General features: G+C 37.7%; 53 protein-coding genes and 1 pseudogene (2 of these 54 running past the window's edge). 22 read left to right on the forward strand and 32 right to left on the reverse strand.

The genetic code is table 11. The features are described from left to right. From CDOM16190_RS07570 to selA, 9 genes and pseudogenes are all read right to left on the reverse strand, one after another. Positions 1–782, reverse strand: the beginning of a protein-coding gene (locus tag CDOM16190_RS07570; RefSeq protein WP_170019791.1) for a TonB-dependent receptor domain-containing protein. 1,066 nt of this gene lie to the left of the window's left edge; the window shows 782 of its 1,848 coding nt (coding positions 1–782); the start codon lies at positions 780–782; the stop codon falls past the left edge of the window. 218 nt (positions 783–1,000) lie between these two features. Then, a complete protein-coding gene (gene traT, locus CDOM16190_RS07575) occupies positions 1,001–1,579 on the reverse strand; it encodes a complement resistance protein TraT (RefSeq protein ID WP_170019793.1) in 579 nt (192 codons plus the stop codon). Positions 1,580–1,702: 123 nt separating this feature from the next. After that, positions 1,703–2,263, reverse strand: coding sequence for a formate dehydrogenase FDH3 subunit beta (gene fdh3B / locus CDOM16190_RS07580; protein ID WP_169975562.1), 561 nt, complete (start codon positions 2,261–2,263; stop codon positions 1,703–1,705). A 10-nt stretch (positions 2,264–2,273) separates the two neighbouring features. Continuing rightward, complete coding sequence (locus CDOM16190_RS07585) at positions 2,274–4,994, reverse strand: formate dehydrogenase subunit alpha (protein ID WP_502707519.1); 2,721 nt, start codon at positions 4,992–4,994, stop codon at positions 2,274–2,276. A 12-nt stretch (positions 4,995–5,006) separates the two neighbouring features. Further along, positions 5,007–5,219 (reverse strand): annotated as a pseudogene (locus tag CDOM16190_RS10965) (twin-arginine translocation signal domain-containing protein); the annotation flags it as partial. 11 nt (positions 5,220–5,230) lie between these two features. Beyond that, the gene (locus CDOM16190_RS07590) at positions 5,231–5,440 is read right to left on the reverse strand and encodes a twin-arginine translocation signal domain-containing protein (RefSeq protein ID WP_170019796.1); all 210 of its coding nucleotides are present in this window, start codon (positions 5,438–5,440) and stop codon (positions 5,231–5,233) included. Positions 5,441–5,785: 345 nt separating this feature from the next. Continuing rightward, positions 5,786–6,508: a thioredoxin domain-containing protein gene (locus CDOM16190_RS07595; protein ID WP_170019798.1), complete on the reverse strand. Its 723-nt coding sequence runs from the start codon at positions 6,506–6,508 to the stop codon at positions 5,786–5,788. A gap of 60 nt (positions 6,509–6,568) precedes the next feature. After that, complete coding sequence (gene selB / locus CDOM16190_RS07600; protein WP_170019800.1) at positions 6,569–8,392, reverse strand: selenocysteine-specific translation elongation factor; 1,824 nt, start codon at positions 8,390–8,392, stop codon at positions 6,569–6,571. Continuing rightward, positions 8,385–9,722, reverse strand: a complete 1,338-nt coding sequence (selA, locus tag CDOM16190_RS07605; RefSeq protein WP_170019802.1) for an L-seryl-tRNA(Sec) selenium transferase — start codon at positions 9,720–9,722, stop codon at positions 8,385–8,387. The genes selB and selA overlap by 8 nt, the downstream gene beginning before the upstream one ends. 156 nt (positions 9,723–9,878) lie before the next feature. On the opposite strand from selA, the gene CDOM16190_RS07610 reads away from it, so the two are divergent. Beyond that, entirely contained in the window at positions 9,879–11,549 is a 1,671-nt protein-coding gene (locus CDOM16190_RS07610; RefSeq protein ID WP_170019804.1) for a 4Fe-4S dicluster domain-containing protein, read from the forward strand. Next, complete coding sequence (locus CDOM16190_RS07615) at positions 11,542–12,255, forward strand: TorD/DmsD family molecular chaperone (protein ID WP_170019806.1); 714 nt, start codon at positions 11,542–11,544, stop codon at positions 12,253–12,255. Before CDOM16190_RS07610 ends, CDOM16190_RS07615 begins: the two co-directional genes overlap by 8 nt. A gap of 16 nt (positions 12,256–12,271) precedes the next feature. Here CDOM16190_RS07615 and CDOM16190_RS07620 read toward each other — a convergent pair whose 3' ends face one another. Genes CDOM16190_RS07620 through gltX form a run of 6 tightly spaced genes read right to left on the reverse strand, consistent with a single transcriptional unit; the run spans position 12,272 to position 17,153 of the window. After that, a complete protein-coding gene (locus CDOM16190_RS07620; protein ID WP_170019808.1) occupies positions 12,272–12,955 on the reverse strand; it encodes an MqnA/MqnD/SBP family protein in 684 nt (227 codons plus the stop codon). A 39-nt stretch (positions 12,956–12,994) separates the two neighbouring features. Continuing rightward, the gene (locus CDOM16190_RS07625) at positions 12,995–13,528 is read right to left on the reverse strand and encodes an NAD(P)H-dependent oxidoreductase (protein ID WP_170019810.1); all 534 of its coding nucleotides are present in this window, start codon (positions 13,526–13,528) and stop codon (positions 12,995–12,997) included. Positions 13,529–13,564: 36 nt separating this feature from the next. Beyond that, positions 13,565–13,882, reverse strand: a complete 318-nt coding sequence (locus tag CDOM16190_RS07630; RefSeq protein ID WP_170019812.1) for a putative periplasmic lipoprotein — start codon at positions 13,880–13,882, stop codon at positions 13,565–13,567. A gap of 13 nt (positions 13,883–13,895) precedes the next feature. Beyond that, entirely contained in the window at positions 13,896–14,522 is a 627-nt protein-coding gene (gene upp / locus CDOM16190_RS07635) for a uracil phosphoribosyltransferase (RefSeq protein WP_170019814.1), read from the reverse strand. Between the two features lies 1 nt (position 14,523). Then, positions 14,524–15,777 (reverse strand): malic enzyme-like NAD(P)-binding protein, encoded by a 1,254-nt coding sequence (locus CDOM16190_RS07640; protein ID WP_170019816.1) that lies wholly within the window; start codon positions 15,775–15,777, stop codon positions 14,524–14,526. 2 nt (positions 15,778–15,779) lie between these two features. After that, positions 15,780–17,153 (reverse strand): glutamate--tRNA ligase, encoded by a 1,374-nt coding sequence (gene gltX, locus CDOM16190_RS07645; RefSeq protein ID WP_170019818.1) that lies wholly within the window; start codon positions 17,151–17,153, stop codon positions 15,780–15,782. Positions 17,154–17,235: 82 nt separating this feature from the next. Here gltX and CDOM16190_RS07650 point away from each other — a divergent pair, with 82 nt between their 5' ends. Further along, positions 17,236–18,066, forward strand: a complete 831-nt coding sequence (locus CDOM16190_RS07650) for a peptidylprolyl isomerase (RefSeq protein ID WP_170019820.1) — start codon at positions 17,236–17,238, stop codon at positions 18,064–18,066. A gap of 28 nt (positions 18,067–18,094) precedes the next feature. Here CDOM16190_RS07650 and CDOM16190_RS07655 read toward each other — a convergent pair whose 3' ends face one another. The 5 genes from CDOM16190_RS07655 to modA all read right to left on the reverse strand — a co-directional run bounded on the left by CDOM16190_RS07655 (position 18,095) and on the right by modA (position 22,265). Continuing rightward, positions 18,095–18,862, reverse strand: a complete 768-nt coding sequence (locus CDOM16190_RS07655; protein ID WP_170019822.1) for an SDR family NAD(P)-dependent oxidoreductase — start codon at positions 18,860–18,862, stop codon at positions 18,095–18,097. 81 nt (positions 18,863–18,943) lie between these two features. Continuing rightward, on the reverse strand, positions 18,944–20,275 hold the full coding sequence (locus CDOM16190_RS07660) for an acetyl-CoA carboxylase biotin carboxylase subunit (protein WP_170019824.1): 1,332 nt from the start codon (positions 20,273–20,275) through the stop codon (positions 18,944–18,946). Then, positions 20,275–20,724 (reverse strand): acetyl-CoA carboxylase biotin carboxyl carrier protein, encoded by a 450-nt coding sequence (gene accB / locus CDOM16190_RS07665; RefSeq protein WP_170019826.1) that lies wholly within the window; start codon positions 20,722–20,724, stop codon positions 20,275–20,277. Before accB ends, CDOM16190_RS07660 begins: the two co-directional genes overlap by 1 nt. 175 nt (positions 20,725–20,899) lie before the next feature. Then, entirely contained in the window at positions 20,900–21,586 is a 687-nt protein-coding gene (locus CDOM16190_RS07670) for a molybdate ABC transporter permease subunit (protein ID WP_249934146.1), read from the reverse strand. Then, positions 21,564–22,265 carry a molybdate ABC transporter substrate-binding protein gene (gene modA, locus CDOM16190_RS07675; RefSeq protein ID WP_170019828.1) on the reverse strand — a complete coding sequence of 234 codons (702 nt, stop codon included), beginning with the start codon at positions 22,263–22,265 and terminating at the stop codon, positions 21,564–21,566. Before modA ends, CDOM16190_RS07670 begins: the two co-directional genes overlap by 23 nt. A gap of 176 nt (positions 22,266–22,441) precedes the next feature. On the opposite strand from modA, the gene CDOM16190_RS07680 reads away from it, so the two are divergent. The 9 genes from CDOM16190_RS07680 to CDOM16190_RS07720 all read left to right on the forward strand — a co-directional run bounded on the left by CDOM16190_RS07680 (position 22,442) and on the right by CDOM16190_RS07720 (position 31,228). After that, on the forward strand, positions 22,442–23,290 hold the full coding sequence (locus CDOM16190_RS07680) for a TIGR01777 family oxidoreductase (RefSeq protein WP_170019830.1): 849 nt from the start codon (positions 22,442–22,444) through the stop codon (positions 23,288–23,290). Positions 23,291–23,356: 66 nt separating this feature from the next. Then, complete coding sequence (gene dcd / locus CDOM16190_RS07685; protein WP_169941100.1) at positions 23,357–23,917, forward strand: dCTP deaminase; 561 nt, start codon at positions 23,357–23,359, stop codon at positions 23,915–23,917. Positions 23,918–24,049: 132 nt separating this feature from the next. Further along, positions 24,050–25,045 (forward strand): UDP-N-acetylglucosamine 4,6-dehydratase (inverting), encoded by a 996-nt coding sequence (pseB, locus tag CDOM16190_RS07690; protein ID WP_170019832.1) that lies wholly within the window; start codon positions 24,050–24,052, stop codon positions 25,043–25,045. Then, entirely contained in the window at positions 25,032–26,159 is a 1,128-nt protein-coding gene (gene pseC, locus CDOM16190_RS07695) for a UDP-4-amino-4,6-dideoxy-N-acetyl-beta-L-altrosamine transaminase (RefSeq protein ID WP_170019834.1), read from the forward strand. The genes pseB and pseC overlap by 14 nt, the downstream gene beginning before the upstream one ends. Beyond that, positions 26,156–26,836, forward strand: a complete 681-nt coding sequence (gene pseF, locus CDOM16190_RS07700; protein ID WP_170019836.1) for a pseudaminic acid cytidylyltransferase — start codon at positions 26,156–26,158, stop codon at positions 26,834–26,836. The genes pseC and pseF overlap by 4 nt, the downstream gene beginning before the upstream one ends. Continuing rightward, entirely contained in the window at positions 26,826–27,683 is an 858-nt protein-coding gene (gene pseG, locus CDOM16190_RS07705) for a UDP-2,4-diacetamido-2,4,6-trideoxy-beta-L-altropyranose hydrolase (protein ID WP_170019838.1), read from the forward strand. The genes pseF and pseG overlap by 11 nt, the downstream gene beginning before the upstream one ends. Continuing rightward, entirely contained in the window at positions 27,680–28,153 is a 474-nt protein-coding gene (gene pseH / locus CDOM16190_RS07710; RefSeq protein ID WP_170019840.1) for a UDP-4-amino-4,6-dideoxy-N-acetyl-beta-L-altrosamine N-acetyltransferase, read from the forward strand. Before pseG ends, pseH begins: the two co-directional genes overlap by 4 nt. Then, positions 28,150–29,169 carry a pseudaminic acid synthase gene (pseI, locus tag CDOM16190_RS07715; protein ID WP_170019842.1) on the forward strand — a complete coding sequence of 340 codons (1,020 nt, stop codon included), beginning with the start codon at positions 28,150–28,152 and terminating at the stop codon, positions 29,167–29,169. Before pseH ends, pseI begins: the two co-directional genes overlap by 4 nt. 13 nt (positions 29,170–29,182) lie before the next feature. Next, positions 29,183–31,228, forward strand: coding sequence for a motility associated factor glycosyltransferase family protein (locus CDOM16190_RS07720; RefSeq protein WP_170019851.1), 2,046 nt, complete (start codon positions 29,183–29,185; stop codon positions 31,226–31,228). Between the two features lie 227 nt (positions 31,229–31,455). On the opposite strand, the gene CDOM16190_RS07725 is transcribed toward CDOM16190_RS07720, so the two are convergent. Next, positions 31,456–33,015, reverse strand: a complete 1,560-nt coding sequence (locus tag CDOM16190_RS07725; RefSeq protein ID WP_170019853.1) for a flagellin B — start codon at positions 33,013–33,015, stop codon at positions 31,456–31,458. A 157-nt stretch (positions 33,016–33,172) separates the two neighbouring features. Between CDOM16190_RS07725 and topA the strand changes: the two genes are divergently transcribed. The 6 genes from topA (at position 33,173) to CDOM16190_RS07755 (ending at position 40,431) form a co-directional block, all read left to right on the forward strand. Continuing rightward, entirely contained in the window at positions 33,173–35,284 is a 2,112-nt protein-coding gene (topA, locus tag CDOM16190_RS07730; protein WP_502707518.1) for a type I DNA topoisomerase, read from the forward strand. Positions 35,285–35,340: 56 nt separating this feature from the next. Next, on the forward strand, positions 35,341–35,853 hold the full coding sequence (locus CDOM16190_RS07735) for a YfcE family phosphodiesterase (protein ID WP_170019857.1): 513 nt from the start codon (positions 35,341–35,343) through the stop codon (positions 35,851–35,853). A 93-nt stretch (positions 35,854–35,946) separates the two neighbouring features. Then, a complete protein-coding gene (locus CDOM16190_RS07740) occupies positions 35,947–36,795 on the forward strand; it encodes a biotin synthase (RefSeq protein ID WP_170019859.1) in 849 nt (282 codons plus the stop codon). Between the two features lie 135 nt (positions 36,796–36,930). Then, positions 36,931–38,103 carry a cation:proton antiporter gene (locus CDOM16190_RS07745; protein WP_170000823.1) on the forward strand — a complete coding sequence of 391 codons (1,173 nt, stop codon included), beginning with the start codon at positions 36,931–36,933 and terminating at the stop codon, positions 38,101–38,103. 15 nt (positions 38,104–38,118) lie between these two features. Next, entirely contained in the window at positions 38,119–39,393 is a 1,275-nt protein-coding gene (locus CDOM16190_RS07750; protein WP_169975468.1) for a citrate synthase, read from the forward strand. A 180-nt stretch (positions 39,394–39,573) separates the two neighbouring features. Further along, entirely contained in the window at positions 39,574–40,431 is an 858-nt protein-coding gene (locus CDOM16190_RS07755; RefSeq protein WP_170019861.1) for a 3'(2'),5'-bisphosphate nucleotidase CysQ family protein, read from the forward strand. Between the two features lie 24 nt (positions 40,432–40,455). On the opposite strand, the gene tsaD is transcribed toward CDOM16190_RS07755, so the two are convergent. From tsaD to CDOM16190_RS07785, 6 genes are read right to left on the reverse strand one after another with little or no spacing between them, the layout of a single operon-like run. Then, positions 40,456–41,457, reverse strand: coding sequence for a tRNA (adenosine(37)-N6)-threonylcarbamoyltransferase complex transferase subunit TsaD (gene tsaD / locus CDOM16190_RS07760; RefSeq protein ID WP_170019863.1), 1,002 nt, complete (start codon positions 41,455–41,457; stop codon positions 40,456–40,458). A gap of 2 nt (positions 41,458–41,459) precedes the next feature. Further along, complete coding sequence (locus CDOM16190_RS07765; RefSeq protein ID WP_170019865.1) at positions 41,460–42,704, reverse strand: uracil-xanthine permease family protein; 1,245 nt, start codon at positions 42,702–42,704, stop codon at positions 41,460–41,462. Continuing rightward, positions 42,705–43,799, reverse strand: coding sequence for a 1-deoxy-D-xylulose-5-phosphate reductoisomerase (gene dxr, locus CDOM16190_RS07770; RefSeq protein ID WP_170019867.1), 1,095 nt, complete (start codon positions 43,797–43,799; stop codon positions 42,705–42,707). Next, on the reverse strand, positions 43,793–44,524 hold the full coding sequence (locus CDOM16190_RS07775; RefSeq protein ID WP_170019869.1) for a phosphatidate cytidylyltransferase: 732 nt from the start codon (positions 44,522–44,524) through the stop codon (positions 43,793–43,795). The genes dxr and CDOM16190_RS07775 overlap by 7 nt, the downstream gene beginning before the upstream one ends. 37 nt (positions 44,525–44,561) lie before the next feature. After that, complete coding sequence (locus tag CDOM16190_RS07780) at positions 44,562–44,894, reverse strand: hypothetical protein (protein ID WP_170019871.1); 333 nt, start codon at positions 44,892–44,894, stop codon at positions 44,562–44,564. An 11-nt stretch (positions 44,895–44,905) separates the two neighbouring features. Then, entirely contained in the window at positions 44,906–46,222 is a 1,317-nt protein-coding gene (locus CDOM16190_RS07785) for an NFACT RNA binding domain-containing protein (protein WP_170019873.1), read from the reverse strand. A 122-nt stretch (positions 46,223–46,344) separates the two neighbouring features. Between CDOM16190_RS07785 and leuC the strand changes: the two genes are divergently transcribed. The 4 genes from leuC (at position 46,345) to CDOM16190_RS07805 (ending at position 49,940) form a co-directional block, all read left to right on the forward strand. Next, positions 46,345–47,610: a 3-isopropylmalate dehydratase large subunit gene (leuC, locus tag CDOM16190_RS07790; protein ID WP_170019875.1), complete on the forward strand. Its 1,266-nt coding sequence runs from the start codon at positions 46,345–46,347 to the stop codon at positions 47,608–47,610. A 135-nt stretch (positions 47,611–47,745) separates the two neighbouring features. Beyond that, positions 47,746–48,306, forward strand: a complete 561-nt coding sequence (locus CDOM16190_RS07795) for a molybdenum cofactor guanylyltransferase (RefSeq protein ID WP_170019877.1) — start codon at positions 47,746–47,748, stop codon at positions 48,304–48,306. Continuing rightward, positions 48,303–49,298 (forward strand): phospholipase A, encoded by a 996-nt coding sequence (locus CDOM16190_RS07800; protein ID WP_170019879.1) that lies wholly within the window; start codon positions 48,303–48,305, stop codon positions 49,296–49,298. Before CDOM16190_RS07795 ends, CDOM16190_RS07800 begins: the two co-directional genes overlap by 4 nt. Before the next feature lie 72 nt (positions 49,299–49,370). Then, the gene (locus CDOM16190_RS07805) at positions 49,371–49,940 is read left to right on the forward strand and encodes a YceI family protein (RefSeq protein ID WP_170000811.1); all 570 of its coding nucleotides are present in this window, start codon (positions 49,371–49,373) and stop codon (positions 49,938–49,940) included. A 42-nt stretch (positions 49,941–49,982) separates the two neighbouring features. Here the strand turns inward: CDOM16190_RS07805 and CDOM16190_RS07810 are convergent, their stop codons facing one another. From CDOM16190_RS07810 to CDOM16190_RS07830, 5 genes are all read right to left on the reverse strand, one after another. Beyond that, a complete protein-coding gene (locus CDOM16190_RS07810; RefSeq protein WP_170019881.1) occupies positions 49,983–51,104 on the reverse strand; it encodes a glycerate kinase family protein in 1,122 nt (373 codons plus the stop codon). Between the two features lie 82 nt (positions 51,105–51,186). Beyond that, positions 51,187–52,557: a GntP family permease gene (locus CDOM16190_RS07815; protein WP_170019883.1), complete on the reverse strand. Its 1,371-nt coding sequence runs from the start codon at positions 52,555–52,557 to the stop codon at positions 51,187–51,189. A 171-nt stretch (positions 52,558–52,728) separates the two neighbouring features. Continuing rightward, positions 52,729–54,732, reverse strand: a complete 2,004-nt coding sequence (locus CDOM16190_RS07820) for a rhodanese-like domain-containing protein (RefSeq protein WP_170019885.1) — start codon at positions 54,730–54,732, stop codon at positions 52,729–52,731. 82 nt (positions 54,733–54,814) lie between these two features. Further along, positions 54,815–56,761: a multiheme c-type cytochrome gene (locus CDOM16190_RS07825; protein WP_249934148.1), complete on the reverse strand. Its 1,947-nt coding sequence runs from the start codon at positions 56,759–56,761 to the stop codon at positions 54,815–54,817. 772 nt (positions 56,762–57,533) lie between these two features. Beyond that, positions 57,534–57,671: part of an AMIN domain-containing protein coding region (locus CDOM16190_RS07830; protein WP_211437432.1), annotated on the reverse strand (this coding region is incomplete at its 5' end). The annotated region continues 625 nt past the right edge of the window; the window shows 138 of its 763 annotated nt.

The raw sequence follows: 57,671 nt of genomic DNA on the forward strand, positions 1-57,671 counted from the left end.
CCGTTAAACACCCATTTGCCGCCCATAAATGCGTATCTTTTGCCCTCATGCAAATCACGCTGATAGCTAGTGCCTATCATGTTGTGAAAATTGCCAAAATCAGCGTCATAGCTAAGCTTAGCATCAAAAATTTTCCTCTCTACTTCGACTTTTACTTTTTGAGCCGAATTTCTTAGCTCGTAGTTGTTTGCGTTGCGGTTGATATCTCTTAGCATAAGCTCTAAATTTAGCGTATTAGCAAGGCTTTCTTCGCCAAATCTCGCGTTAAATTTAGCTATCTTGCGCTCGGTTTTAACCGCATCTGTCGGGTTGTGAGGCTCTTTTTCGTTTTCTATGTTATCACGCAAAAAAGTAAAACGAAATTCGCTTATATCGTTTGGCACAAAGCCTACTATAGCGCTTTGTCCTTGTCTTGAGTAGCCAAAATCAACTTCCTTGCCTCCGCCGTCTTTGTAACGGTTGCCCTTTGAGAAATTTGCGTTTAAGATGGTGTAGAAATTTGCCGCGCGGTATTTAAAAAGGGCTGAGCTATAAAAATCTCTACCGTAAAATCCGCCCGAAACGTGAAATTTATCCATCGAATCATCAAGCAGATCGGTCACGAAAAAATAATCATCTCTATTTGTTCGCTCAAACTGATGTGCAGGAAATGCGCCCTGAGCGATGTTTGGCATATATGGCTTAGGCGGCGCGAAATCTTTCAGCGGCGCGATATTGTCAGGATTTGCGCCGTTTGCAAAGAGTAAGCCCGCTAACGCGGCGCAACTTAAAACTACTCTCATCTTATATCCTTTTTGTGTGAAATTTATGAAAAATTTGATTTCTTTTAATTTTGATTAAGTATATCATTATTAACCAATAAAAGGCGTTGATATATATCAATGTAAAATTTGGCGACAAGCGAGATAAAAATTTGCTAAAAGTGCTTAATATACGTAGTTTGCTTGAAATTTAAAAGCTTACAAAAGAGCTAAATTTAATCCCTTTGCAAGCATTAGAATTAATAAAAAAAGTTTATTATCTGTGTGGCTATCTTTTCTTCTACAAATGGTATGATGTAGCTTGGCGAATATACGTTTTTATCGCTTTGCACATCAAGCATAGTGCGCTGTTCGCGCTCTTTTGTAGTGATTGAAACGCTAACGGTTGCTTTATAGATGTAGTGGCGAGTGTTGTAGTAATCATCATAAAAAGGATCGCCAAACACTATGCCAACACCGGCTGAGCTCCTGCGTCCAAATGAGCCAAAGCCGTAGCCTAAATTTATAAAGACATTCGGATCTTTTCGCTCCACTCTCTCAAGCATCATAAAATCCCCAAGTATAACTATATCGGCGCGCTTTTTATCAGCTACCGGCACGAAGCCTTTGTTTACAAATTTCTTTTTGACCGTCTCTTCAAGAGTGTTTTGATGGCCTGATGAGTTTTTAAAATTTATAAAAACCGTTCTATTTGCATCTAAATTTGTGATAAACACAGGCGCACTTGAGTTTAGATATAGCTTTGGAGTGCTATTTGTGCTGCAAGCCGCAAAGAAAAAAGCCATAAACAAAAGGAGTAAAATTTGAAGATACCTCATCGCAAATCCTTTTTATCTGATTTTAGACAAATTATAACTCGCTGCGATTAATGAAAGATAAAATGAAAGCTAAATTTTAGAGGATAAAAAGAGAAGAAAAAGGGGCGAATTTGCCCCTTAAATTTAGATAGAAAAGCCTGTATTGCGAAGTGTGACACGTTTGCGATACACGTTTGCAACTTCGGTTGCATCTCCAACCAAAAGAGCATTTGTCGCACAAACAGCCGCACACATAGGCACTTTACCCTCTGCGATACGGTTTTGTCCGTATAGTTCGCGCTCATCATGTGAATTTGTAGGAGCAGGACCGCCTGCACACATTGTACATTTATCCATCTCGCCTTTGATACCAAACGCTCCGTCTCTTGGAAACTGCGGCGCACCAAACGGACATGCATACAAGCAGTATCCGCAGCCGATACATTTGTTTTTATCGTGAAGAACGATACCGTCCTCACGGATATAAAAGCAGTCCACAGGACAAACCTGCTCGCAAGGAGCGTCGGTGCAGTGTTGGCATGCAATGGTTGTTGAAACCTCTTTGCCTTCAACGCCGTCGTATAGCGTGATAACCTTACGGCGATATACACCTACAGGAACTTCATGAGCAGAAGAGCAAGCAACTTGACATCCAAAACAACTTATACATCTATCGTTATCTACGAAAAATTTCATTCTTGCCATTACCTACTCCTTACTTCGCTATTTCATCTAAGAAATTGGTTTTAAAGCCCATATCATCAGCTTTTTCCAATCTACACAAGCCTGCGTTATACTCTGAAATTTGAGTTACCGGGTCAAATCCGTAGTTTGTTATGGTATTTGAGCTTTCTCCTGTCGTATAAGGCTTAGTTCCCTCAGGATAGCGGTGACTTAGATCAACACCTTGCATAACTCCTGCGAAGTTATAAGGCAAACAAATTCTATCAGGCGTAACGCTATGATTGTGATAGCATCTTACTTTAATCTTTGTGCCTTGAGGCGAATGAATCCACATCATATCCTTATCTTGGATACCATATTTAAGAGCTAGCTCCGGATTAACATAGGCAAACATCTCAGGCGTAATAGCCGCTAGATATTTACTTGTTCTCTCTAGCATTCCGGCACCGCTCAAGTTTACTAGGCGCATTGAGCTGATAATAGTTGGGAAGTTCTTGCTCCAATCTTGCTCTTGTTGTTCTGATTTAAATTTAACCGCAACACGGAAATTCTTCTTTTGATCATCAATAGCAGGATATTTTTGAACCAAATCCCATCTTGGCGAGTGTAGAGGCTCGCGATGTTTTGGAATTTTATCGATAAATTCCCATACAAATGCACGCGCTCTTGCATTACCAAATGGAGCAACGCCTGCCTCACGGCATTTTTGATTAATAATACCGCTATAATCCATCATCCAGTTGGCACCCATCTTAGATTTTTCTTCCTCTGTTAGAGTGATGCCAAGAACTGTTTCGATATTCTCTTTTGTAATTTGAGGATATCCGCCTTTTACCTTAGAACCCTTTAACTGAACAGCTTCAGAAGCTATTTGACTAACCCCATTATGCTCTAAACCAAAGCGATTTCTAAATCCGCATCCGCCCTCTACATAAGGCTTACTTAGGTCGTAAAGTATTGGTGTTCCAGGATGTTGCTTATCCCAACATGGCCACGGCAAGCTGTAATACTCGCCCTTAACTTCTCCGCCTATACCTATCAAGGTATCAGGGTCGAAATTCTCCCAGTTTTGTTGATGTTTTCTTAAGCGCTCAGGTTGCCATCCTTGAAGGCCGATAGATTGCCCCATTCTAGCAAGCTCTCTTGTAGCATCGTCAGGCCATATAAAGCTATCTTTTACCACCTCAAGATTATCATTCATTCTAAGAGATTTTGTATACTCATCATAAAATCCCCATTTTTTTGCAAATTCAAACATAACCTCTTGGTCTGGCTTACTCTCGTATAGCGGATCTACGACCTTTGTTCTCCATTGCGCAGCACGGTTAGTCGCAACAACTATACCTTCGTTTTCAAACTGAGTCGCAACAGGAAGGATGTAAATTCCATCTTTTCTATCACTAAGAATAGCAACTTCGTTTACAAAAGGCTCTGCTATAACAAGCATATCTAGTTTATCGATAGCCTCTTGAATTTTAGATAGGTGAGCCATAGAGGTAATTCCCGTTCCTTGAACCCAAAGAACTTTTAGCTCGCCGCTTGTAAAGGTATCTTCCTCTTTTAAAACACCTTGCCACCATTTAGATAGCGACCAACCTTTTTCATTTCTCCAGTTTCTATCTTCAGGGTTTTTAGGATCGTGATAGAAGTACTCCTCAAATTTCGTTCCTTTAACAGGAGCACCGCCTTGCTTAGGCTCTTTGGTAGATACCGCAAAGCGTTTTACGAAATCATCAAATTCTACGCCCCAACCTTTACAGAAGTGCTTCCAAGCCGCATCTCCAAGACCATAATATGTAGGAAGAGAATCCGCCAAATTACCCATATCTGTAGCACCTTGAACGTTGTCATGTCCACGAATGATTTGACATCCGCCGCCAGATTTTCCTGCGTTACCAAGCACTAATTGAAGAATAGGGAAAATTCTCGTATTAGAGCTACCTATTGAGTGTTGTGTAAGTCCCAAAGACCAAGCAACAGCGGCAGGCTTTGTAGTAGCAAAGATTCTAGTTACCTGGATTAGCTGATCAGCCGGCACTCCCGTAACGTCTTCAACAACCTCAGGTGTCCAGTGCTCTGCTTCTTTACGGATTTCATCCATTCCGTAAGTTCTATCGCCTATATACTCTTTATCTTCCCATCCGTTTTTAAATATAAGATGTAGCATACCGTAAGCAAACGCTATATCGGTTCCCGGTCTTACTCTCACATAGTGATCGGCTTTGGCAGCTGTTTTAGTAAAGATCGGATCAACAACTATTAATTTTGCATTATTTCTATCTTTGGCTTGAAGGAAGTGCTTCATGCCTCCAACAGGGTTTGCAACAGCAGAGTTTGCTCCTACAACCATAATAGCCTTAGAATTCGCTGCAATATCTCCAAAGTGGTTTGTCATAGCGCCATAACCCCAAGTATTCGCCGCTCCGGCGACTGATGCGCTGTGTCAAATACGTGCAACGTGATCTATATTGTTTGTACCCCAAAATGCCGCAAATTTTCTAAAATAGAAAGATTGCTCGTTGCTAAATTTTGCCGAACCTAAAAACTCAACACAGTCAGGTCCATGTTTTTTACGAATTTCAAGCATCTTATCGCCGATTTCGTTAACAGCTGTCTCCCAGCTAATGCGCTCCCATTTGCCGTTAACTTTCTTCATCGGATATTTGATGCGTTGTTTACTCTTTGTAAGATCGATCTGATCGATTCCTTTGCAGCAGTGGCTACCTTGTGATATCGGGTGATACATAGCCATATCTTGGCGTATCCAAACCCCATCTTTAACCTCTGCTTCTATACCACAGCCGGCCGAGCAGATCGAACAAATTGTTCTAACCCTCTTTGAGCCCTCAAAAGGATTTTTAATCTCCTCATTGGTGACCCCTCTTATTGTTTCGTTCTTTCCGAAAGCTACAGTGCTGCCTGCTCCAAGGGCTGCAAGCTTAAGGAAAGAGCGTCTTCCTATACGTGCATCACTCATAGTTTTCTCCCTTAATAAGCGATCTTATAGTAATATTCCCATTCTTTGCTCGTTTTATAGAGCACCTCTTTTTTATTTGATTTTCCTACAACTACACCATTGGAGTCTGATTTTAGACTGCCACCGGTACTAGCGGTAGCAACTGAAGTAGCAACTACACCTGCTCCAACAGCCCCCATCTTTAGGGATTTTTTAAGAAATTCTCGTCTTGATCCCTCCATTTCCCTCTCCTTTCATTAAAGAATTTAAAAGCAAAATATAACATTCAAATTTGGCATATTTCTATATAAAAATATCTCCAAATAAAAAGCTTTTCGTAGCAAAAGCCCTAAAAAACTTTTTATGCAAATTTAGCATATCTTATAATTATAAATAGTAAAGAAGTTGTATTAAGTATTATTCTTAAAATATATTTAAAAATATAAAAAAATAATTATAGGAATAGAAATAAATTTTAAAAATAGTTTATCGGATGTTTTTATTAAATTTATTGGCAGCTGAAATTGATTTACGATTAAATAGATACAAAGGCTTTGAAAAAATCAAAGCCTTATAAATTTAGTTTTTTATTTTTTAAGATCTTCCAGATTGATTATGAACGGTACACTTCTAACACCTGCAGCAAGATATTTAGTGCGAAGCTCATCCATTTTTTTAACATCATCCTCGCTTACAGCTTTTTGATCTACCGTATAATCAGGCGCAAAGTATTTTCTTAGAGCCTTTATCTTTTCACTATCGCTCTTTGCGGCTGCCGTATCTTTATATACCAAGAAACTCTTTTGAAGAGCTGTTGTATCATGCACTGGAGTTAGTATGATTTGCACATTAGACTCTTTTAAAGTACCCTCTATCTTATCAAGTTCGGCCCTACAGTATGGACACTCTGGATCCGAAAAAACTACTATAGTAGGCTTTTTGCTGTCATTTCCTAAGAAGATGATATTTTTCTTATCCTCTTTATTATAAACTGCGGCTAAATTTTTAACAGTTATCTTTTGTTGGAAATCTCTAGAGTATGATTTGTGCTCTTTTAGATCGAAAATTTCAGGAAATAAAAAATCACCTTTTGTAAATACTACATCATGCTGAGAGTTTTTGCCATCACTTATAGTTACGGTAACTACCTCTATATCTGATTTATCAGATACTTTTTGGCGATCGCTTACTGTGATACTTACGCCTTGTTTTCCGCCTATCATAGCGTTATAAAAATCCTTTATCTGAGCATCGCTCGCACCAAAAACCGCACTAGCAGCAACCAAAGAGGCCACAACAATTTTTTTCATTTTTTACCTTCTTGTTAAAATTTCGAGGATTATAATAATTTTTTTTAAACGGATATGCAATCACTTTTTGATAACTCTATCGTTACCCTTTTTAATAATATCCGGCATAGTATCTAAATATTCAAGATAGGCTATTACATATTTTCTGCTCAAATTTAGATGTTCTTTTGCATTTATCACATTTACAAAACCCTCTTTTTTGATGATCTCTCTTAGCCTTTCGCAAGCCTCGTTTAAAGCTTTTGTAGTTACAAAAAGATTGTGCGCCAACCTTACCACCCGCCTTATTCCGGTTAGTTTTTTAAGTGCATTATCTCCTGTAATCCTATCTATTTCAAGCTCATCATAGATATTATAGGGCGCATCTGGAGCCAAATTTGCACTCTCTAAAATTTTATAAATTCTCTCCTCTATCTTTACCTTTAGTTCCGTTATATCAATGCCTATCTTTGTATATACGCCATCATTTTGAGCTATCAGATTCGCACTTTTTAGCTCATCTATAGCCCTTTGGCACAGCTCCTCGCTTGCCCAATTTAGCTTTAAAGCCACTGATGTAGCTGAAAATATCGCATATTGATTTTTTTCTATCATAAATTTTATTACTGCTTTTACCCTATCTATGGCACTTAAATCATAAATATTTAGAGCGTTTTCATCTACGTATGAATTTGGAATTTGTCTTGCTACTTTTAAAGCCTCTTCATGATTAAGACCGAATCTTTGATACGAAGATATGATACCAAAGCCGTTTTTATGCGAATTTTTAAGTATATTAAATGCGTTTACAAAGTCCTTTTTGAGCAAGAAATTTAAAAACTCGATTTTCAATTGTTTTTTAAGCGGTTCATTTATAGGATTTAAAACCCTTCCACCGCCTATCACACGAGAATTGGCTATCAAAACAAAAGGTTCATCAAATTTTAAAAACATATCCTTATCAAATTTAAATGTCACGAAATAGTTATCGTTTTTCTGAGTTAAAATCAGCACTTTAGCACTAATTGATCTAGCTCCAACGCAAAAAGTAACGCTTTCATTATGTATTAAATTTTTTGCAATTACTATACAATCAGCTTCTTTAAAGCCTCTAAAAAATCCCTTTTTACTTAGCAACTGACCCTTTTTAAGCTCGCTTAGTTCAATTCCGGTTAAATTTAATGCCACACGGTTGCTTTGATGAGCCATATCTACGAAACGATCGTGGATCTGAACGCTTCTTGCCTGCACTTCTTTGTTTGCACCGTAGTTAAATAGCTTCTCATTTTTTCTAACGCTTCCTTCTATCACGGTTCCGGTTACGACATTTCCGATACCCTTTACACTAAAGACCCTATCTATGTAGTAGCGAAAAACACCGTCTTCGCTAAGTTTTTTAGCTTGTAAAGTAAAAAGATAGTTTCTAAGCTCGTCAATACTGGATTTGTCTTTTATACTGACTCTAAAAATTTCTAAAATTTCAAGATTTTGATAGCTTTTTATAGCCTCTCTTATCTCATTCTCTCTTTGGTCTAAAAGCTCTTTAGAAACCAAATCACTCTTTGTTATCGCAACTATCAAAGACTTTACGCTAAGTAAATTTAAAATTTGTAAATGTTCTAAACTTTGAGGCATAAGTCCGTCATCTGCCGCTACAACAAATAAACATGCATCAAATCCATATGCGCCACTTATCATGGTTTTAACCAGGCTTTCATGGCCAGGCACATCGATAAAAGCGATATTATAATCGCCTCTGCTTAAATTTGAGAAGCTAAGATCTATCGTGATGCCACGCTTCTTCTCCTCTTCAAGTCCATCTCCTTCAAAGCCGTTTAGCTCCTTTATAAGAGCTGTCTTACCATGATCTATATGTCCGGCTGTTCCTATTATCAAGCTATTCATTCGCTTCTCCTATCTTGTTTATCGCTTCTATAAGCTCCTTTAAATCGCTATCCAAAACACTTCTTAAATCAAGTAAAAATTCTCCATTTTCGATACGACCTATTACATTCTTCTTTCTAAATTTTAATTCGTTGAAATTTGCATCACCGCTTAAAGCCAAAGCCACACTAGGAATAGCCTTGTTTGGCATAGTTCCTCCGCCTACAAAGGTCTTAGTATCTACTACTTTTAGTGGGGATTTTAAATTTTCATTGATTTTATTCGCCAACTCTTTAAGCTCGTCAATGCTTTTATAAAGATGTTTTAAAGTGGTTATAAGCTCAAATTCACGGTTTATATACGCCTTTACACTCTCGCTTAAAATTGAAATTATCACCTTATCTACGCGAAGCATTCGTAAAAGTTGGTTTTTCTTAAGCTTTTCTATCAGATCTTTTTTACCTAAAATTATTCCGCACTGTACAGAGCCAAATAGCTTATCTCCACTAAAGCTAACAAGCGAGACTCCATTTTTAGCCAGGCTTGCCAAACTAATCTCTCCATGTTCAAGTCCATAAGGCAAAGCCCCTATATATCCGCTTCCAAGATCGTAATAATCTAATATCTCATGTTTTCTAGCTAAATTTGAAAGCTCGCTCATATCCACTTCTTCGCTAAAGCCTACAATATCAAAATTTGAGCGATGCACTTTTAAAATCATTTTAGAATTTTCACTAATAGCACTCTTGTAATCATCTATATTTGTCTTGTTGGTGGTGCCTATTTCTTTTAAAATTGCTCCCGAATTTAACATCACTTCAGGCACCCTAAAACTGCCTCCGATTTCGACCAGTTCGCCCCTACTGATAATGGCTTCGCCGTTTTTTGCAAAAGTATTTAGCACCAAAAATACAGCACTTGCGTTATTATTTACTACAATAGCATCTTCAAAACCAAATAAATTTGCCAAAAGTGATCCGACATAGTCGTAGCGATTAGATCTAGCACCTTTATCAAGGCTATATTCTAAATTTGAATATGAGCAGATAATATCTTTGGCTCTATTTAAAATTTCTTGATCTATAACGCTTCTTCCAAGGTTTGTATGCACTATGACACCAGTTGCATTTATCACTTTTTGAAGTGATGATCTTTGAAATTTTTCATATCTTTTTAGGATATTTTTTATAATTTTTTCAAATTCAGCGCATGGCTTGCCAAGTGAAATTTGAGCTCTTTGAAACTCTATCTCATCTCTTGCAAACTCGGTTACAAAAGACGAAATTTTATCTTTAAACTCTGGACATTTTAATATCTTATCAATCTGCGGAAGCTTCTTAAATTCGCCCATAAAGCACTCTCCAAGTAATTTTGTTTTACTGCACAAATTGTATCATAAACTAAAACAATCTTTAGCTTTAATATAAAAAATAGATTAAAAAATTCAGTACCTATTAATGGCATAAATAATAAAATGCAGTAGTTTTTGATAATGGGAGAACAAAAAATGAAAGAATTTGGCTTTTATAACGATTTTGACGATACCATTATGCTAAATGAGCAGATTGATATATCAAAAGAGGGCGAATACCTTGTATCAAATTCGCCAAAACTAAAGGCGAATGTAGTAGCCAACGAGATAAATTTTTACTTAAAAAATAGCGAAGATAGCGTGCTTGATAAGGCTAAAAATACACTCTTACTATATGAGGCTAGAGCCAATGCATTTGATCTAGCAAGAGATGTGGATCACGAAAAAACAGTCGGTAAAAACGTAGTATTGGTAAGCAACGTAGGACGTGAAAATTTAGCCAATCTACTTAAAGAAAACGGATTTAAAGTTATTGAGCTTACTCACTTTGAAGTAAAATTTCTATATGGCGCAGCCGGCGAACTAAGTGTCATAGTGCTTCGCGCAAACGATGAATTCGAGATAGATTGCGACTTTTTACTCGTTGAAAACGCAAGAGATTATATGTTAAAACAGAGTGGCTGTTATGAAATAGCTAATATGAGCGATGAGGATGCTTTAAATTTACTAAACGAAAAAAGTCCAAGTTTTAAATACAAAACCCATATAAGCTATGACTCCACAATCTGTCAATACCATGAGCGCAGACAAGAAATTTGCGGCAGATGTGCAGAAGTATGCCCTACGGTAGCGATACTAAAAGAAGATGAGACAAAACACCTTGTATTCTCTCATATAGACTGTTTGGGCTGTGGGGGATGTATTAGCGTATGCCCTAGCGGAGCGCTTGATTATTCGCATATGCCTAGAAATTCGTTTGTAGATACCGCAAAGATGTACAAAGGTAAAATTCCGCTTATAATTCCAAAGAAAATGAATTTAGAAAAATTAAGTCTAAAGCTACCTCAAAATGTGCTTCCATTTGCAATAGAGGGAGAAAAATGGCTTCATGAATCTCACTTTATGACTCTTTTGCAAGAGAGTGGCTCTAGCGTGATCTTTTATACGGACTTTGCAAGTAAAGGCACAAAAGATGCAATCTTAATCGTCAATCAAATTTATAACATCAAATTTAACCGCCAAGCAATTGAGGTAGCGATGAATGAAAGCGAACTAAAAGATGCTTTACAAAGAGCCTCTTTAATAGATGGCTCGCAGCATTCAATGAGTGAATACGCTATGCCTAAGCGCGAAATTTTCGCAAAACGCTTAGAGTGGTTTGTCGGAGACGAAAATTTAGGAGTAGTAAAAACCGGAGAAAACATCAGCTACGGAACGGTAGAGATAAACCGCGACAGCTGTACCCTGTGTCTAAGCTGTGTTGGAGCATGCAACGTAAGCGCATTGGTAGCCGATAGCAAAACAAACTCAATAATGTTTAATCCAAGCATCTGCACCAACTGCGGATATTGCGAGCTAAGCTGTGCCGAGAAAGATACGATAGTATTAAAACGAGGTCAAATAGAGCTTAAACCTGAATACTTCGTATATAACGAACTTGCCAAAGATGAGCTGTTCGCATGCGTAGAGTGCGGCAAAGAATTTGCAACCAAAAAGGCTGTCGAAAAAATCGCTGCGATTATGTCGCCTAAATTTGCAAACGATCCGGTTAAGCTAAAAACTCTATATTGCTGCTCCGATTGCAAGGCAAAAGTAATGGTAAAAGCACAAATCGAAGCTATGCACAAGGATATATTAAATGGATAAAAATATAACAAAAGCAAGGGCATACCTTTATGAATTTTTATCGTTTCCTCTATTTTTCCATGAAAATGATGAGAAATTTAAAATATGGAAAAGTCAACTTGAGTATTTAGCGCAAAATCCATTAACAGAAGAGATGGATCAGGCGTTTAAAAATTTACAAGCATTTGATTTTGATGCTTTTTTAAAAGAACAAAACGAGGTTTTATTTGATCTCGCCTACTCAAACATACCTCTTAACGCCTCATTTTACGAGGACGGAAGAGATGATGGAGCGGCCAGGCTTAGAACTATAGAGTGCCTGAAACTCAGTCCTTATCGCCGCAATAGTGAGATTTGCAAAGATAGTGAAGATTTTATTGGATTTGTTTTTCTCATTATGGCTACATTTTTAAACGACGAGATTAATGGTGCGAAAAACATTAGCGAAAAACTATTTAAAGAGGTTGTAAATAACTTTGCAGATGAGTTTGCTTCACTTTTGCAAAAGCATAAAAGTGCAAATTTTTTCAACTCTTACGCTAAGCTAGTGGAGATTTTAATACAAATCGATAGAGTTTTATTGGCAGTTGAAGCGCCTGTTAAACCCGAAGGCGATAGTGTTGCCGTAGCATCTATGAAAAAAGAGCCGTTCCAAAGCAAGATGCCAACAGCAAAAACAAAGCTTAGATGGGAAGAGTTTACTCCTGTTATTCAAGATGAGGCTTAAGCAATTTATCTCAAATTTAAGTGTCAAATCGCTTAAATTTGAGTAATCTAGCCTCTTTAGAAAATATCTTAAGTGCTTTTTGCTCTTTTTTATCTATCTTGTAGCTTATAAATTTCAAATACCATCTGATATCTTCGCCTTTAACGCCTCTACTATCAGCATACTGCTTTAATATATAGTTTGGTATTTTGATGTTTTGTTTTAGAAAATTTCGAGATAAATTTTTATAAAGTTGATAATCTTTTGTGCAAGAAAATCGACCAAAAACAAATGGTAAATTTGTGCGCACTTTCCACTCTTTAGCCAAATCATAAAATTTATCTCGGCCCTCATTTAGATATGCTTTTAACGCCCTATCTCCTATAATAATCTCGCCTTTTATGTCTAAAATTTTAGCCAATAAATTTGATGAAGCAGAAGCGGGATCGGACTTTGAAATAGAATTTTTACGGACTAAGACGCTTTTTACCTCATCTTTTGCGACAATTCCGAAATTTAGCTTTTTATATCGTTTTTTAAAACTTTCCACACTAGAAACCACTGCAGCATCTATACGGCGTGCACGCAAGTCTTTATTTAGCTTACTTGGAACACCCTTTTTAAACTCAATTGTTTTTTTAGAGTAACTTGTTAAAGTGTAGCGTTTTAAAAATATATGAAAAGGAAGCAAGTTAAGATAGTCAATCTTACCAAATATCAAAATACTTCCTAATTGAAGAGGACAAGAAACTCTGGCATATCAAATTTGCTTATCCTTAAGTAGTTCTATATATCTTTGAGAGCAATTTGCGATGTCATCGTCATTCATGCGATAAACTCCTCCACTTACAAATATATCCTTAAAATTCATCCCGCAGTAACCTGCAGTTATTTTCAGAGGAAGTAAAATTTCATCTAAACTAAACTTTATTTTGCCTTCTTTTGAGTATTCAGATTCAGAGCTTCCAAGACTAACAGCTACGTAAAAATCTTTATTCTTAAGCTTATCTCCGGTGCTTCCGTAAGCCCATCCATAAGTAAAAACTTCATCAATATATGCTTTTAACATAGCAGGGACATTTAGCCAAAACATTGGAAATTGAAATACTATTCTATCTGCACTTTCAAGGATTTTTTGTTCAACTCCCACATCAATCTTGCTTGTATCGTGACCATAAAGCTCTTCTAGATGCCTTGTTTCTACATTATTAATGCCTTTGGCTACTTCAAAAAGAGCCTTGTTTATCCTAGAATTTTTATAATAAGGATGCGACATAATCACAACAGATTTCATACCTATTCCTATAAATTTATTTCATAATACAAAAGGCTATTTAGGCTCTTCTAAGACAACCATCTCTCCCTCTTCACTTTGGAAAAGAGCGAATTTCCCTTTTATATGAACACTAATTTTACTGTCTTTCAGTAAAATTCCCGTAGCGCTTTTTTGCCTTTTTAAACTATATGACCTATCATCACTATCTATCATAGAGGCGGTCTGCCAACCGTCATCACTAGTTATTTTCATAGCATATAGCATGCTTGAATACTCTTTAGTCTCTACATTTTTTGAGATTTTTGGCTCAGAAGTTGTGGCGCAACCGAACATAAAAAAGACTAAGAGTAAACAGGTAAAATATTTTTTCATATTATGACTTCCTTTATAGTGTATTAAAAACCCTATCGCCCGCATCACCAAGACCCGGAACTATATAGTTTTTCTCGTTAAGTTTCTCATCTATCGCTGCCGTATAAACCTCTATATCAGGATAAATTTCACTAAATCTCTTTAGTCCCTCAGGAGCTGCGATAATAGATATAAATTTAATATTTTCCACTCCATTTTGTTTTAGGAATTTAACAGCATCTATCGCAGTTCCACCGGTAGCAAACATAGGATCAATTATAATAGCGGTTCTATTTGTCGCATCTTGAGGGAGTTTTGCATAAAAAAACTCAGCTTCGGCGGTTTTTTCATTTCTTTGAAAACCCAAAAAACCGACACTAGCATCAGGAATTATCTTAAATACGCTATCAAGCATACCAAGAGCCGCCCTTAAAATAGGGCATATCATAATTTTAGTAGCAAGCTTTTTAGCTGTCGTATTTGCAACCGGAGTTGCTACGGTTACATCGCGTAACTTTAGATCTCTGGTCGCCTCAAAAATCATCAAATAGCTTATCTCGTCAACTAGCATTCTAAACTGAAAAGGCTCTGTGTTTTTATCCCTTAAAATCGCCAATTTGTGCTCTATTAAGGGATGAGAAATCAATTTGATGTTTTTCATATTAAAAGCCTTTTTCAAGTTTTTCTATATAAGCTTTTATATCAAAATCTTTTACTCTAGCCACTCCATCTTCTACCGCAGCTTGCGCTACTGCCGGAGCTACAGCTGTAAGCACGCGTTTGTCAAAAGGCTTTGGTATGATATAGTCTTTACCAAATTTTAGCTCATCTACTCCAAAAGCCTTGCAAACCTCAGCAGGCACAGGCTCTTTAGCTAATTTCGCAAGAGCTTTTGCTGCAGCCATTTTCATATTTTCTGTTATCTTTTTGGCTCTGACATCAAGCGCTCCACGGAAAATAAAAGGAAAGCCAAGTACATTATTTACTTGGTTTGGATAATCGCTTCTACCAGTTCCCATCATCACATCATCTCTTACCTCTTTAACCTCTTCAGGAAAAATCTCAGGCGTAGGATTTGCAAGTGCGAAGATTATAGGCTCAGGATTCATAGTTTTTACCATCTCTTTAGTTAAAACTCCTGGCTTACTAAGCCCTAAAAACATATCAGCGCCCTTCATAGCATCGCCTAGAGTTCTATCGGTCGTATTTACAGCAAATTCTAATTTTTCGGTCGTTAAATCATCTCTTTCGTCATGAAGCACACCCTTACTATCAACCATAACTATATTTTTAGCACCAAGCAGCCTATACATTCTGGCACATGCTATACCGGCGGCTCCTGAACCGCTTACCACGATCTTTATCTTTGTTATATCTTTACCTGAAATTTCAATCGCATTAATAAGCCCTGCACTAGTTATCATAGCTGTTCCGTGCTGATCATCATGCATTACAGGGATATCTACAGCTTCTTGAAGTTTTCTTTCTATTTCAAAGCATTTAGGGGCTTTGATATCCTCTAAATTGATACCACCGAAAGTAGGGGCTATAGCTTTACAAATTTCAACTATCTTCTCAGGATCTTTCTCGTCTATCTCGATATCAAAAGCATCTACGTTTGCAAATTTTTTAAATAAAACAGACTTGCCTTCCATTACTGGTTTGCCAGCTACCGCTCCGATATCGCCTAGTCCTAAAACAGCTGTACCATCAGTAATAACAGCAACTAAATTAGCCTTATTTGTGTATTTATACGCAAGTTCGTTATCTTTACTTATCTCTTTGCAAGGCTCTGCAACACCCGGCGTATAGGCCTTAGATAGATCCTCTGCTGTCGCGCAAGGAGTCTTTACCTTTATCTCTATCTTTCCACCTATATGATAATCAAGCGATTCTTCTTTTGTTACGTGCGCCATTTTTATTCCTTTATTATGTTTTTTATTCTATTTTTAACCTCATCGCTTCCAAGCACTTCAAGCACTTCAAAAATCGATGGTGATACGCTTGAACCAGTTAAACTGACCCTTAGCGCTTGAGCTAGATCTTTTAGCTTAATTCCATTTGCTTCAAGAAATTTATTAGTAAGCTCTTCATATCCCTTGGCATCCAAATTTTCATTTAAAATTTCACCAAATTTAGCCAAAATTTTCAAGCTTGTTTCGTTAATAAATTTAGCATAAGCTTTCTCGTCATAAACCTTGGGAGTATTTATTATCACTCTTGCACTATCGCTCATCTCAACCAAAGTTTTCGAGCGTTCACGAAGCGAGTTTAAAAGCACTTCGCCCTTTGGCATGGATTTAAAATCAACCCCAAATTCCATCATCTCTTTTGCAAGTCTATCATAAGGCAAGGTCTTGATATAATGGGCATTTAGCCAATCCAGTTTTTGAGCATTATATGTACTTGAGCTCTTGTTTATATCATGCGGATCAAAATATTTTAACATATCCTCCATGCTAAAAATTTCATCATCGCCGTGGCTCCAGCCAAGTCGCACTAAGAAATTTAAAAGCGCTTCAGGCAGATAGCCCATACGTTTATACTCCATTACATCAGTTGCACCGTGACGTTTGCTTAGTTTTTTGCCGTCTTCGCCGTTTATCATAGCCACATGAAAGAATTTTGGTTTCTCAAATCCAAGCGCATCGTATAAAACTATCTGTTTTGGGGTATTAGATAGATGATCATCACCTCTTATTACATGAGTTACACCCATGAGCGCGTCATCAACTACAACTGTAAAATTATAAGTAGGAGTGCCATCACTTCTAGCAATTATAAAGTCATCTAGTATATCTTCAACCCTAAATTTAACCTCGCCCTTTATACCGTCATTTATTAAAATCTCACCATCAAGCGGAGCTTTAATACGTATAACAGGATCTATACCCTCAGGCGGAGTGCCCTTAAAATCGCGATATCTATTATCATACTTAGGTCTTTCTTTTCTTGCCTCTTGCTGAGCACGTAGCTCGTCAAGCTCACTCTTGCTCATATAACATTTATAAGCATGCCCTGAGTCTAGAAGCTTTTGCACGAAAGCCTTATATACGTCAAATCTTTTGGATTGGTAGGTAACTTCACCATCGTGATCTAAGTTGCACCAATCAAACGCTTCTTTGATCGCGATTGTAGCCTCTTGCGAGTTTCTTTTTAAATCGGTATCTTCTATGCGGAGTAAAAATTTGCCGCCATTTTTTCTAGCATACAAATAACTATAAAGCGCTGTTCTAAGCCCTCCGATATGCAGGTATCCCGTAGGCGAGGGGGCAAATCTTGTAACTATCATAATTTTGCCTTATCTAACTTAAATATTAAAATGTTATAATGCCAGCAATTATATTTATTTTAGACTTAAACAAAGGTTTCATATGTCAAAAAATATCTTTTTTTTAACTTTTTTATTGAGCTTAAATTTTGCCTTCGCCCAGATGGTAAATGGCATTGCGGCAGTAGTTGAAAACGAGCCTATAACCCTTCATGAGCTATATAAAACTTCACAAATTCTAAAAACGGACGAGAGAAATGCTTTAAATTTCCTGATTAAGGACAGGCTTGAAAAAGCTCAGATAAAAGCACTTAAAATAGAAGCAAACGACTTTGAAATTAGTGAAAAAATAAAAAAAATCGCTCAAGAAAGCGGACTAAGTGTATCACAACTAAGAAATAATATAATTTCACAAGGCATGGATTATACGAAATTCAAAGAAGATGTTGCAAATGGCATAAAGCAAGAAAAGCTATATCAAAATATCTTTAAAGATGCCAGAATTAACGTTACTCCGGAGGCTGCAAAGGCCTATTTTGAGCAAAATCCGCAGATGTTTTTACAATTTAACCAGATAAAAATGACTAGATACATAGCTCAAAGCAGAGACTCTTTAGAGATGATACAAGCATCTCCTATGAGCATGCGCCAAGAGGTAAATACAGAAAATTTAGAGCTAAAAAGCGAACAGATACCTCCTCAGCTAAGAGCTGTTTTAAACAAAACACCAAATGGCTCTTTCACACCGATTTTTCAAACTCCTAGCGGATTTGAGATGTTTTTAGTAAATTTAAAATCAGGCGAAGTTCTACCAAATTTTCAAGATATTCAAAACGAGGTCATGTCAACTATCTATAATTTTGAACAAGACCGCGTAGTGACCGAATATTTTAATAAGCTAAGAGCAAAAGCGGATATAAAATATCTAAGATAAATAAATAAGCGTTTATTGCGCTTGCCTATTATGATATATTAACCTTTGTTACATGATCAAAAATAGGGTCTTTTAAGATAAAATCAAAGCTCTTTCTATCTACCCAGCCTACACACTTATCACTATCATACAGTTTTAGTAAAAATCCTGCCATCTGCTCGCTTGTGTGGTAGTTTTTGTAATTTTTAGCATAATCGTACTCATCAGCATCTATAGCAACTTGCTTAAATTCGCTCTGCGTTGTTGCCGGAGCTAAAATTTTAGCACTCATTTTTGCATTATTTGACTTAAGCTGCCTATAAAGCGCTTCAGTAAATGCACTTACATAAAATTTAGTCGCACAATATACCCCAAAGCTATCAACCATACTATATCCGCAAGCGGAAGAGACATTTATAAGCTGAGTACCATCAACGTTTTGATAATCTCTCACAAAAAGAGTTGAAAATATACTCAAAGCTTTTATATTTAGATCAAGCATCTGCTCCATTTTTTCTAAATTTTGGCTTCCTATAGCCGCGCTATCACCAAATCCGGCATTATTTATCCATGTTTTTATCTGATAAATTTTTAGCTCATCATAAATTTTATAGACATTTTCTATCTTTGAAAGATCACAAATTTTAATGATTATATCAACCATAGGAGCAAATTTTAAAATCTCGTTTCTTAAGCTCTCTAGTCTTTGAGCTCTCCTGGCTATCAAAATCAAATTTTCGCCACGCCTAGCAAAAGCTTTTGCCGCTTCAAGCCCTATACCAGAACTTGCACCAGTAATAAGAGTGTATTTTTTCATAAATTCTCCTCTAAATTTTATAAATTGAGCCAAAATACAGATAAGAAGATAATTCGGCAGAGTAAAAACTCCGCCAGAATTTTAATGTCTTGAAAGATAGTTAGTGTCGTAATTGTTATTAATAAAATCTTTGTTTTCCATCATTGTTAGATGAAAATCTCGAGTAGTCTTTATACCTTGTATAACAAGCTGCTCAAGCGCAACTCTCATCTTGTGAATCGCTTTATTTCTGTCCTCATCCCACACTATAAGCTTACCTATCATGCTATCATAAAAAGGAGGTATAGAGTAGTCTTGATAGATATGGCTATCCATTCGCACATTTCGTCCACCCGGGCAAACATATTTTGTTATCTTTCCAGGGCAAGGGGTAAAGCTATTTGGATCTTCAGCAGTGATTCTGCACTCTATCGAGTGTCCTTTTAGCTTTATACTATCTTGACTTGGCAAAACACCGCCCTCGGCAACTCTTATCATAAGCTCTATAATATCAATTCCGCTTACCATTTCGCTAACGCAGTGTTCGACTTGAAGGCGCGTATTCATCTCGATGAAATAAAAATTCAGATCCTTATCCACTAAAAATTCAAATGTTCCAGCACCCTCATAGCCTATCGCTTTAGCCGCTCTGATGGCTGTCTCATGAAGTCTAGAGCGAGTATCATCGTCAAGCAATATAGCTGGACTCTCTTCGATCAATTTTTGATGTCTACGCTGCATAGAGCAGTCTCTCTCGCCTATGTGAATTACGTTTCCATGACTATCGCCTACTACTTGAACCTCGATATGGCGCGGATTTAAGATATATTTTTCCATATACATTGTCCCGTCGCCAAAGGCGCTCATAGCTTCGCTCTCGGCAGACCAAAACGCCTTTTCTATATCCTCTTCTTTTTCTACTACACGCATACCGCGTCCGCCACCACCTGCGGCAGCTTTTAAAATAACAGGATAGCCGATTTTTTTAGCAAGCTCTTTAGCCGCTTTTACATCAGCTACGGCTCCGTCAGAACCAGGTATTACAGGCACACCCGCTCTTTGCATCATCTGTTTTGCTTTACTTTTATCGCTCATTAGAGCCATAGCCTCTACGCTAGGGCCTATAAATTTAAGGTTATGATGAGAGCAGATTTCAACAAAATTTTGATTTTCGCTTAAAAAACCATATCCGGGAAATATCGCATCAGCTTCGCTTATCTCGGCCGCGGAAATAATAGCGGGAATATTTAGATAGCTATCACTTGATCTGGGATTTCCTATACAAATAGCAGCATCAGCGTATTTGACGTAAAGTGCATCTCTATCAGCAGTGGAATAAACGACGATCGCCTCTTTGCCCATCTCTTTGATTGTTCGCAAGGCTCTTAACGCTATTTCGCCGCGGTTTGCGATTAAAACTCTTTTGATCTCCATTAAATTTTCTCCACTCCAAATAAAGACATTCCAAATTCTACAGGTTGTCCATCAGACACTAGAGCCTCTGTGATAACGCAATCAAATTCCGCTTCGATCTCGTTCATGATTTTCATAGCTTCAATAATGCCTATAACTTCGCCTCTTCTTACTTTTTGCCCCACTTTGACAAAAGGCGCCGCACCAGGGCTTGGAGCTACGTAAAATGTTCCTACCATAGGCGATTTTATACTCTCTTTTGAAGATGGGGCTTGCTTAACTTCAGAGCTAACCACGACATTTACAGGCGTGGGAGCAGGAGCTGGCGCTTGAGGCATAGGCTGAGGAAGCTCACAACAATCAGCGAATTTTTCAAGCTCAACCTCAAAATCTCCGCTTTTAATCTTAATGCGATTCATATCCATTCCGTTAAAAAACTCGATCAACTCTTTGATGTCTTCTTTTTTCATAAAGCTTCTCCTAAAATTTTAAACTAACTAGGTATTGTAGCAAAAAAAGCTAAATTTTAAGGTTTATTTTTATTTTTTAAGGCTTTGTCGGTAACACTAAATTTGTGGTTAAAAGGGTAAAATTTCGCGCCGGTTTATAGCAAAGAAAAGCCTAAATATCTTTATTTGATTAAATTTATTTATTGGTTTTTGAACCAAGCAAATTTATAAATCCAAACATAAAGAGACTCAAAACAACCAAAATCAAGCTCAAAATAAGCGCGCGCTCGTTTTCTCCGTCATAAACTGCGTTAAATATAGCAAGCGAGATGGTGTCGGTTTTGCCTACGATATTTCCACCTAGCATCAAAGTGATACCGACCTCCCCAAGTCCTCTTGCAAGTGCGAGGATAAGAGCTGAAACAACGCTCCTAAAGATGTTTGGTATCATGATAAAAAGCGCGATTTCAAATTTATTTTTACCAAGGCTCTGCCCTGCTTCAATGAGGCTCTTTGGAAAGCTCTCAAGCACGCTTGCAACGGGCTTAACCAAAAGCGGAAGTCCTGCCAAAAAAGAAGCCACAACAAGAGCGCTAAAGCTAAAAACTATCTGCAAATTTAGCATTTGACCCAAAAATGAGTTTCGCCCCAGCAAATAAAGCAGCAAAAAGCCAGTGGCGATAGGCGGAAATATAAGCGGAAACATCACAACCGCTTCAAAGACCGCTTTAAATTTGCCCTTGTAAAAGGCTAAAAAATAAGCTATCGGAAGCCCGATAAATACGAAGAAAATGAAGGTTATACAAAGCGTCTTTGCGCTTAAGATAAGCGGATGAACGAGCCAATTAAGGCTCGCAAGATCACTTAAGTCCAAATTTGGCAAAAATCTCCTTTGAACGCTCGGTCTTTAACTCATCTATAAATTTACCGCAGTCTGCGTGTTTGTCGCACGCTGCAAGCTTAGCTGCGCTTATAAAAACAGGGCTATAAAGGCTCTCGTCTACATAGATAACCGAGCCAAATTCGCCTCTTCCAGCTTCTGCTTCGGTTGAGTTGATAAAGCCTGCATCAACTTCGTTGTTTAGCACGTAAGCCACCACTTGAGGCACGCCTGCAACTGCAAGCATTTTTGAGCCGACATCTTTTTCTAAATTTGAATTTTTAAGAAATTCTGTCGTGCGGATACCGTAAATCGCCTTTTTAGCATCAGGCATCGCGATTCGCTCGAATTTCACGATATCTTTGATATCATTTATCGTCTTTCCTTTTGGTGTCACAAGAGCCAAAGTGCCTTTTCCTAGGCGCTCATAGCCCTTTATCTCAAGTCCGCTTTTGTTTAAAAACGCCTCATCGCCCACTATCACAGCCATCTTGCCTTCTGCGGCTTGGATAGTGATCTGCTTGATGTTTGCAAAGGCACCTTCTACATTTACGCCTTCTTTTTTAAGATTTTCAATAACCGCAGTAACCGGCTTTTTATATCCGCCACCGGCACCTACGAGTAAATTTTCCGCACCGAGTGCAAAAACCGCAATCAGGCTTAGAAGAGCTATCTTTTTCATTCTGTTTTTCCTTTTATCAAAATAATATTCAGCGATAATATAAAATATAATCTTATATACTAATTAAAACGCATTTTTCTAAAATTTTTATAGTAATTCTATATATTTTTATATTTTATAAAATTTAAATCCATCCAGCCTGCACAAATGATGATAAAATACAAAAAAGGAAAAGCATGAAGATAGCGATAAACGGACTTAGCGGTTTTGTAGGCGGTTACGTAAGTAAATTTTTAGCAAGCAAAGGCTATGAGATAGTGCCTATAAAAAGAGCTTTATATAACGATACTCAAAGGCTCAAAGAAGCCATTGAAAGTGCCGATGTCATCATAAATTTGGCAGGTGCAAACATCTCTAAAAAATGGAGCGAAGAGTATAAAAAAGAGCTTTATTCAAGCAGGATTAACACAACTAAAAATTTAGTAAAAGCCATGAGCCTTCTAAAAAATCCGCCAAAAATTTTCATCTCAACTTCGGCTGTCGGCATATATAAAAGCGGCGAGGAACACGACGAAAGCTCGGATAGATACGACGAGGGATTTTTAGGAAGGCTTGCCAAAGAGTGGGAAAATGAGGCATATAAGGCAAAAGAATTTGGCGTTAAAACCGTGATATTTCGCCTTAGTGTAGTGCTTGGTAATGGCGGCGCGTTAGAAAAAATGCTTCCGATTTTTAAATTTGGTCTTGGCGGGATCTTAGGAGACGGCAAGCAGGGATTTTCATGGATAGTCATAAAGGATCTTGCAAGAGCGTATGAATTTGTGATAAACAGCCAAAAAGAGGGCGTTTATAACCTATCTTCGCCAAATCCCGTAACAAATAAAATTTTTACCGCCTCACTCGCCAAAGCGCTAAATCGCCCAGCCTTTTTCAAAGTGCCAAATTTCGCACTCAAGCTTAAATTTGGTGAAGGAGCCGTGATACTGCTTGAAGGACACAAGGTCTATCCTGCAAATTTGCTTGCACAAGGATTTAAATTCGAGTATGAAAATATAAGCGACGCTCTGGAAAATTTGATTTGCTAGAGCGAATTTAACGATAGCTAAAAGAAGTTGTGATAAAATCCAAAGAAACCAAAAAGGAAGTTATAAATGGGTCTAAAAAGCGATAGATGGATACGAAAAAAAAGCCTAGAAGAGCGCATGATAGTGCCTTTTTGCGAGGAGCAAGTAGGCAAAGGTGTCGTAAGCTACGGAGTTAGTAGCTACGGGTATGACATAAGAGTCGGAAATGAGTTTAAAATTTTTACAAATGTCGGCGGCACGGTCGTAGATCCAAAGAATTTCGACGAAAAAAACGTAGTTGATTTTGTTGGCGATGTATGTATAGTTCCGCCAAATTCTTTTGCGCTTGCTCGCACGGTCGAGTATTTTAATATGCCTGATAACGTGCTAGCCATCTGCCTTGGCAAGAGCACCTACGCTCGCTGCGGTATCATCGTGAACGTAACGCCGTTTGAGCCGGGGTTTAAGGGACATATTACGATTGAAATTTCAAACACAACCCCGCTTCCGGCTAAAATTTACGCAAACGAAGGCATAGCGCAAGTTTTATTTTTAGAAGGCGATGAGCCGTGCGAAGTGACATACGCCGATAAAAAGGGTAAATATCAAGCTCAAGAAGGCATAACGCTACCTAGAATTTTAAAATAAATTTTGGCTTTAAAAGCAGGTTTTAAATTTTAAGTTAAAAGTGTAGTTTAGCTGATAAAAACCGCCAGATGAGCTAAATTTTGGTATATATTTTGCTTAAGCTTTATAAAATAAACTTTTTAGGAAATAAAGATGTTTAACGGAAAAAATATTTTAATCACCGGCGGAACAGGAAGCTTCGGTAAGAAATACACCGAAATTTTGCTTAAGAATTTTAAGCCAAAAAGGCTAATTATCTACTCAAGAGACGAGCTTAAGCAATACGAAATGGCTCAAGTTTTTAAAAATCCCGCAATGAGATATTTTATCGGCGACGTGCGAGATGAAAAGAGGCTTAAAACCGCGATGGACGGGGTTGATTTTGTCATTCACGCAGCCGCGATGAAGCACGTTCCCATAGCCGAATATAACCCGATGGAGTGCATCAAAACAAATATCAACGGCGCTCAAAACGTCATTGACGCAGCCTTTGCTTGCGGAGTAAATAAAGTGATCGCACTATCAACGGACAAAGCGTGCAATCCTGTAAATTTATACGGAGCGACCAAGCTTGCTAGCGATAAGCTATTTGTCGCGGCAAACAACATAGCAGGCAGTAAAAAAACTCGCTTTAGCGTCGTAAGATACGGCAATGTCGTCGGCTCTCGAGGCTCGGTAGTGCCGTTATTTAAAAGACTCATTCAAGAAGGCGCAAAAGAGCTTCCTATAACGCATGAGCAGATGACGAGATTTTGGATCACTCTTGAGCAAGGAGTAAATTTCGTTCTTAAAAATTTCGAGCGCATGAAGGGTGGAGAAATTTTCATACCTAAAATTCCTTCAATGACCATGCTTGATCTTGCACGCGCCCTTGCGCCTGAGCTTAAAGTCAAAATCATAGGCATAAGGCCGGGAGAGAAAATGCATGAAGTGATGGTTGGAAAAGACGATGCGCACCTAACCTACGAATTTAGCGACCACTACGTGATAAGCCCGTCCATTCAGTTTGCGACTATACAAGACTTTTCGACAAATGCGCTTGGCGAAAGAGGCAAACTTGTAGAAGACGGGTTTGAATACAGCTCAAATACTAATAAGATTTGGCTTGATAAAGAGGGTCTTTTGGAGATGATAAATGATAGCTTATAGCAAGCAACAGATCACAAATAGCGATATAGCAGCCGTTTGTGAAGCTATGCAAGCGGAAATTTTAACAGGCGGAGATAAGGTGGCTCAATTTGAAGCGGCCATTTGCGAATATGTCGGAGTAAAACACGCAGTAGTAATGAATTCGGCAACTTCTGCGCTTCACGTCGGATATCTTGCTCTTGGCGTCAAGGAAAACGATGAGGTTATAACTACGCCTTTAACCTTTGCGGCAACGGCAAACGCAGCTCTTATGGTCGGCGCAAAAGTGAAATTTTGCGATATAAAATTTGACGGAAATATAAACGAAAACAAACTTTCTGAGCTCATCACCTCAAAAACAAAGGTCATAACTCCTGTTGATTTTGGCGGAAACGGCGTAAATATAATAGAAATTATGAAAATAGCTCGCGCAAAAGGCATAAAAGTGCTTGATGACGCCTCACATGCGCTTGGTAGCACCATAGAAGGAGTTAAAGTAGGCTGCCATGCGGACGCAAGCGTGTTTAGCTTCCATGCGATTAAGCCTATCACTACTTTTGAGGGCGGTGCGCTTGTAACAAACGACGACGAGATAGCCAAAAAAGCGCGTCTGTATAGAAGTCACGGAATTTCTAAAACCGAACTTTGGCACAGCGATATGAGCCTGCTTGGATACAACTACCGCCTAAGCGACGTAGCTTGCGCGCTTGGGCTAAATCAGCTTAAAAGGCTTGATGAGATGATAGCTGTGCGAGAGAGTATAGCGCAGTTTTACGACGAAAGATTTGAGAAAAATCCATACTTTAGCACTATAAAAATTCCTCAAAACAAAAAAAGCTCGCGTCATCTTTATCCGATCTTGCTTTTTAGCAATCTTTGGAATTCAAAAGAAGAAATTTTTAAAGAGCTTCATTTAAGAGGTGTCGGCGTGCAAGTGCATTATAAACCGACTTATCAGTTTAGCTTTTATACCAAGCTTTACGGAGAGATCGAGCTAAAGACGGCGGAGGATTTTTACAAAGCCGAACTTAGTTTGCCGTGCCACCAGAGCATGAGCATGGATGACGCAAAATTCGTAGCCGATACTCTGCTTGAGGTGCTTAGCGAATTTTCAAATCAAAGGCGCGATATATGAATCTTTGCGTCATACCTGCTCGCGGCGGAAGCAAGCGGATACCGCATAAAAACATCAAAGACTTTGCGGGCTTGCCGCTCATTGCTCACAGTATAAAAAGTGCACTAAATTCGGGCATTTTTGACGAAGTAATAGTAAGTACAGACGATGAAGATATCGCAAGAATTTCGCTTAAATTCGGCGCAAAAGTGCCGTTCATGCGAGAAGCCAATTTAAGTGATGACTTTGCGACTACAAGCGATGTCATGAAAGACGCCTGCCTTAAAATGGGCGAAAATTTTAAAAACGTCTGTTGCCTTTATGCTACGGCTCCGCTTTTAACGGCTGAAATTTTGCGTGAGGCTTACGATAAATTTCAAGATAATAAGTGTGAGTTTTTATTTTCCGCTTGCGAATTTAGCTTTCCTATCCAGCGTGCAATCAGGCTTGATGAAAAAGGCGCGGTAAATATGTTTTATCCGCAACATCTAAGCACTCGCTCGCAAGATTTAGAAAGAGCGTATCACGACGCAGGACAGTTTTATTTCGCAAAACGCGAGGCGTGGCTTGCGCAAAAGCCGATATTTGCGGCACATTCCAGAGCATTTATCCTGCCAAGACACTTGGTATGTGATATTGACACGCTTGCAGATTTTGAGTTCGCACAAAAACTTTATAGAATCAATCATGAGCTTTGAAAAACTTGCAAATTTAAAAACACTGATAAGAGCCGATAGCTCCGTAACTATCGGACACGGACACATCAGGCGAGATCTTGTTCTTGCAAAAAAATTCAAAGACATCAGCTTTGCTTGCATAAATTTTGAAGGCTCGCTCATAAACGAGATAAATTCCCCTGTTTTTACTCTTAAAACAAACGATTTAGATGAGCTAATAAGTCTTATAAACGATCATAAATTTGAACTTCTTGTCATTGATCACTACGGCATTAACTACGAAGATGAAAAGACGATAAAAGAGGCTACGGGAGTTAAAATTTTAAGCTTTGACGATGAGTATAAGCGCCATTTTTGCGATATTTTATTAAACGTAAACATATTTGCCAATGCTAAAAAATATGAAAATTTACTGCCTCCCGCTTGTGAAATTTGGTGCGGGCAAGAATTTATGCTGGTAAGAGATGAATTTTATCAAGAAAAAAAGATAAAAAGAGAGAAAATTTATGACGTTTTTATCGCACTTGGCGGAACAGATATACAAAATTTGAGTGCAAATTTAGCGCTTAAACTACTTGAAAAAAATTTAAAAATCGTCCTTGTTACAACAAGTGCAAATGCAAATTTAAACGCGCTTAAAAAGCTTGAGAAAAGCTATAAAAACCTAACTCTTTTTACCGACTCAAATCAAATCGCAAGGCTAATGAACGAGAGTAAAGAACTTATAATTTCAGCAAGTTCTCTTATAAATGAAGCGCTTGTTTTGGGCGCAAATTTCAGTGCGGTTATGGTTGTAAACAATCAAAAACAGATGTATAAATGGCTTATAGAAAACGGATATAAAGCCTATACAAGCGAGGAGATATGATCCGTCTTATAAATTTTACCGAGCTTACAAAAGAGCAAAAGATGATGGTTTTTGATTGGCGAAACGATGAGCGAGTAGCGAAATTTATGCGCTCAAAAAATATAAACTTAAACGAGCATCTTAAATTTATCAAAAACTTAAAAACCGCACATGATAAAATTTACTTTTTGGTAAAGGAAAATGACGAATTTATCGGTGTGATCGACTTTATAAACATAAGCGATGAGGAGTGTGAATTCGGACTTTATGCAAATCCGAATTTAAAAAATCAAGGCGTAAAATTAATGCAAATTATAATTAACTATGCGTTTAGCGAGCTAAAGGTTTTTAGGCTCAATTCATGCGCTTATAATTTCAATGAAAAAGCCATTGCGCTTTATGAAAAATTTGGCTTTGAAATTTATGATAAAGATGATCAAATGAGCTATCTAAGGCTTACAAAAGCGAATTTACAAGGCAAAACAATATGAAAATAGGAAATTTTGATACAGATAAAAGCGTATTTATCATCGCCGAACTCTCAGCCAACCACTCAGGAAGCTTGGAGACAGCGATTCAAACCATAAAAGCAGCCAAACGCGCCGGAGCCGATGCGATAAAGTTACAAACATATACTGCCGATAGTCTTACGCTAGATTCTCAAAAAGAAGACTTTATGATACGAGGCGGGCTTTGGGACGGGAGAAATTTATACGAACTTTACGAGCAAGCTATGACTCCCAGAGAGTGGCACGAGCAGCTTTTTAACACTGCGCATAAGGAGGGCTTGATCTGCTTTTCAAGCCCGTTTTGCAAAGACGATGTGGATTTTTTAGAGCAATTTAACCCACCCGCTTATAAAATCGCCAGCTTTGAAGCGGTTGATTATGATTTTGTAGAGTATGTGGCTCGAAAAAACAGACCGCTTATTATCTCAACCGGCATTGCCACGCGCGATGAGATATCAGAGATAGTGCAAATTTGTAAAAATACGGGCAATAACGAAATCGCTCTTTTAAAATGCACTTCAAGCTACCCTGCTAGGTTAGATGAGATGAATTTGCTAAATATACCTTATATGAAAGATGAATTTGGCGTGCAAATAGGCTTTAGCGATCATACTTTAGGTATCGTTGCGCCCGTTGTAGCGGTAAGCTTGGGAGCACGCATAGTTGAAAAGCATTTTATACTAAATAAAGACGTAAAAAGCGTAGATGACGCTTTTTCGCTTGATGAGACAGAATTTGCGCAAATGGCAAAAGCAGTGCGAGATGCTGAAGCCTTGCTTGGTAAAAAGCAGTTTATCTCAGGTGGCGAAAGCCGTAAATTTGCTCGCTCGCTTTATGCAAGCAAAGATATAAAAGCGGGAGAAATTTTTAGCGATGATAACGTAAAAAGCGTGCGTCCAAGCTATGGGCTTCATCCTAAATTTAAAAAAGAGTTGATAGGAAAAACGGCAAAAAGAGATATAGAATTTGGCGAAGCGATAAAACAAGAGGATCTATAAAAAAGGAGAAAAAATGGGCAAAAAGATAGACAAAAAAGAGAAAATAGACACAAGTCATTTAAGCACAAAAGAGGCTAAGAATAAAGCCGATAGTCAAGCAGAGCAGATACAAAACCCTATCTTTGAAAGAAACCTTCAAGCGTTATTTCAGCAAGATGAAATTCTAGCCGCTAGGCTCTTTGCTATGGGTGCTCAAGACAAATACGAGGTTTTTATAGGAAAAGACCCTCTTGATATAAACATAATTGATAGCAAAAGCTTTAAATACATATACGAAAATCCCGTAAAAGACACGCACGATATGCTTGAAAGTCTTGAAAAACAGTATAAGCGCTATCCGATTATGTATTTTTACGGACTTGGCAACGGAATTTTATATAAAGCTCTACTTTGCAATGAAACACACAAAAGAATAGTCGTAGTTGAGCCAGAGCTAGAAATAATTTATATCGTGTTAAATTTAATAGATCTATCAAACGAATTTGCTAACGAGCGACTAACTCTGTTTTATTCGGAATTTGCAAACTATTCACAGTTTTATTATCTAGTAGCTAAAAGCGAATTCAATATGTATGCTAAGCTTTACGATTTGCATATACATACGACTTTTTATGACTTCTTCGCAGATGATTATAAAAGAATAAATCAAGAGTTTACAAAAGCAATATCACAAATGGTAGTAAGCAACGGAAATAGTATAGATGATATGCTTATCGGAGTAAAGCACCATATAGAGAATTTGCCTGCCATGATAACAGGATACTCTTATGTCGATCTTGTTAAAAAGCGCTACAAACTAATGGATACAGCCATAGTTGTATCGACAGGACCCAGTCTTGATAAACAGCTTGCAACGCTTAAAAAATTCGCTCCATACGTCACGGTCATCAGCCTTGATGCCTCTTATCCTATACTATTAAAGCATGGCATAAAGCCCGATTACGTAACATCTATCGAAAGAGTTGTAGCAACTTCAAGCTTTTTTAAAAAACGATACCGAAAATTTGATAAAGATATATATTTTATAGTCGCTTCACTAACTCACAAGCAAACTATAAAAAATATATTGCCACGAAGACTTACTCTAACCATGAGACCTCAAACAAGTGAGCTTGTATTCAACTTAAAAGACTACGGATATCTTGGCATAGGACATTCCACTGCCAACCAAGCTTACCAACTGGCCTATGCACTAGGACATAAAAATATAGTATTGATAGGTCAGGACTTAGCCTTTGCTCCTGATGGCAAATCACACGCAACAGGTCATGCATTTGCTCAAGCAGAAGAGCACCTGTATACCAAAGCTTATGGCGGAGAAGGCGAGGTAAGAACTACTTATATATGGGACAAATTTAAAAACCAATTTGAAAAAGATATAGAAGAGTGTGGCAAAGAAGACATTGTCACATACAATTGCACCGAAGGCGGAGCTAGAATAGAAGGCGCTATTGAAAAGCCGTTTTTAGAAGTGATGAGTAAGCTTTGCAAAGATAAAAAAATTAAAGATTTTCCAAACATAAATGAAGTTAAAGAAAAAAGAGCAAATAAGTATCTTATGCAAGCATATAAAACGATATCTCAAAAAATAAAAACCCAAGAGTTTGTAAAAAGCAAAGTTGAAGAAGTATTTTTAAAAATAGCTCCACAAATAGATAGCATTATAAAGCTACGAGATGAACATAAAGTTAGCGAGAATCTATTTTCTAAATTAATTAAAATTTCAAATCAAATAGACAAAACAAAAGACATAATAACCAAAGTAAAATACCAAAAATATCTCGAAAATATAATATCTATATCTATCTATTATCAAGAATTAGAGCTCGCCAAGATCGCAGTTGCGCCAAGTGACACCACCATAGAGAAAGTAAACAAACTTATCGAATGGGTTGAAATTCACAAGTATTGGCTATTTTCTGTTGCAGGCGGATTAAATGCCGATATAGAGACCACCAAAAAAGCTTCAAGAAATTTAATAAAAGAGCTTAAAAAACGTGGATTGATCGAAAAATCAGATTTTAGTAAAGCAAAAGAAAATTTTAAATTTCAAATATGATAAAAATCTTAAGCCTAATTGACTAGGCTTAAGATTTTGAGTTTTAACAACTAAGCTATCTTAACACATTACAAGAAAGCCTTAAGTCGGAAAGCTTAAGGCTGGATATTTTAGAATTAATCCTGCACTGCTTATAAATCTAAAGCTCTTTGCAGGGCTTTAAGTAACATTTTTCCAGCTCCGTAAAAGCCATTAAGGCTTTTACTTCGCGTAGAAACGTTTTAATACTACTGAAGTAGTCTTAAAACGTTTTGTTGAACAGCGTTAGCTTGACTCATAGCATAACTTCCTGATTGAGCTAGGATGTTAAATTTAGAGAAGTTAGCTGATTCAGCAGCGAAATCAACATCCCTTATTTGAGACTCTGCTGATTTTACGTTTACTTGAGTAACTGTTATATTATTAACTGTTGCTATTAATTGATTTTGAACAGAACCTAGGTCAGAGCGGATGAAGTCAAGTGTACGTTGAGCAGACTCGGCTATATCCATAACCGCCATCGCACCTCTTAGAGTCATTACGCCTGCAGATTGAGCCGATGTCATTACGGCACTGGTCATTCTTTGAAAGCCCATAGCGGCTGCTAGTTGAGGATCTATCTGACCTTTGATATCTCTTAGTGAAACAGAAGCTTGATTACCTCCGTCACCTGTTTTACCGCCAGCAGTAGTAGAGCTGAATGCTACTGAAAATTTACCAGTACTATCAGCAGATTTTATTTTTATATCTCTACCGTCTAGGCGAACTAAATTTATCCTACCCAGAAACATACCTTTATCTACATCCACAACTCCAGCCACTTTTTCTGAAAAACCAAGGCTTTTAACTACTGCTTTCTCTGCTCCTACACCACCAGATATTCTTATGGCACGACCCTCTCGACTTGTTAAAACTAGTTTGCCTTCGGTATCTACAGAAGCTTCAACACCTGTTTGATCTTTTACCTTATTTATTGCATTTACAAGAGTTCCATTAGAGTCTCCTGCCAAGATATCAAGGTCGCCTATTTTGACACCATTTATATTAAGAGACTTTATTGATCCTGCTGTTATTGCTTTTGCAGCTATCATAGTAACGTCAAATGTTGCTCTAACTCCTGTTCTATCGGCTACCTTATTGATATTTTCAGCCAATACTCCTACACCTTTTCCAAGACCGTACGATAAGACAGCAGCCGCTACTTTTACGTTATTTACTCCATCAACATTTAGAAATGTAAGACTAACTGCTCCTTTTGCTGTAACAGATAGTAGCTTTGAGCTCTCAAATCTTGTTAAGCCGATCTTGTCTGATGTTGTAGCACCGATACTTGCTTTAACAGTTTGGTTTGAGTAAGCACCGATTTGGAACTCTTTGTTAGAGAATGTTCCGTTAAGCAGTTGCTGACCGTTGAAAGATGTTGTATTACCTATATTATCAAGTTCCTCCATAAGGCGAACGATATCGGCTTGAAGTGCTTGGCGAGACTGGGTTGTTTGTCCGTCTTGAGCTGATTGAGTAGCTTTAACTTTAATAGTCTCAAGAATTTTTAGCTGCTCATCCATAGCCTTATCTGCAACCTGGATGATACCGATGGCATCGTTTCCGTTTGCTATAGCTTGACCTAGAGAGCTTGCTTGTGCTCTAAGGCTATCTGCGATAGCAAGACCTGAAGCATCGTCTGCTGCTGTTTGGATTCTTAAGCCTGAGCTTAATCTACCAAGAGAGTTAGATAACATTCTATTGTTACCGACTGCGTTTGCATGTGTGTTAAGAGCGTTTACGTTAGTGTTAATGCGAAAACTCATTTTAAATCCTTTTAATTTTTAGTTACGACATCTTGTCGCACAAAAACTATATCGTGCGTTTTAAAAAAAAGTTTATAGCGGTTGAGAGAAAAATTTAAATTTTATTTTTGTATATTTTTTTTGATACAATTACTTCAAAATTTATAAAAGGTATATATTGATGAAAAACTTAATCATCGTAGAGTCGCCCGCCAAGGCAAAGACGATAAAAAATTTTTTAGGTAAAGACTACGATGTAATCGCTTCTAAAGGCCACATAAGAGACCTTCCTAAAACAACATTTGGCATAAAGATAGAAGATGACAAATTCACTCCCGAGTATAAAGTAAGCGCCGATCACTCCAAAGTCGTAAAAGAGATAAAAGAGCTTGCCAAAAGCGCAGATCAAGTCTATCTAGCAACTGATGAAGATAGAGAGGGAGAGGCTATAGCCTATCATATCGCAATGGCAATAGGCAAAAAGCCAGAAAGCTTGCCTAGAATAGTCTTTCACGAGATAACAAAGAGCGCTATCGATGTTGCGCTTAAAAACCCTCGCACAATAAATATGGATAGCGTAAATGCCCAACAAGCTCGCAGACTGCTTGACCGCATAGTGGGCTATAAACTCTCTCCGCTTTTAAATTTAAAAATTCAAAAAGGACTAAGCGCAGGACGCGTGCAAAGTGCGGCTTTAAAGATAATAGTTGACCGCGAGCGTGAAATTAAGGCGTTTAAACCTATAGAATACTACACGATAGACACGAAATTTAAAAAAGATTTAGAAGCCGAACTCATTAAATTTGAAAACCAAAAAATAGAAAAACTAACCATAACCAATCCCGACCGAGCAAAATACATAGTAGAAAATTTAAAAAGCGACAAATTTAAAATTCGCGAAATCGAAAGTAAAGAGCGCAAAACCGAGCCTCAACCTCCATTCATGACTTCAACACTTCAGCAAAGCGCAAGTAATCGCCTTGGCTTTAGCCCTAAAAAAACTATGATGATAGCACAAAATTTATACGAGGGCGTTGAGACTCACGAAGGCTTTATGGGTGCGATAACATACATGAGAACCGATAGCTTAAATTTAGCCAAAGAAGCGGTTGAAGCCGCAAGAGAGATTATTAAAAGCGAATACGGAGAGAAATACCTGCCAAGCAAGGCTAAAATTTACGCTACCAAAAGCAAAGGCGCACAAGAAGCTCACGAGGCGATACGTCCTACAAATTTAAGCTTTACTCCCGAAATCGCGGCTAAATTTTTAGAAAAAGACGCGCTTAAGCTTTATACTCTAATATATAACCGCTTTTTGGCATGTCAAATGAGCGCAAGTGTGAGCCAAACACAAAATGTCTTTGTAGAAGGAAGCAAAGGCGAATTTAAAATAAGCGGACGAAAGGTGCTATTTGACGGATTTTATAAAGCTTATGGGGATTTAGATAAGGATAAAATTTTGCCAAATTTAAATATCGGCGATGAAATGAGCTTGCAAAGTATATCAAGCAGCCAGCACTTTACCGAGCCGCCAAGCCGCTACTCTGAAGCCGGACTTGTCAAAAAGCTTGAAAGCCTTGGAATCGGACGCCCAAGCACCTATGCGCCGACCATCTCACTTCTAACCTCTCGAGACTACGTGAGAGTGGAAAAAAAGCAGCTCATACCAAACGAGATAGCATTTACTATGATGGGTGTGCTTGAAGAGCATTTTAGCGATATAGTAGATAGCGAATTTACCTCGGTTATGGAAGAAAAGCTTGACAGCGTGGCTGAGGATAAGATTGATTGGCAAAAGCTTTTAAGCGAATTTTACTATCCATTCATGGAAAAAATCTCAAGCGGCAAAACAAACATAAAGAGCCAAAAAGTAGCAACTCCGATCGGCGAAAAATGCCCTGAATGCGGTGGCGATTTACTTCTTAGAAAAGGGCGATTTGGTGAATTTATAGCTTGCGGAAATTTCCCAAAATGCAAATACTCACGCAATATTAAAAGCGAAAAAGAAGCCTTAGGCACAGAATCGCAAGATGCACCAAAGCCAAAAAAAGAGCTAAAAAAGATAGATGTGCCATGTCCAAAATGCGGAGGCGATATCGTAGAGAGAATAAGCAAGCGAGGTAAATTTTATGGATGCTCTAACTATCCTAAATGCAATTTCGTCTCAAACTACGAACCAGTAGCCGATAAATGCGTTGAGTGTGGCGGAGATATGATCAAAAAAGAGCTAAAAAAAGGAACGTTTCACGAGTGCACTAAGTGTAAGCAAAAGGTGCAGATAGAGGGCTAACTCCATTCTATCCACCTTTAAACCGTTTTAGCTAAAGCTATTAACAAGGGGATAAAATGGTAAAAATAGGTCTAATAAGCGATACTCATTTTAGACCGGAAATCGCACGTGAAGCGATTGAGATATTAAAAGGGCACGAAGTAAATTTGATCCTTCATGCCGGAGATATCGTTGAGCTTGAGACGCTAAAGGATCTAAAAAACTCAAATTTGCCTTATGCAGCGGTTTTGGGCAACAATGACTACCATTTGGCTAAATTTAAAGAGGAATTCGAACTATTTAACGAACCTCATATATTTAACTTTGAAAATCTAACAATCAAGCTCATGCACCATCCTAAATTTCTATCTGCAAATACCGATATAATCGTCTTTGGGCACACTCATAGTTTTACAGCGGTGTTAAACAATGATTCTCTTTTCATAAATCCGGGTGAAATTTGCGGACGTAAATATGGGAATTTTACTTTTGCCCTACTTTGCTGTCAAGATAAAAATTTCCAAGTTTTTAAATTTATAAAAACTCCTCAAGATGAAAAATTTAATGAGATTGAAGTAAATTTGGGCTAAATTTATATCTTCAATTCAAAGCCGGTTTAAATTTGATTTTGTATAATTGCTGGCTATTTTAAACTAAAATCCCTTATTTACGAGGAATAAAATATGAAAACAATAATGTTATGCGCTATTTGCTCCGTTAGCTCTGGAAACTGTTCAGAGGATTGCGGCTACTGCACGCAAAGTGCTAAAATAAAAACCGACATAGAAATTTACTCATTAAAATCTACGGAGCAGGTAGTCGCCGAGGCAAAAATGGCAGCCAAAAATCATGCATTAGGTTTTTGTCTGGTCACATCAGGCAGAGGACTTGGCAAGCTTGAAGGAAAAAAGGTCGAATTTATAGCTCGCACGGCAAGACAAATTAAAAAAGAGATTCCAGGACTAATGATTATAGCTTGCAACGGAGAAGCTAGCTACGAGGCGTTAAAAGAGATAAAAGATGCAGGAGTTTTTAGCTACAACCACAACTTAGAAACATCTCGCGAATTTTTTCCTAAAATTTGCACGACTCACAGTTGGGATGATAGATTTCAAACAAATTTAAATGCAAAAAGAGCCGGTCTTATGCTTTGCACGGGCGGAATTTACGGACTTGGAGAGAGTAACGAGGATAGAATTAGCTTTAGAAACAGCCTAAAAGAGCTTGAGCCATTTTCAAGCCCTATAAATTTCTTTATCCCACACCCCGCCCTACCAGTAAAACAACCTATGCTAAGCGTGCAAGAAGCCTTAAAAATAGTACGAGATACTAAAGAAGCTCTGCCTAATACTCGCATAATGATAGCTGGCGGAAGGGAGAAAATTTTAGGTGATAGACAATACGAGGTCTTTGATCATGGTGCCGAAGCCTTAGTCATAGGAGACTACCTAACAACCAAGGGTGAAATAGCAAGTCGCGACATAGAAGAGCTTAAAAAAAGAGGGTTTAAATTCGCCTCAATCTGCCACTGAAATTTCTTTTAATAAGTCAAAAGCCGAACTTAAAACCATCAAATTTAAGTTTGGCTCATTAATAAAAACATAACCGACCTTAAGATATAATTTTTGTTTTTTAAGCTTAATATTTAAACACAAGGTGATTTGGTTTTGCAAACAGACGGAGCAAGCGGACTTAGCATACTTATTGTTTTAGCATTTATCATATTTACATCACCATATTTTTCAAAAATTCTAAGAATTCCAATCGCTCCTATTGAGATTATTTTAGGCTCTATAGCAGGTTATCTAGGACTAATAGGATATAACGACATCTTTCATATAGTTAGCGAAGTAGGATTTTTTTATCTTATGTTTCTTGCGGGCACAGAAGTCGATCTTAAGCTCTTTTTTACTATCGACAAAAAGATTTTAAAAGCCGGAATTGTCTATATTTTGATACTATACCTGCTCTCGGCACTTCTTACCTTTGGATTTGATTTAAACAGATTGTTTATTTTAATTATCCCTATTATGGCAGTCGGCATGATATTTACACTCTTTAAAGAGTACGGCAGAGAAGAAGAGTGGCTAAATATAGGCATGCTAATAGCCTCCATAGGAGAGGTTATTAGCATCATCTTGCTTACATTTGTGGGCGCTTATATGAAATTTGGAGCAGGTAGTGAGCTACTATTTTCTATCATATATTTAGTAGGATTTTTAATATTTAGTATGATAGGATTTAAAATTTTAAATGTTCTATTCTGGTGGTATCCTCAACTTAAAGTGATCTTAATGCCGTATTACGATAACTCAGAAAGAGATATTAGGCTCTGTATGGCACTATTTTTCAGCATAATCGCTTTGATGCTCTATCTAAATTTAGAGATAGCGTTTGGCGCATTTGTCGCAGGAACCTTTATCGCATCGTTTTTTGATCACAAAAAAGACCTGCCTCACAAGCTTGCAAGCTTTGGTTTTGGCTTTTTAGTACCTACATTCTTCGTATACATCGGATCTACGTTTAAATTAAATGCCTTTATGATAGATGGGGTGGTAAAAGATGCGGCTTTGATAGTAGGAGTAATGATAGGATTTAGGATTATTTCTAGCTTTGTATTTTTAAATATCTTAGGCTTTAAAAAAATGATACTTTATGCACTATCTCACTCTATGCCGCTTACTCTTCTCATAGCTGTTGCTACCATAGCTCACAAGTCAAACAATATCAGTGAAAATTTTTATTTCTCTTTCATACTAGCAAGTCTAACTCAGGCTATAATAGTCACCATAGGTATTAAAATTATTATGGGTTATAAAAATAAAAGTTTAAAAACGTAAACCAAAGGAGCCAGGATGTCAAATACAGTTACGCTTACCGACAACAGAAACGGCAAGAGCTACGAATTTCCGATTTTACAAGGCACAATGGGGCCAGATGTCATAGATATATCGACATTTTTTACAGATACGGGCATGTTTACTTTTGACCGCGGATACACCTCAACCGCGATGTGTCGCTCATCTATCACCTACATAGACGGGCTTAAAGGCGAGCTTATGCACCGCGGATATGACATAGCATATCTTGCCGAAAACAAGACATTTTTAGATGTTGCTTACCTGCTTTTAAACAAAGAGCTTCCAAACGAAAAAGAGTATGATGATTTTAGGCTTGAGCTTAAAAAGCGCTCGTTTATACACGAAGGCATGCTTAAAATTTTTGACGCTTTTCCTAGCAAGGCTCACCCTATGGCGATCTTGCAAGCTAGCGTTTCTGCGCTTAGTGCGTTTTATTTTGACCATCTTAACATGGATAAACCAGAAGAATACCACGAAATGGCTATGCGCATAATCGCCAAAATCCCTACCATAGCAGCATTTAGCTACCGCTACTCTCGCGGACTTCCGATCATTTATCCAAATTTAGACCGCGGCTTTACGGAAAATTTCCTCTACATGATGAGAAGCTATCCATATGAGCATGTGGATCTAAAACCTATCGAAGTAAAGGCGCTTGATACTGTATTTATGCTGCATGCCGATCACGAGCAAAACGCTTCAACCACGACCGTTCGCACGGTTGGCTCAACTCACGCCCACCCTTACGCTTGCATATCAGCAGGTATCGGAGCGCTTTGGGGCTGGGCGCACGGCGGAGCAAACGAAGGCGTCATACGCCAGCTTGAGGAGATAGGCTCGGTCGCAAATGTAGAAAAATACATCGCTCGCGCAAAAGACAAAAACGATCCATTTAGACTCATGGGCTTTGGTCACCGTGTCTATAAGAATTTCGACCCGCGCGCAAGAGTGCTTAAAAAGATGTGCGATCAGCTGTTTGATGAGATCGGTATCAATACCGAGCTTTTAAAAATCGCCAAAAAGATCGAAGAGATCGCGCTTCAAGATGAGTATTTCATCTCACGCAACCTCTATCCGAACGTGGATTTTTACTCCGGTCTTATCTTAAAGGCACTGTCTATACCAAATGATATGTTTGCTGTTATTTTCGTTATCGGAAGAACTCCGGGCTGGATAAGTCAGTGGATAGAGCTAAAAGAGCAAGATACGATTAAGATAGTTCGCCCTAGACAGCTTTATATCGGAGAGACAAATCGAACGCCGAAGTGATTTTTAAACCTGCGCAAAGCACAGCAACTTATAACGTCGCCCTAGGCGGGGGTTAAAGGGGGCGTAGCGGGCCTCGTAACTCTGAGCAACCGCCCCCCCCCCTTTGATAAAAATCAAAGTGGGCAAAGTTTAAATTTTTAAGCTGATTGCCTTATGCCATATCTATAAATTTGGATTAAAATGAAAGACCTGAATTTTTTACTTGAACTAGCCAAAAGCGCCGCCTTTGAGGGCGGAAAAGAGATTTTGAAATTTTATCAAAGTAGCGAAATTTTAATGCCTATTAATAAAAAAGATGAGGCACGCGCTTACGAAATTTACATAAAGCCCGACAAATCGCCTGTAACCCAAGCGGACTTAGCCTCAAACGATAAAATTTTTGAAATTTTAAGCAAAAGCGGCTTGCCTATTTGCTCGGAAGAGAAAATTTTAGATGAAAACGCAAGCGAATTTTGGCTCATCGATCCACTTGACGGCACAAATGACTTTATAAGCGGAGTTGGTGAATTTTGCGTATGTATCGCGCTTATTCAAAACTATCGCCCTATTCTTGGAGTGATTTACGTGCCTATCTCAAATGAAATTTATTTTGCCGCAAAAGGTCTTGGCACACATTATGAAAAGCTTAAGAATTTTAGCTCTATTCAAGATCAGATCGCTTCATTTTCAAAGCAAAATTTAGCAAACAAATCCCAAAAACGAATAGCTATAAGCAGATACGGCAAAAACAAAATTCCGCTTCTACTCAGCCAAAAGCTAAATTTAGAGCCTCTTCACTTAAGCTCGGCTATCAAATTTTGCAAAATCGCTGAGGGTATGGCTGAAATTTACGCTAGATTTAGCCCAAGTTCTATCTGGGATAATGCAGCAGGCGAAGTTATAGCTAGCGAAGCGGGTGCCGTGATGATAGATCTAAAAACTCAAAATCCACCGCTTTATCAAACTTCAAATTTAAAAAGCAATGAATTTGTCGTTATCTCAAAAGAGTTTTTAGACCAAAAAGATGAAATTTTAGCTTTTATAAAAGAGCAAATTTAACCAAGTCAAAACTGTGCGAGTTTATTAAGCCTCATCAAATTTAATACGCGGATTTATCTTTAGCTCGCTAAATTTCACAAACTCTTTTTTCAGGTATTTTTCACGCCCTGCTCTAGCTATCATGGCAGCATTATCAGAACAAAATTTAAGCGGTGCAAGCAGAAGCTCACACTCAAATTTAGAGCATAAATTTTCGATTCTTGAGCGTAAATTTAGATTTGCACTTGCGCCTCCAACCACACCAAAACGTTTAAATTTTCGCTCTTTAAAAACTTTTTCAAGCTTATTCATAATGTGCTTGCAAGCGGCATTTTCAAAGGCGTAGCAGATGTCGCTGATATCTTGCTCGCTTAAATTTCCGCTCTCTTTTAGCTTTTCTATCTCGACTCTAACCTGATTTTTAAGCCCAGAAAAGCTATATGCCATGCGAGGATCTCCAAGAAGCGGCACGGTAAAGCTAAATCTTTCCTTGCCGTTTTTAGCCGCTTTTTCGACCTCTGCACCACCCGGATAGCCAAGATCAAGCATCTTAGCAACCTTATCAAAGCTCTCGCCAAAGCTATCGTCCATAGTCGAAGCAAGCAGCTTGATATCACCCTTTTCATCTATATCAAGTATCATAGTATGTCCGCCACTAACAAGCATCACCCCAAGCGGGAAGCGTGCCTCGCTTTCTAAAAATAGCGAGTAGATGTGTCCGATAAGGTGATTTACGGCTATTAAAGGCACATTTAGCGAGATACTAAGCGCCTTTGCCATGCTAACTCCGCCCACCAAGCTTACGGTAAGCCCCGGCTCGTTTGTCACGGCGATAGCCTTGATGTCCTTGAAATTTGGCCTTATCTCTTCAAGCAGCTTCGGCAAAGCGGCGGTATGAAGCCTGGCGGCAAGCTCAGGCACCACTCCGCCAAATTTCGAATGCTGCTCGTCTTGAGAAATTTTTTTATGGTAGATAAGCTTTAAGCTTTTGATGTCAAGCAAAGCAACAGAGCTATCGTCACAACTGCTTTCGATACCTAAAATCACCGTTAAAATCCTTCATAATGTTTGGTTTTTGGCAGCACTAAATTTAATACTATGCCGACTACCGCTCCAAGACCAACGCCTGAAAAGCTAACCAGACCAAAGTCAAGCAGCATTCCGCCGATAGCACAAACAAAAATAAGCGCTACGATTATCATATTTCTTGGCTCTGCCAAATCGACATTATGCTTGATAAGCGTCTCAATACCCACAGAAGCGATGATACCAAAAAGTAGTAGCATAATACCACCTACAACAGGAGTCGGGATAGTGGCAAGCACTGCGCCAAGTTTGCCTACAAAGGCAAGCAGTATTGCAGTAATCGCAGCAAATGTCATAATAGCCGGGTTGTAAGCTTTAGTGATGCTAACAGCTCCAGTAACTTCAGAGTAGGTAGTGTTTGGAGGTCCACCAAAGCAAGCCGCAAGGCTTGTGGCAAGCCCGTCACCAAGAAGGGTGTTTTTAAGCCCAGGGTTTTCTAAGAAATTTTCTTTAGTGACGTTGCTGATGGCAAGCATATCGCCGATGTGCTCGATAGCAGGCGCAATAGCGATAGGAATCATATAAATAATAGGCTCAAATTCAAACGTAGGTGCGGTGAAATTTGGTATCCTAAACCAAGCGGATTCAAAAATCGGAGTAAAATTTACCATGCCCATAAAAAAAGATACGATATATCCCACGACAATTCCAAATAAAATCGGAATCAATCTAAACATCCCTTTGGCAAACATCATCACGCAAATAGTCGCAATCAATGATATAAACGCTACTATCATCGCCTCATTTTGAGTATACATAGCCTCATTTCCCTTGCCCATAGCCATATTAACAGCCGCAGGTGATAGAATAAGTCCTATAGTTACAATCACCGGCCCAACAACTACAGGAGGAAGCAGTTTATGCAAAAACGACTCCCCTTTAAATCTAACCAAAAGACTTAAAATCACATAGAAAAATCCCGCAAATACTATGCCGCCCATAGTAGCGGAAATCCCCCATTTTTCGATACTAAAAGTAATGGGAGCAATAAAAGCGAAACTAGAAGCCAAAAAGATCGGCGGCACATTTTTGCGTGTAACAAACTGAAAAAGCAAGGTTCCAATACCCGCCGTAAAAAGCGCCACAGAGGTATCAAGCCCCGTTAAAATCGGCACTAAAACGAGCGCGCCAAACGCCACGAATAAAAACTGAACACCTATTAGGCTGTCTTTTAGTCTAAATTTATATCCCTCATACCTATTTTCCATTCAATTCCTTTTGCTAAGCTCTTTTTGCGTCCAAATTTCAACCTCTTTATCAACTTCAAAAACATCATCTAAATTTGAAATTTTGATATCTTGAAATTTCTTAACGCCAGATAAAGTTACCCTTGAAATATCTAAAAATCCACACTCGCCTTTTAAAAATTTATAGACACAACTCTCATTGGCTCTATTTACAACTACACCTAAATCAGGATTATTAAGAAGCTGCTCTTTAAGCGCAAAAATCGGATATTTTTTCAAATTTATCTTATGAAATTTGATGTTTTTAAGTGCGAGCAGATCTAAACTTGCAGTGATTTGCGAACCTAAATCCCGTTTATTTAAAATAGCATGCGCTATCGCTAAACTCATATCGGTTTTTGAAAGGTGCGCGCTAGTTGAGCCGTCTTTAAACGCCACAAGTGCGTGTATCATCGACGTTGGCTCGATCACCGCGTCTATCTTATCCGTGCCAAAGAGCCAAAAGGCTTCCAAAACCTCAAAGAGCTTATTTGCCATCGTGGCACTATCTATCGTGATTTTAGCTCCCATATCCCAGTTTGGATGCTTTAGCGCGTCTTTTGCCTTTACATTTTTTAGCGCTTTTATAGGCGTTTTATAAAACGCTCCTCCGCTTGCCGTTATGATGAGTCTATCAACAGGAGTTTTATTTTCAAGTAGAAATTTAAGCCCGAAGTGCTCGCTATCTATCGGATTTATCGCTTTTGTGTCTAAAAATTTACCACCTACAACAAGGCTTTCTTTATTTGCAAGAGCTAGTTTTTTGCCTAAATTTTGGATTTTAACACTCGGAGCAAGCCCTGCAAAGCCCACAAGAGAGTTTATCACAAGATTGGATTTGCAGGCTTCAAGCATATCTAAGATGCCTTTTTCTCCTACAAAAACTTGCTTATGTTTAACAAATTTGGCTAACTTTTCATCATTTATACAGACAAATTTGGGATTAAATTTTAAAATTTGCTCGTTTAAAAGCTCGTAGTTTGAGTTGCAACTAAGCGCTTCAACTTCTATATCGAATTTAGCAGCCAAATTTAGGCTGGTTTTGCCTATGGAACCGGTTGATCCTAAGACTACCACGAAAGCATCCAAAGCATCGCAACTACGCCAAACAGATACCCGTCTATCCTATCAAGCATTCCGCCGTGTCCTGGAAATATATCTCCGCTATCTTTTACACCGGCATTTCGCTTTAAATAGCTCTCAAACAGATCTCCCCACACTCCAAATGCCGCTACAAAAAGGCTTGTAAGCAGGCTATGCAAAATATCTTCAGTAACAAAATACCCAAAAAAAGCACCTACGAAAGAACCCACAAAAATTCCACCGGCTACACCCTCCCAAGTCTTATTTGGAGAGGTTGGACTAAAGGCTCTTTTGCCGTAAAATTTGCCTATAAAGTAGGCTCCGCTATCGCAGGCGACGACTGTTAAAATCATCCAAGCAAGATATGCGATGCCAAATTCTGAATAGAGCATCCAAATAAGAAATATTGGCGTCATTGGATATAAAAAAGGTAAAACCGATCTTAGGCTCTCGCTTTTAAAATGTGCCAATACGCTAAGTACCAACAAAACACTTAAAATCGCTATAAATACCGGGTTTGAAAATGGAGCCAGAAGATAAAAAATCATAGCTATTATGACCAAAGCCTTCTCTTTTAATCCATAAAGCTTTTCGCTTTCTACAAATGAAAAGAATAAAACAATGCCTAAAATTATGAAATTTAAAAGATAGCTATCTATGATAAAAATAGCTAAAACCGCCAGAAATAATGCAACTCCTGTGATTATACGTGTTTTCATGGGTTTCCTTTAATTGGAAATTCTATAAAAACTTTGCTTATATTTTAATATCTAAGATCGGTCTTTCCTCTTCATCCTCGATATTGCCATCATCATCAGTCTCTTTATCGCTTAAATTTTTTTGTTCCCCATCATCAAAAACACTCTCTTCTTGATCGCTTTTGGATTTTTCATGCTGATGTTGCGGATCTATCCTGTATGTCTCCTCGGTCGGGCGCACTTGCGCAACCTCTTCGTTTTTTTCGTCATTTAGAGTCATTGCGGCCAAATTTTGTAAATCAAATCTATTTTGCACCTCGGCCTGTTTATTTGAGACGATATTCATATTTTGGTTGATAAAAATAGTATTTCCGATAGGCGTTACAGGCATTTTATCTCCTTTTACTCTTTTACTACTACTATCGTCTTAAAATCTGTATAGTTTACATTAGCACCCTCATTCATCTTGACATTTGCCCTTTTTGTATAATCCACTTCGTAATTTCCGGCTCCATTTACGCTAAATTCCACACAAAGCTTAGCTGCGAATCTTAAAACTTCCTCGCTAGGCGACATTTTTGCCGTTTTGATTATAACGTGAGCCGAGGCAATATCTTTTAAATGAAGCCATACGTCATCTTTTTTGGCGCTTTTTAAAAGAGCTATATTGCCTTTCTCGTTTCTGCCAACCAAGATTTTATAATCACTTATGAAAAAGCTCTCAACTCCATCACTATTATCATCTTTTTGCTTTGATTGAGTCTTTTTAGGATATAAAATTTCAAGTTCGCTTAATGTCTTCGCATTTTGTATCAAATTTAGCAAATTTTGATAAAAGCTTAATTTTTCCTCTAAATTTGCCCTCTCATTTATTATGCCGATTGATTTTTGTTTAAGTCTTTTTGATTTTGCAAAAAATAAATTTGCACTGTTTTTCGGGGTGTCCGGGATAGAAAATTTTAGGCTTTGTCCGCTAAAATCGATTAAATTTAACTCTCTGTCAAAATCTTTTAAATGATGTAAATTTGCTAAGATTATAGTTGCATTTTTACTTAAAATTTCACTTTGGTTTGCTAACTCATCTGAGCTTTCAAGAGCGCTTATGCTCTCTTTTAAAGATTCTGTTTTTTTTATAATTTGAGCCGATTTTATATCTTTTAAATTTGCTAAATTTTTACTGCTAAACTTATCAAATTCATCTTTGAAAAACTGCTCAAAGTCACTTATTTTATCAACCTCTTTTTCCTTTATCTCTATTGGTTCAAGCTGGACTAAAACTTTGCCTGGTTTTACCTGCCTTAAACTATTTTCAATATGTCTTAAAGCCTCGATTATAACGCCATTTTCATCGGTTATTATCGCGTTTGTAAAACGTCCGGTAAATTCCAAAAAAAGATGATTTGTAACACTCTTATATGAGCCCTCCTGAACGCAAACAAACTCTAAAATTCTATTACTTTCAAGAGTTTTTACACTTAAAATTTTAGAGTTTGAAAATCTTTTTTTTAGAGCTATATCAAATGGAGCTTTGTATTCTTTTATAGCGATAAAATCGTCATTTGAGTAGATAGACGAGGATGATTTGCTAAGGTCAAAAAATAGAGCAAATTTAGAATCAAACTGTATCAAAATAGCCATATCCGAGGCTCTTTTGATACCTGTAATTTTTCTAAATTTAGCCAAATATGTTTCAATCTGTTTTAAATATGCGTATTTCATAGCCGTCATTATACGAAAAATTAGCAAAATTTTGATAAAATCGGGCAAATTTTAAGTTGTGATATAAACAACAGACACAATATCTTTAGCCAAATTTAAAGAGATTACTTAAAAGGAATCCCATGAAACAAACTATCACTGAAAAAATTTTCTCAGATCACTTAGGGCGCGAGGTATCGGCCGGAGAGATCATAGAGTCAAAAATAGATATGGTTATCGGCAACGACATAACAACACCGATTTCTATCAAACAATTCGAAAGAAGCGGAGCAAAAAAAATGGCAAATCCTGACGGATTTTGTATCGTCATGGATCACTATATCCCTGCTAAAGATATTTTAAGCGCAAATCAGGCCAAAATTTCACGAGAATTCGCCTATAAACACGATCTAAAAAACTATTTTGACGAGAAAGATATGGGTATAGAGCACGCCCTACTTCCTGAAAAGGGCCTTGTAGTCCCAGGAGATGTGATCATCGGAGCGGATTCTCACACCTGTACTCACGGTGCACTCGGGGCATTTTCTACAGGTATGGGCTCAACAGATCTAGCTTATGCGATGATAACAGGCAAAAATTGGTTTAAAGTGCCACCAACTATAAAAGTAATTTTTAAAGGCAAGCTTGGCGCACACGTTTATGGTAAAGACCTAATCCTTGAAATAATCCGCCGTATAGGTGTAGATGGAGCTCTATATAAGGCTCTTGAATTTAGCGGAGAGGTTATAGATAACCTTGATATGGATGGGCGCTTTTCTATGTGTAATATGGCAATAGAAGCCGGTGGAAAAAGCGGAATAATAGCCGTAGATGAGACTACAAAGGAGTTTTTAAAAGATAAAACTATGCGCGCCGAGCCAAAATTTTTCTATTCCGATGACGGCGCAAAATATGAGCAAATAATAGAAATAGACGTGACAAATCTTGATCCTATTATAGCATATCCTTTTTTACCGAGCAATGGAAAGAGTGTAAGAGAGGCGGTCAAAGATGATCTGGCAATAGATCAGGCATTTATCGGCTCTTGCACAAACGGTAGATTGAGCGATCTTAGGATAGCTGCTGAAATTTTAAAAGGCAGAAAGGTGGCTAGAAGAACAAGGCTCATAATCACGCCGGCAACACAAAAAATAGCTCTGCAAGCCCAAAAAGAAGGACTTATGGACATCTTCGTAGAGGCAGGAGCCGTCGTTAGCAATCCTACATGCGGAGCGTGCCTAGGAGGATATATGGGAATTTTGGGTGTTGGAGAAAGATGCGTAAGCACCACAAATAGAAATTTTGTAGGTAGAATGGGTGATAGAACCAGCGAGGTATATTTAGCCAATTCGGCTGTAGCAGCAGCTTCAGCAGTGGCAGGAAAGATAGCTGATCCAAGGGATTTATAACACACTATTTCGTGAGCAGATTTAAAATTTATCATAAATTTTTAAATCTGCTCACGAAGCCTGCATATAAATTTTATTGATTTTGAAATTTTGCTAGAATACCGATTAAAAATAGTCTGAAATTTAAGGAAAAAGATGAAAAATTGCGTTATTTTAGCAGGTGGCAAAAGCTCCAGAATGGGCAGAGATAAGACTCTGTTGCCATTTAAAGGCTTTGCCACGCTTACGCATTTTCAAGTGGATAAATTTAGCCAAATTTTTAAAAACGTCTTTGTAAGCTCAAAATTTGATAAATTTGATCCGCCGTTAAGGCTTATCAAAGATAAGATAAGCGATGATTTTTCACCGATGCTAGCACTTTTTAGCATACTTTCTAGTTTTAAAAACGAATATGTATTTATAATCCCTGCAGACATGCCATTTGTCAATGAAAACACCATAAAAGAGCTTTATAAATTTACAAATGAATTTGATATAGTAGTGCCTATGGATGACTCTCACACACACTCTCTTTGCGGGTTTTTTAATGCAAATTTAGCCGATATCGCAAAAGAGCTATATGAGCAAAAAGAGCATAAAATAGGGATTTTACAAAGCAAATGCAGATGCAAAAAGCTAAAATTTCAAGATAAAAAAGAGTTTTTTAATATAAACTATCCAAACGAATATGAAGCGGCTACAGGAGAAAAAATATGAAATTTATATATATATTGCTATTTTTGTGCATAAATTTAGTAGCAAGTAGCACTCAAGAGCTCTATGACAAGGCGGCTAATCTTGAAAAGCAAGGAGATATAAAAGGAGCTCTTGAGTACTATAAATTAGCTGCCAAATCAGTGCTGGACAATAATACTAGCAAACAAGAGCTAGGAATTATCGCGCCAAACAATACAGTAGCTCAAATTTTAGAAAACAGCAACGAGACAAATGATAAACACTTATGGGAATCTTACGAGAGTGCAAAGCCTTACAACTTAGATGAAATTTTAGGTATAAAAATGCACCACTTAAACTATATTCTACCGGCCTCAGTCGCTTTTAAAGACGTGGAGGGAAGAAGGAAATTTGAGACAAATTTCCAAATCAGCCTTCAAAAGCCAATACTTTATAACGTTTTTGATCTAAACGAAACCATCTCGTTTGGTTACTCTCAAGAATCGTGGTGGCAGACCGCAAAGAGCTCTACTCCTTTTCGTGAGACAAACTATAGGCCTGAGCTGTTTATCACATTTCCTACAAAAATACCGTTTTTGCAAAGCCTAGACTATTTAAGATTTGGACTTTTGCACGAAAGCAACGGGCAAGGAGGTGAAAAATCAAGATCATGGAATAGAATTTATGCAGAGGCTAAATTCTATATCAATAACTTATTGATAATTCCTCGTGCATGGATTAGACTGCCTGACCCTGACGGCGCGGACGATAATCCAGATATTGAAAAATACATAGGAAAAGCCGATGTGACACTTGCTTATCCATACAAAAGACATATGCTAACCGCAACGATAAGAAACAACTTACAATTTGATAGCACTAACAAGGGCTCTTTTGAGCTTGGATGGCTATTTCCGTTTGGGCAATCAGGAGTTTACGGATACGTAAAATACTTTAGCGGATATGGTGAGAGCCTTATAGACTACGATAGGCGTAGAGATAAGATAGGTATTGGTTTTGCTCTAGTGAAATAAAAAAGTAACTTATTTATCATCTGTTTTTAAATTTAAATTATACTTTTGAAAAATTATTCAAAAGGAACAAGAATGAAAAAATTTATCAAATTTTCTGTTTTAGCAGCGCTTTGCGCAAGCTTTTTAAATGCAGCAAGCTATGAAATAGATAAATCTCATAGCGACTTGGGATTTATGGTTAGACACCTAAAAATTTCAAAAGTTCGAGGAAATTTTCAACAATATAATGCCTTAATCGACTATGATAAAGCATCAAATGAGCTAAAAGCACTTGAGGTTAGCATAGACGCAAATTCTATCAATACACAAAATCAAAAGAGAGACGAGCATTTAAAGAATAATGATTTTTTCGATACGCCTAAATTTGACAAAATCACATTTAAAATGACTAAATTTGAAAAAGAAGGTTCAAACGAAGGTAAAATTTATGGTGACTTAACCATAAAAGGTGTTAAAAAGCCTATTAAGCTAGACTTTGAGTATCATGGAGATAGTAAAAACATGAGCGGCGCAGAGGTAATAGGCTTTAGTGTAAATGGGGATTTAAAAAGAGAGGATTTTGGCATAGGTGAAAAATTCCCTGATGCAATGGTTTCAAACAAAGTTGAGCTTAAAATAGAAGTAGAAGCTAAAGCGAAATAATATAATAAATATGTCTGCCAAGGAGGCAGGCATATCAAAAAGTTATAATTTATAAAGCCTTATTACTTGCTCGCAAACTCGCCTTATGTTCTCTCTTGTAGTATTTTCATCCATTGCTTCATTGAGAGTCATAGGCTCATTTAAGATACTGAAAAACGCGTCTATTCCCTTTTGATTACAGTTTCTTGCCTCTTCTTTTACACATCCAGCTATAGCAATGACTGGCTTATTATGCTTTTTAGCTATTTTTGCAACACCTATAGGTGTCTTGCCCATAGCACTCTGATAGTCCATTCTACCTTCGCCGGTTATTACCAGATCAGCTTTTTTAATCTCATCCTCAAGCCTAATTTCTTCTGTAATAATATCAATTCCTGACTTTAGCTTGGCGTTTAGATAGCTAACAAATCCAAACCCCAATCCTCCGGCAGCGCCTGCACCTTTAAAATTCCAAAATTCGCTAGAAAAATACTCACTTGTGGCGCTTGCAAAACTTATAAGTCCTGCATCAAGCTCTTTTACCATCTGCTCATTAGCTCCTTTTTGAGGTCCATAAATGTAAGCGGCTCCGTTTTTACCAAAAAGAGGATTGTCAACATCACAGGCTATTAAAAACTCGCACTCTTTAAGCTCTGGCAACACATTAGATTCTGAAATTCTAGTGATTTTTATCAAATTTTCACCGATTCCTTCTAACAAATTACTGTCTTCATCATAAAATTCATATCCAAGCGCACTTAGCATACCTGTTCCTGCGTCATTGGTTGCACTTCCGCCTATACCTATTATAAACTTTCTTGCACCCTTATGAATCGCATGAAGTATCATCTGTCCAAAACCATATGTGCTAGTCTTCATAGGATTTCTGCGATTTGGCTCTACAAGAGTAAGTCCGCTTGCGCTTGCCATTTCCAATATTCCAAGATCTCCTGCCAAAGCGTATCTAGCAGGGATTTTCTCGCCTAGTGGATTTTGAACTATCGCGTCTACATAAGTTCCGCCAAGCGCATCCGCAAGAGCTTCTACACTTCCCTCTCCGCCATCTGCTATAGGCTTTACTATAACCTCATCACATAAGTTTTTTATGCCTTCTTTTACTGCTTTGCCAACCTCAAGTGAGCTGAGCGATCCTTTAAAAGAATCTACCGCGACCAAAACCCTCATAATTTCTCCCTAAATTTATAAATTCCAATGGCTAAATTTGGAAATAAATACCAATTTTAGCCAAAAATGCAATATTTACAAACTATAGCAATATAAGTGAAGCTATCCATACGGTTAAAATACCTACAAGACCCATTATTAGCGTAAGAGTAGTTTGAGTTTTATATCCTTGCTCGGGCGTCATCTGGCTGAAGTTGGTTACAACCCAGAAATAGCTATCATTGGCATGAGAAACTGTCATCGCACCAGCAGCTATAGCCATTACGGTTAGCACCGCGCCCATCTCCGTAGTAAGACCCAAAGTAGCCATCATAGATGTTCCATCGGTGAAAAGTCCCATAATAGCAGCCGTTGTAGTAAGAGCTACTGTTGAGCTTCCTTGTGCGGTTTTTATGATAGCCGAGATAATAAACGGGAAAAATATGCCTACAGAGCCTATTATATGAGCATTTTGTTTCATAAATTCAACAAATCCGGCTTCTGCAATAACTTTGCCAAGAACACCGCCTGCCGCAGTTATAAATAAAATCGGACCCACTATTTTCAAAGTGTCGTTTGTCATTAGATTGAATTCGCCAATCTTGCCTGTTTTTGCTAGTAATACAACAGCAAAAATTACACCTATACCAAGAGCTATTACAGGGTTTCCCAAAAACAGCATAAAATTTGCAAAACCGCCTTGAAGTTTAGCCATCTTCACAATTGAACCAAGTGCCATTAAGACAATAGGAGCAAAGATAGGGGCAAGGCTTAAAAAAGCACTTGGTAGCACACCATGACTTTTAATAATCTCATCATAGCTCTTTCCAATATCTTGCATATCCTCTTTTAAAGTTATCTTAGTTCCTATGTATTTTGCATAGGCGTATGCAGCAATAAGAACAGGTATAGACACTACCATGCCAACCATAATCACTAATAGTAAATTTCCACCGACACCTACAAGTCCCGCTGCAGCAATAGGTCCCGGAGTAGGAGGAATAAATACGTGAGATGTATAAAGACCTCCTGATAGTGCTACAGCCATACCGACAGGATTCGCACTTATCTTTTCTTTGATGGCGCGACGAATTGGGTCAAGTACAACAAATCCACTATCGCAAAAAACTGGAATTCCAACAATCCAGCCCATGATAAGCATCGCCATTTCAGGTCTTTTCTCGCCAACACATTTTATAACAATATCTGCTAATTTCAGCGCTGCGCCTGTTTTTTCCAGCGCCATACCTATAAGCGCACCAAAAATAATAACTATGCCTATACTTTTAAATATTCCACTAAATCCATTTCCTATAATACCAGGAATTTTAGCAAGATCAATGCCAGCTACTATAGCAAGAGCTAAAGATACAACCATAATAGCAAGAAATGGATGAACTCCGACTTTGGATATAAGCCATATCATCAAAGCGATAGCTATAAGAAAACACACGATTAAACCAATACCACCCATAAAAGCTCCCTATGATATAAATTACATCCTAGATATTACCAAAAAACATATTGAAAAGACTTTAAAATTATATTTTTAATTGAATTTTATTTTGAAAAGCAAAATAGAAAAATAATAAAATTCCCCCGCTTGTCAGCAGGGGAATTTGTAGCAGGGATTAAAAATTAAAATTTAAGCTATAAAAGCGTAAATCATCATAAACAAGAACACCATACCAGTAATTAGCATAGCGTAACCTGCAAGTTTGGCAAGCAGAGAGTATGAAGCAAACTTGTCCTCTTTTTCGATAAGCTTTTCTAGCATTCCGTTCTTCATCAAGCGGTCATACCACTTGCTTCTTTCTTGTCTCATCTCTTCGGCAGTTAGGCTTCCTGAGAAGATTACCGTATCCATTGGGAAGCGGTCTGCTCTAAAGTGAGTATTAAAGAAGTGGATAGCGAAGATAAATCCTGTCGCTAGCAACGCTTCGTCTGAGTGAACTAGAGTTGATAGGTTGATCATCCATCCCGGTAAGAAGTTACCAAACCAGTTAGGGAACCATAATATAAGACCTGAAAGTCCTATGATAAACATACCCCAGAACACCGCAAGGTAGTCGAATTTCTCCCAGTATGTCCAGCGGTCAAACTGAGGTCTTTCGCCCTTACCGATAAACCACATGAAGTGATCTTTCATATCTCTAAAGTCTTGAAGATTTGGCATCAAGCTATCTTCACCAAATATTTTAAATTTGCCTAGGTTCATCATGATCTCAGCTATGTGGCTGAAGAACACTGCAAACATTATTACCGCTGATATATGGTGAATTTGAGTAGCCATGATAGGTCCGCCCATTAAATTCATCATATCTTGAGCCCAAGGAGCCGTATAGAATTTTTGCGGCAAACCCGAGAATGCAAGTCCAAGGAACGATGCAGCCATAAAGAAGTGTTGCCACATATGGAATGCGCTAAAGCGTTTTACCTTAACTCTATCGTGGTGAGCTGCTTCTCTTGCTTTTTTCCAAGCGACCGGATTTTCAAGTCTCATTCTGATTAGTCTAATCGACCACAAGAATGTATGGAAACCAAAGAATGCAAATACCGCTATCACAAGACCTGTCATAAATATATACGCAGAGTGAAGCAGCGGGAATTTCTCGCCATCGGTATGGTCTGCGTGAGCTACGAAGCTAACGAAATTTGCGTTTGCGTTAGGGTGACACTCAGAACATGTCTTGATACGATTTTCTGTCATAGCTAGAGTCGATCTAGGATCGTCGATCTTAAATACGTTGTGTGTTCCGTGACAATCAAAACACGCAGCAACCCTTGGTGCTTCACCAGGTTTATTTAATAGCAGTGCTTTACCATGGAATGTATCATGATAATGCTTTTGTTGTTCTTCGTGACAAGAACCGCACTTTTGCTCGCTAAGCTGTTTGATATCAAGATGCATTTTAGCACCAGCTGTGTGCACAGAGTGACAATCACTACAATTTGGAAGCTCTTTATCAGGAGCTAAATTTTTATGAGCGTTCTCATCGTGAACACTGCCCATAAAGTCTTTTTTGACATCTTTATGACAGCTCATACAATTGTCGTTTACAAATGCCTTATCTTTAAAAAGCTCTTCACGTTGCTCTTTTGAAGCAAATGGAATTTTATCTGAGCTATGGCAATCTCTACAAGATGGAATTTTTCCAAAAAGCATACCGCCGTGGATTCCATCATCGTAATCTTCTATCTTCTCTTTTGTTAATTGTTTCCTAGCTTTGCCAGGTTTTTCAAATTTATTTCCAGCTATAATCCATCCCTCTATACCATCATTTAGAATATAGAGATTTTCATAGCCTTGACTTTTAGCAACTTTTGCTGCAACGCTACTATCAAAACTCATTCTGTTATCACAGTAAAATATCAAATGAGCTTTTTTATCTTTTGGCAATAGCGATATGTTTAAATCATCTGCATTATTTAAGATCGCACCAGGAATGTGCCCGGATATACGACCAGCCGGTGAACTCATATCAATAAAGTATGTATCTTTTTGACCAAGCATCTTCTCGGCTTGATTTATACTAAGAGATTTTGCGCCCTCAATACCGAAATTCAGAGGCGAATCCATATTAGCAAAAAGATTATGAGATATCACTAAAGCAAAAAGTATCATAAATCTCATACACAATCCATACATATTCTTTCCTTTTTATAATCTCGATGAAATCATCAAGTTATAGCGGGTGAGGCTTAAAAGAAAGCCTCACGAGCCGTTTGATTTATTTTGTTCTACCTTCTAAGATATCAGTTGCTTGCTCAACGTAAATCAAAGCTTCATCAACTAGTTTTAAAGAATATTTAGGACCGTGAACGCCCCAAGAGCCGTCTTTTTGTACTTTATCTAGTATATCTTGCGCTTGTTTTGCAAAAGATATAATTCTAGCTTTTTGATCTGTAGATAGTTTTTTATTGTTGCTCATTGCTCTATCTATTTTTCTAAGTCCGATCTCAGCTTTTGAATATCCATCTTTTACAGGCATTTGCCACTCCATAACCAAATCATAGATCATAGCTTGATCTGTAAATTTAAGCTTATCAGGCAATGTTGATTGAACAGGGCTATGGCAACCGCTAGATCCAGGAGCCATTAGGTTAGGATCGCTAAAGCTTGTTCTACCGCATGACCACATCAAGTCAACGAAGAATCTTCCGTTTTCATCTCTATCAAGTGTCCAGCCTTTTACGGTCATAGGATCTCTTGGTTTGCCTTCAGGTGGGTTGATTGATTTTCTATCTTTATCAACCATGATGTTCCAGATGTGTGCTGCACGAACGTTATCAAATCCAGCTTTATCAGGGTTTTGAACAGCTGCGAAGTTCTCACAACTCATCATATTAGGCATGTGACATCCTGTACAATTATCTTTAGCGTGAATTCCGCCTTGTTTAAAGAAGCTTTTTTGAACTTCGTGGCAGTCTTCGCAAGTCTTTTTAAGTCCTGTTAGAGTATAGCCATCTTTCCAGTCGTTAGCCGTAACTTCGTGTGGATCGTGGCAAGTACTACATCTCATACCCTCATCGTAGTGAGCGGAGCTGAACATTTGAGCACCCTCTGTTCCGCATGATGGACAAGATGATTTAAAGTATGCGTTAAATTGTTTTCTTGGGTTCTTCTCAGCATCGGCTTTATGCCATGCAAATCTTTGGTGGCATCTTTCGCAGTTACTTGGCATACCAGCACCTCTAGCACCGTACAAGTGAGCACCAGCACCGTGACACTCCTCGCAGCTAATACCTTTTGTTATAGTATGCTCTCTTAATTTCTTAGAATCACCAAGAGCCGCATAAAATTCGTCTTTAGATTTGAAGTCAAATTTAAATGTATGACAAATTTCGCAATATGCACTTGCTGGTTGGAATTTGAAATTCTTTCTATTTGAAGCACCGTATGAGTTCATACCCCACATATGAGAACCGCTCTTACCGAAATCTTCCATTTTGGTAGGGAACCCTGGAGAGAATTCTGCTATCTTTTTAGCCATTTCAGGAGTTAGGAATTTAGCCCATAAAACTGAGTATTGGTTACCACCAGCTACTAGTTTACCGGTAAGATCGCTTAATTTTCCATCCTCAACGTGATATGTACCACGAACTAGCCATTTGTCAAGGAATCCATATTTTGTTCTTGGTGTTCCGATGATAGCAAATACGTCATCAGGCTCGATACCTGTTGTTAGAATAGGAGTTGTAGGAAGTGCTCCAGGAAGTCCTTTTTTAACATCTCCTCCAACTTCATCAAGCTCTTCTGGCCATCTTACGGTTTTAGCGTGACGTGAACGCTCCCATTGCATATATTGAGCGGGGTGGCACTCGCCGCATTTTTTATGTCCAACAAATTTGTTAGGGAAGTCAAGGAATGACTCCATGCCAAGACGATATGTAACAGCAGTATGCTCCATATTATTCTCTTTCGCATAAGCAGGACCTTGGTTTATCTCGATAAACTCTTCAACACGGTCACTTAAGCCGTATTTACCGACCAATCTTCCATCTTTTTCATATTTAAATACAGGGTGATTTTTCTTTAAATACTCCCAATACTCTTTCTCATGTCCAACATAGTCTTCCAATGTTCTTGGTGAAACGCCATCATTTTGGAATGTTTCTCCTTGAACAAAAGGCTCTTCATGCCTGTCCGATGCAGCTAGATTAGGCACAGCGCACATAGCAAGAAAAAAACTACAGGTTATAAATTTTAACCAACCTTGTTTCATCTTATTCTCCTTAATATTTTTTAAAACACAATATATTTTTTAAACAACATAAAATAATCAGTATAGAATCAAAACATCTTATAAAGATGTCTCAATCTTCAAAGAGAGCAGATTAAACCTGTCTCAACCTCGAATACCGCTCTTCTATACCGTTAAAGAGCAACCCCCGCTCTTGCCGACAACCCTCCTTTCACGAGCAAGAGAATTTGTATATAAAACATTTATTTAATAAAATCCTAATACTTTTTATTTTAAATAAATATTAAAATTCTTATGTAATTAAAATTTTTCTTGTTATGTATTTAAAATAAAAAATGCTCTCACTGTTGTTTTGTATAACTTTTATGTAACTTTTTATATATGAGTATTTTTAGTGTTGATACCTAGTATCAATAGTACCAAGTATTACTAAGGTGGTAAATTTTATTTAAAAATATTGAAATATCGTTAATACAGAATAATAAATTATCTGAAAAAAATGTATTAAATTTATACTTAAAGTATAAATAATATTAATTACTAATTATAAAAATATATTAAATAGTGTAATTAATAGTAGTAGAATAAAAAACTTTCATTATGTTACAATTGGAAACATTTTTTTATAGATTCGTAATATATTTTTACTTCAATTTTTAAAATATAAATTACTGAATTATTAACAAATTTAAATTTATTGCTATTAAAATTAGTCTGGAATGTATTTAGGTGTAAATATTGTATACTATTTGTTAACTTTTAAAATATACCCGTTTTCTATATTTTCAATAGTATAGTTGTATTTTTGATCAAGATTTATAGTTGCTCTATAAAATTTATCATGAGCACCAAAGGTTATGCTTTTAAACGCTCCGCAATCAAG

Origin of the sequence: Campylobacter sp. RM16190 (assembly GCF_012978835.1) — a bacterium.
In the GTDB taxonomy this organism is placed as follows: domain Bacteria; phylum Campylobacterota; class Campylobacteria; order Campylobacterales; family Campylobacteraceae; genus Campylobacter_A.

Excerpts from the sequence above, each read along its gene's own strand:
- traT (WP_170019793.1), bottom strand. The coding sequence starts at position 1,579 with ATGAGGTATCTTCAAATTTTACTCCTTTTGTTTATGGCTTTTTTCTTT.
- fdh3B (WP_169975562.1), bottom strand. The coding sequence starts at position 2,263 with ATGGCAAGAATGAAATTTTTCGTAGATAACGATAGATGTATAAGTTGT.
- CDOM16190_RS07590 (WP_170019796.1), bottom strand. The coding sequence starts at position 5,440 with ATGGAGGGATCAAGACGAGAATTTCTTAAAAAATCCCTAAAGATGGGG.
- CDOM16190_RS07595 (WP_170019798.1), bottom strand. The coding sequence starts at position 6,508 with ATGAAAAAAATTGTTGTGGCCTCTTTGGTTGCTGCTAGTGCGGTTTTT.
- selB (WP_170019800.1), bottom strand. The coding sequence starts at position 8,392 with ATGAATAGCTTGATAATAGGAACAGCCGGACATATAGATCATGGTAAG.
- selA (WP_170019802.1), bottom strand. The coding sequence starts at position 9,722 with ATGGGCGAATTTAAGAAGCTTCCGCAGATTGATAAGATATTAAAATGT.
- CDOM16190_RS07610 (WP_170019804.1), top strand. The coding sequence starts at position 9,879 with ATGAAAGAATTTGGCTTTTATAACGATTTTGACGATACCATTATGCTA.
- CDOM16190_RS07615 (WP_170019806.1), top strand. The coding sequence starts at position 11,542 with ATGGATAAAAATATAACAAAAGCAAGGGCATACCTTTATGAATTTTTA.
- CDOM16190_RS07625 (WP_170019810.1), bottom strand. The coding sequence starts at position 13,528 with ATGAAATCTGTTGTGATTATGTCGCATCCTTATTATAAAAATTCTAGG.
- CDOM16190_RS07630 (WP_170019812.1), bottom strand. The coding sequence starts at position 13,882 with ATGAAAAAATATTTTACCTGTTTACTCTTAGTCTTTTTTATGTTCGGT.
- upp (WP_170019814.1), bottom strand. The coding sequence starts at position 14,522 with ATGAAAAACATCAAATTGATTTCTCATCCCTTAATAGAGCACAAATTG.
- CDOM16190_RS07640 (WP_170019816.1), bottom strand. The coding sequence starts at position 15,777 with ATGGCGCACGTAACAAAAGAAGAATCGCTTGATTATCATATAGGTGGA.
- gltX (WP_170019818.1), bottom strand. The coding sequence starts at position 17,153 with ATGATAGTTACAAGATTTGCCCCCTCGCCTACGGGATACCTGCATATC.
- CDOM16190_RS07650 (WP_170019820.1), top strand. The coding sequence starts at position 17,236 with ATGTCAAAAAATATCTTTTTTTTAACTTTTTTATTGAGCTTAAATTTT.
- CDOM16190_RS07655 (WP_170019822.1), bottom strand. The coding sequence starts at position 18,862 with ATGAAAAAATACACTCTTATTACTGGTGCAAGTTCTGGTATAGGGCTT.
- CDOM16190_RS07660 (WP_170019824.1), bottom strand. The coding sequence starts at position 20,275 with ATGGAGATCAAAAGAGTTTTAATCGCAAACCGCGGCGAAATAGCGTTA.
- accB (WP_170019826.1), bottom strand. The coding sequence starts at position 20,724 with ATGAAAAAAGAAGACATCAAAGAGTTGATCGAGTTTTTTAACGGAATG.
- modA (WP_170019828.1), bottom strand. The coding sequence starts at position 22,265 with ATGAAAAAGATAGCTCTTCTAAGCCTGATTGCGGTTTTTGCACTCGGT.
- CDOM16190_RS07680 (WP_170019830.1), top strand. The coding sequence starts at position 22,442 with ATGAAGATAGCGATAAACGGACTTAGCGGTTTTGTAGGCGGTTACGTA.
- dcd (WP_169941100.1), top strand. The coding sequence starts at position 23,357 with ATGGGTCTAAAAAGCGATAGATGGATACGAAAAAAAAGCCTAGAAGAG.
- pseB (WP_170019832.1), top strand. The coding sequence starts at position 24,050 with ATGTTTAACGGAAAAAATATTTTAATCACCGGCGGAACAGGAAGCTTC.
- pseC (WP_170019834.1), top strand. The coding sequence starts at position 25,032 with ATGATAGCTTATAGCAAGCAACAGATCACAAATAGCGATATAGCAGCC.
- pseF (WP_170019836.1), top strand. The coding sequence starts at position 26,156 with ATGAATCTTTGCGTCATACCTGCTCGCGGCGGAAGCAAGCGGATACCG.
- pseG (WP_170019838.1), top strand. The coding sequence starts at position 26,826 with ATGAGCTTTGAAAAACTTGCAAATTTAAAAACACTGATAAGAGCCGAT.
- pseH (WP_170019840.1), top strand. The coding sequence starts at position 27,680 with ATGATCCGTCTTATAAATTTTACCGAGCTTACAAAAGAGCAAAAGATG.
- pseI (WP_170019842.1), top strand. The coding sequence starts at position 28,150 with ATGAAAATAGGAAATTTTGATACAGATAAAAGCGTATTTATCATCGCC.
- CDOM16190_RS07720 (WP_170019851.1), top strand. The coding sequence starts at position 29,183 with ATGGGCAAAAAGATAGACAAAAAAGAGAAAATAGACACAAGTCATTTA.
- CDOM16190_RS07725 (WP_170019853.1), bottom strand. The coding sequence starts at position 33,015 with ATGAGTTTTCGCATTAACACTAACGTAAACGCTCTTAACACACATGCA.
- CDOM16190_RS07735 (WP_170019857.1), top strand. The coding sequence starts at position 35,341 with ATGGTAAAAATAGGTCTAATAAGCGATACTCATTTTAGACCGGAAATC.
- CDOM16190_RS07740 (WP_170019859.1), top strand. The coding sequence starts at position 35,947 with ATGAAAACAATAATGTTATGCGCTATTTGCTCCGTTAGCTCTGGAAAC.
- CDOM16190_RS07750 (WP_169975468.1), top strand. The coding sequence starts at position 38,119 with ATGTCAAATACAGTTACGCTTACCGACAACAGAAACGGCAAGAGCTAC.
- CDOM16190_RS07755 (WP_170019861.1), top strand. The coding sequence starts at position 39,574 with ATGAAAGACCTGAATTTTTTACTTGAACTAGCCAAAAGCGCCGCCTTT.
- CDOM16190_RS07765 (WP_170019865.1), bottom strand. The coding sequence starts at position 42,704 with ATGGAAAATAGGTATGAGGGATATAAATTTAGACTAAAAGACAGCCTA.
- CDOM16190_RS07775 (WP_170019869.1), bottom strand. The coding sequence starts at position 44,524 with ATGAAAACACGTATAATCACAGGAGTTGCATTATTTCTGGCGGTTTTA.
- CDOM16190_RS07780 (WP_170019871.1), bottom strand. The coding sequence starts at position 44,894 with ATGCCTGTAACGCCTATCGGAAATACTATTTTTATCAACCAAAATATG.
- CDOM16190_RS07785 (WP_170019873.1), bottom strand. The coding sequence starts at position 46,222 with ATGAAATACGCATATTTAAAACAGATTGAAACATATTTGGCTAAATTT.
- leuC (WP_170019875.1), top strand. The coding sequence starts at position 46,345 with ATGAAACAAACTATCACTGAAAAAATTTTCTCAGATCACTTAGGGCGC.
- CDOM16190_RS07795 (WP_170019877.1), top strand. The coding sequence starts at position 47,746 with ATGAAAAATTGCGTTATTTTAGCAGGTGGCAAAAGCTCCAGAATGGGC.
- CDOM16190_RS07800 (WP_170019879.1), top strand. The coding sequence starts at position 48,303 with ATGAAATTTATATATATATTGCTATTTTTGTGCATAAATTTAGTAGCA.
- CDOM16190_RS07805 (WP_170000811.1), top strand. The coding sequence starts at position 49,371 with ATGAAAAAATTTATCAAATTTTCTGTTTTAGCAGCGCTTTGCGCAAGC.
- CDOM16190_RS07810 (WP_170019881.1), bottom strand. The coding sequence starts at position 51,104 with ATGAGGGTTTTGGTCGCGGTAGATTCTTTTAAAGGATCGCTCAGCTCA.
- CDOM16190_RS07815 (WP_170019883.1), bottom strand. The coding sequence starts at position 52,557 with ATGGGTGGTATTGGTTTAATCGTGTGTTTTCTTATAGCTATCGCTTTG.
- CDOM16190_RS07820 (WP_170019885.1), bottom strand. The coding sequence starts at position 54,732 with ATGTATGGATTGTGTATGAGATTTATGATACTTTTTGCTTTAGTGATA.
- CDOM16190_RS07825 (WP_249934148.1), bottom strand. The coding sequence starts at position 56,761 with ATGTGCGCTGTGCCTAATCTAGCTGCATCGGACAGGCATGAAGAGCCT.